This is a genomic window from Nocardia ninae NBRC 108245 (genome assembly GCF_007990755.1).
GTDB classification, from domain to species: domain Bacteria; phylum Actinomycetota; class Actinomycetes; order Mycobacteriales; family Mycobacteriaceae; genus Nocardia; species Nocardia ninae.
In genome coordinates, this window is record NZ_BJXA01000005.1 from 115343 (window position 1) to 171358 (window position 56016).

Below are 56016 nucleotides of genomic sequence, written 5' to 3' on the forward strand. Positions count from 1 at the left end.
CGTTCTTCACCACGGTCGGCAACTACGACTACGGCTTCTTCTGGTACCTGTACCTCGACGGGACCATCGGTTTCGAGGTCAAGGCCACCGGAATCGTGTTCACCGCGGCCTATCCCGGCGCCGACCACCCGTTCTCCACGCAGGTGGCACCCGGCCTCGGTGCGCCGTATCACCAACATCTGTTCAGTGCGCGACTCGACATGATGGTCGACGGACATCGCAACCAGGTAGCGGAGGTCGAGAGTGTCCGGCTGCCGATCGGCCCGGACAATCCGCACGGCAACGCTTTCACGCGGCGGCGCACCCCGCTGATCCGCGAATCGCAGGCTCAGCGGCTCGCGGACAACCGGGTCGGCCGCACCTGGCACATCAGCAACCCCGAGGTGTGTAACCGCTTGGGGCAGAACGTCTCCTACGTGCTGCATCCGGAAGGCAAAGAGACGCTGCTCGCCGCCGACGAATCACCCATCGCGCAGCGGGCCGCGTTCGCCACCAAAAATCTCTGGGTTACCCGCTATGACCCGAAAGAGCGCTATGCCGCAGGCGATTTCGTGAATCAGCATCCCGGCGGTGCGGGACTTCCCGACTATGTGTCCGGCGACCGTTCGCTGGACAACGAGGACCTCGTCGTGTGGCATACGTTCGGCCTCACGCACTTTCCGCGCCCGGAGGACTGGCCGATCATGCCGGTCGCCTACACCGGGTTCACGCTCGAACCGGTCGGCTTCTTCGACCGCAATCCCACCCTCGATGTTCCGCGCACCGGCTCCGGCCACTGCGCCGGCTCGACCAGTCCCTGCCATGGAGCTCCCGATGACTGAATCATCCACTGCCGGTGCACGATTACGCGGTTCGATCGGGGTGGCGGGGATCGTGTTCCTCGTCATCGCCGCCGCCGCGCCGCTGACCGCCGTCGGCGGCGCGTTGCCGCTCATGATCGGGCTCGGCAACGGGGCGGGCGCGCCGACCGCCTACCTCGTCGCCGCGGGCGTCCTGCTGCTCTTCAGCGTCGGATACGCCGCGATGAGTAGTCATCTGGACGAGGCGGGCGCGTTCTACGCCTACGTCCGCCGGGGCCTCGGCCCCCGTGCCGGGCTCGGTGCGGCGGGACTGGCTCTGCTGACATATACCGCCATCCAGGCGGGGATCTACGGCCTGGCGGCATCGACCGCCGAAGAGCTCGTCGTGCACTACGGTGGTCCCGATCTACCTTGGTACGTCTACGCTTTCGCGCTGATGGCCGTCGTCGCCGTGCTCGGCTACCGCAATATCGAGCTCGGCGCCAAGGTGCTCGGTGTGCTGCTGGTGGTCGAGATCGGCAGCATCGTGGCGTTGTCGGCCACCGTGCTGACCCGCGGCGGCGCGCACGGCATCGACACCGTCTCCTTCACTCCGTCGGCGTTCTTCGACGGCTCTCCCGGCGTCGCGTTGATGTTCGCGATCGCGTCGTTCATCGGGTTCGAGGCCACCGCGATCTACGGTGAGGAGGCCCGCGACCCGCGCCGCACCATCCCACGGGCCACCTACCTCGCGGTCGGCACGATCGGCGTGCTCTACGCGGTGTCCAGCTGGGCGGTCGTGCTCGCGTTCGGCAGCGACGACGTCGCGGCTGCCGCGAGTGCGGATCCCGAAGGGCTGACCTTCACCGCCGCGCGGTTGTTCCTCGGCGAATCCGCCGCCGATCTCATGGCGATCCTGCTGGTGACCAGCCTGTTCGCCGCCCTGCTCGCCTTCCACAACGCGATCTCCCGCTACGGCTACGCGCTGGCCCGCGACGGCATCGGCCATCCGGCGCTCGGCCATATCCACCTCCGGCACGGCTCGCCGCACAAGGCCGCGCTCGCCCAGACGTTTTCGGCCGCACTTCTCCTCGGCACCTTCGCACTCGCCGGCGCCGACCCGGTCCTGCAGCTGTTCACCTGGATGTCCGGCCTGGCCACCGTGGCCATGCTGCTGCTGATGCTCCTCACCAGCGTCGCCGTCATCGTCTTCTTCCGCCGCACCGGCCTGGATCGCCGGGTCTGGCACACGGTGATCGCGCCCGTCCTCGGCACCGGCGGACTGCTGCTGATCACAGCGCTGGTCATCGACAACTTCACCACCCTGGTCGGTGGTTCCGCCCTCGTCTCGATCGTCCTCCTGGCCATCGTCGCCGCCACTTTCGCGCTCGGCGTCACCCTCGCCCGCACCGCCCCGAACCCCGCGCAGCCGCACACTATTTGATCTCCCGCACATCGAATCGCATGCGATTTCGTCGGCGGGAAGTCGAAAGGTGTGCGGCGGGCCAGGCTCGGTACGGCGCGGACGGTGGCGCGCGGGGCCGAGTCGGGACAGACTTGATGCCGTGAATCCCATGCCATTCGGCCCGAGCGCCGACGACCGCGCGGGGGCCCGGTGAGCGCCCTCGCGCGCGGCGAAAACCGGCCGGCGCCCGCCGATCGGATGACGGTGACCGTCGCCTGCTCGGCCGGGGTCGACGTGTCGGCGCTGTTGCTCGGCGCGGACGGACGCGTCCGGTCCGACGCCGACTTCGTGTTCTTCAACCAGCCGGTCGGACCCGGCGTCACCTATCGGCACGGCAGCGGTCGTGGCGACATGGTCGACGTGCAGACCAGCGCGCTACCGGCCGACGTCGACAAGGTCGTGGTCACCGCCAGCCTGGACGGCAGCGGACCGCCCACCTTCGCCCGCGCGGGCACGTTGCAGGCGACGATCGGCTCCGATTCGGGGACACTGACTTTCCCGATGGACGGGCTCACCACCGAAACGGCCGTGGTGTGCGTGGAGATCTATCGCCGCGGCGGCGCCTGGAAGGTGCGGGCGGTCGGGCAGGGTTACGACAACGGGCTGGCCGGTATCGCGACGGCGTTCGGGGTGAACATCGACGACGAACCCGAGGCGCCCACGCCGAGCGCGGCTGCTGCCGCACCGGTTTCGCCGCCCGGCTACCCGCCGCAGGCACCGCCTCCGCCACACGGCGCGCCACCGTCGAACTACTCGCCCCAGGGCGCGCCCTCGAATTACCCGCCACTTGGCGCACCGCCGAACTATCCGCCGCAGGGTGCACCACCGAACTACCCACCCCAGAGCGCGCCACCGAACTACGCACCCCCGGCCCCCGCCTACGCCCCACCTGTCGCGCCCTCACCTCAGCAAGGAGCACTGCCCATGCAGAGCGATCTGTTCAACCCGAACCACGCCGAGGTCACCGGCGTCGGCATCCAGAAGCAGGGCAGCAAGATGATCAAGGTCGCCGTCAACGGCGAAGTCATGGCGCGGGCCGGTTCGATGGTGGCCTACCAGGGCGAGATGCAGTTCAAAGCGCTGGGCTCCGGCGGCATCGGCCGGGCGATCACCCAGCGGCTCACCGGCGAGGGCGTGCCGCTGATGAACGTCTCCGGCCGCGGCGACCTGTTCCTCGCCGACAGCGCCGCCGACGTGCACCTGATCGACCTCGACGGCAGCGACGGCCTCACCATCAACGGTTCCAACGTGCTCGCCTTCGACTCGAGTCTGAGCTACCGGGTCCAGCGGGTGCAGGGTGCGGCCGGAGTCGCCAGTAACGCCGGGCTTTTCAACTGTGTCTTCACCGGACGGGGCCGGATCGCCATCACCACGCACGGCTCGCCCGTGGTCTTGCAGGTGGATCAGCCGACCTATGCCGACCCGCAGGCGGCGGTGGCCTGGTCGTCCAGCTTGCAGACCGGGATCAAGCGCAACGACTCGTTCGGCCTGGGCAGGCTGCTCGGCCGCAGCACCGGTGAGGGCCTCACGCTGGCGTTCTCCGGGCGCGGCTTCGTCATCGTGCAGCCCTCGGAGCTGCCACCCGGCGGGTTCATCGGCGGCACCGGCGGCGGCCAGCAAGCCGGGCAAGGCGGGGGGTTGTTCGGTTAACCAGGGATAGTTCGGCTAACAATTCGCGCGCCACGATTGACCACACGCGCACCGTCCGCGATGATCGGCAGCACCTCGGATTTCTGAGCGTTGCGACGAGGCATTCCTATCACCCTGGCATTCGGCACAAAGCGTGGCGGTAAGGCGAAGAGAGGTCGGAAATTTGACGAGCAGCAGGCGTTTTCGAGATCGGGCGGCTAGATTCGCGGTACTGGTCGGGGTCGCGTCAGCCGGATTCGCCATGACGGGAACCGCGCAGGCCGAGCCGTTATGGCCCGGCGGCCCCGATATACCGGGTATCCCGGCCATCATTCAGCCGCCGCCTCCCGCGCCGGTCTACGCACCGTGCACCGCGGCGAAGGCGCGCGCGTGCATGCGGTTGTCGACCAAGGAAGTGTGGCTGATGGAGGACGGCAGGACCGTCTACGGCCCGAAGCCGATCGAGATCGGCAGGCCGGGATACGAGTCGCACGTCGGCGTCTTCGATGTCGACTTCAAGCGGCGAGATTTCTGGAGCACAATGCACAATGCACCGATGGAATACGCCGTCTTCTTCGACGGCGATATCGCTACACACATCGGGCCGCTCGATTCGATGTCGCACGGCTGCATTCGGATGAACCCCGATGCCGCCGAGGCCACCTTCAATCATCTGGAGCCCGGCGACATAGTCGAAGTCGTGGAGTAACACGATCTTTCAGCACGCGAACGGGATGCCCTCGACGGGCATCCCGTTTTTGCTCTCGGTAACCCTCAAGTCGGCAATCCCGGCTGTTCCGGCCGATAACACGAGAAAGCGAGTCGATCGTGCGAGTAGTAGCCGAGGTGCTGGTCGGATTGGTTGCGGCACTGCATGTCTACATCATGGTGATGGAGATGTTCCTGTGGACGACACCGCGGGTGCGCGCGGCGTTCGGCAGCACCGCGGAGTTCGCCCAGCAGACCAAGGTGCTCGCCGCGAATCAGGGGCTGTACAACGGTTTTCTCGCGGCCGGATTGCTCTGGGGCATCATCGCGTCGGACCCGGTAGGCCGCGCGGCGATGATCTTCTTCACCGCCTGCGTCGTGGTCGCCGGCTGCTACGGAGCCGCGACCGCCAGTCGCCGCATCCTGGTGGTCCAGGCGCTGCCAGGCGCGATCGCGCTGGTGGCGGTGCTGGTGGCCGGCTCCCAGTAGGCGGTGCTACGGGGCCGCCACATCGACGCAGCCGGGGGTCGGGTCGACGACGTCGCAACCGGACGGCGGACGGGTAGGCCGATAGTCGGGCGGAACTCCGCCCGCGGCGATGGTCTCGGTGTAGGTGGCGACGGCCTTGGTGGGGCGGCGCTGCAGGGTGGGGTCGGCGAGCACGTCCACGGTGTAGAGGCCGAATCGTGGACGGTAGCTGCCCCATTCGTAGTTGTCGGTGATGCTCCAGTAGTTGTAGCCGATGAGGTTCACGCCGTCGGCCTTGGCGCGTTGCAGCCAGTAGACGGTGTCGCGCAAGTGGTCGCTGCGGTTGTAGTTGCCCGTCCCCGGCGTGTTGCCGTCGTCGGAGTTGGCATCCTCGGTGGGCATGCCGTTCTCGACCACGTAGATCGGCATATCGGGCTTGCCGTACTTGCGCGCCTCCTCCGCATAGCGTTTCACCGCGTAGTAGATGCCCTCGGTCCGGATCGGCAGGTTCCACATACCGGGTGACCCGATGGCCGCGATGGACCGGACGGTGGCGGGTGGCGTCGAGGCCGGCGGTTCGAAGGCGAAATAGTAGTCGACGCCGATGTAGTCGAGGCGATCGGCGATCTTGGCGAACAATCCACCGTTGACCTGATCGTCGATCCCGGCGACGTAGCCGATATTGCTGGTCACCTGCGCGTCGGGGCGCACCTGGTGAATGTAGTCGTAGATATTGTTGTGCGCCTCGGCCACCAGATCTTCCATCCGCCCCTGGTTGGTGGCGTTGTTGCGCACCTCGTGCATGATGTAGGCGACCGGCTCGTTGATGGTGACCCACAACGGATTTCGCGGGGCGTACCGGTCCACCACCTTGCGCATGTTGGCCAGCCAGGCCGCCACCATTTCCGGGTGATCCCAGCCGGTGTTCTCGGAAGGTCTGCCATCGAACGCGCCGTCGTAGGCCCAGCCGGGGTACACCCAGTGATCGAGGGTGAGCATCGGCCGCATGCCCGCCTTGACGATTTTGGCGATCACCGCGTCGTAGAAACGGAACCCGTCGGCGTCCCACTCCAGCCGGCTCGTCGGTTGCAGCCGCGCCCACTCGATCCCGATCCGGAACACCTTCACCCCGAGCGACTTCGCCAGATCGATGTCGGCGGCGTACCGGTTGTAGAAGTCGATCGCGCTCTGATATCGGTCGAACTCGGGGTGGCGCTCGATGTAGCGCACCCAATTGCTGTCGGGCGCATCGTTGCCCGCGGAAACCCGGTGCGCCGAAACCGAGCCGGGGCGGCCGTTGCCCGGCGCGTGCCCCTCCGACTGGAAGCCGGACGCCGCGACGCCCCAGAGGAAGTCGGGCCCGAGCGCGGCCGGCCCCGCCGTTGGCTCCGGTTGAGCATCGCTCACGCCGGGGACCAGCAGCGCGGCCATTGATGCCGCGAGTGCTACCGCGGCACGCCGTGTCCATGTGCGCATAAACCGTGAACTTAACCGATTAATTGCTGAGCCCTCGGCAAGCTCGGTCCTCTCGGCGAGTACAGGGCACGAAACACGCACGAGAAGCAGACCTGGCAGCGCAGCCAGGCAGTTGCGAGAGCCGCGATTCCGCGATGGACCCGCGTCAGTTCGTGGACATGCGCTGGTCGATCCGGGCGATCGTCACGGCAGTCGGGGCACCGTAGGCCCCGTTGCTGGCGCCGGCCGCGGCCTCCTCCGCCGCGGCGGCGGTGTTGGCGACGGTGATGTCGTCGGGGGCGAAGGCGGCGGCCTTCGCGGCGGCGAGCGCTGCGGCGGCCGCGTCCCGACCGGTGACCGCCGCGTCGGCGCTGGCGACCGCGTAGAAGGTTGCCTTGATCGCGTGGTTGGCGGCGACATACGCGTGCCATGCGGCGTCGCGCGTGGTGTCCGCGGCCGCGACGGCACGGGCGGCGCCGTGGGCGCGCGCGACATGGTCGACCGCCCTGTCCCGGTTCACCGCACGCCTGCTCGCGGCACTGGCCCGGCCCGCGGCGCTGGTCGCTCTGGCTCGCGCTTGGGCGAGCAGCTCACGGGTGTCGTCGACCTCCAGCACGGCGACCCCCTGGGCGCCGCCGGGCAGCAGCGGAATCACTTTGCCTACCAATGGAACCCGCCGCCGTCGACCGGCTGAGCACGCTCGCCGGACACCCCGAACCAGTCCAGGCCGACGCCGTCCTGGTTCCAGAAGGACATCGAATCCGTTGCCGCACAGTAGATTACGATCGCCAGCACGGCAAAAGCCGCTAATTCCTTCGACAAACGCGTCACAGCGAACCTCCTCGATCGTTGCTCGTGCGCCGGTACACCCCGGCGAATGCGGTAGGAGCCACACAGAATGCGCAGTGGCGCACATCTCCGGATTGCCCGAATTCGATCCGGAGCCAACGGAAATGCGCGCCTGCCGCTAACCCAAAATGCCGAAGGTGAGAATCCCGACGAGGTTCTCCGTTACCGCGAGCACGCTGTTCACTAGACCGAAGAGACCACTCAACATGACTGCTCCTGTGATACGCCATTGACGGATCGATGACATTTGCCGAACGAGAGCACGAGCTGGATCGCCGAGGAAGGCTAGCGCACCTGTCCCCAAAAGGACAAAACACCTGCGCGCGGCGGCCGTCACCGGCGAAGCCGCAGGGCAGCAGCCATTTTCCCAGCTCAGCGCCTGATCAAAAATCGATCGGAGATTCTTCCATCCGAACGTACTCGGGTAACGAAGACACTATCGACGCCTGCCACTGACGGTTCTCGGCATGGTCAGCGTTGGACGCCCAACCGGGTTGTTCCCGCCATCTGGAGTTCTCGTAACGGGGCACCGACATTTCAGACTCGGCGTCGGATCGACCGCACGAAAACTGACCGGGTGGCTTGAAAACACAGGAAACGAAAGGGAGAACATGCTCGCACCGCTCCTCACCGCCGTCGTTACCGCCCTCACCTCGGGCCTCACCAGCGTCGTAACCGCGCTTCTCGGCGGCTGATTCGACACGGTCCGGGGTGGCGGCGAAGCCCACCCCGGACCGGCGAACGCCGCAGACCTTCGGTGACCACTACCGGCCTCGAGCCGAGCAGAGCAATGTGAAGGTGGAGATAGTGCGTCGAATGCTGTTCTCCAGAACAGATATTCGGAGACTAGGGACAATCGTCGCAGGTGCGGCCTTCGCCATGCATACCGGAGTCGGCACCGTCACGGCTGCGCCCGCGCCCGGCCAATCACCGCGCTGCCCAGCCCTGTACGCCATCGGCGTACCCGGCACCGGCGAATCCGCTCCGGACGCGAACCCCTCCGCCGACCACGGCATGCTGTCGGCGATCTTCCGGCCGATGCTGGCGGCCGAGCCGGAACGGGTCGATCGCGCCTATGTCCCCTACGAAGCAGGTTTCGGCGGTGCGGTGCCGGGCGGCCAGGTCCCCTACTCGCAATCGGTCACCGGCGGTTTGCAGCAGCTGCGGACGATGACGCAATCGGTCATAGATCGTTGCCAGGACACCCGTTTGGCCTTTGTCGGGTACTCCCAGGGCGCGCACATCGCTTCCTTGTTCGCCCAGGAAATCGGGCGCGGCGAATCCCCCGTGCCCGCCGACCGGATCGCGGGCGTCGCCTTGCTCGCCGACCCCACCCGCTACCCCGGCGCACCCCTGTTCCCCGGCGCCGCGGGCAAACGCGCACCGGATCCCGCACCCGGCACGGTGTCCACCGGCCTGGCCGCGCTGCAGGCTCAGCCCGCGCCCGCCGCAGGCGGTGGCATCGGGCCGTTGCGCGATCTCGCCCCTGACTTCGGCGCGCTCACCGGCCGGGTCGCGTCGTTCTGCATCGATGGCGACCTCGCCTGTGACTCCCCCGCGAACGCCCCGATCCTGCACATGATCACCAACATCGCCGGCCAGGCGCTGCTGCCCTTGGACGACCCGCTGACCGCGCTGTCATCGATCACCGACGCGCTGGCCGCCACCGTCGGCAAAACCGCGACCGACGTGGTCGACAAGGACCTGCACGGCTTCACCCCGGGCAGCCTCGTCCTGTCCCGCGACAAATCGCTGAGCGAACGACTCGCCGAAGCCTCCGACCCGCGCTCGGTGATCGACGACCCGACCGGGCAGGCGGCGGCGTTGCGCATCGCGACCATCACGCTCAATACTCTGACCAGCATCGTCGGTGTCGTGCTGCATCCGGAGGACGTCTGCCAGATCGGTGCCATCGGCGCCACGGATCCGCTGGCCGGCCTGGCCACCCTCGGCGCCAAGATGTTCGCCGCGATGCCCAAACGCTCCGCCGCGCCGCGGTTCACCCAGGTCGTCACCCAGGCGTTCAACTCCATCGGGCGCCTGGTCAGCGACAATGTCGAACTCGTCGACACCGAGGTGTGGGCGAAGTATCAGGACGCGGTGACCCGCCACGGCGCGTACGCCGTCACCGCGGTGGACGCCGACCGCCCCTCGGCGCAGTTCATCGCCGATTGGTTCGTCGAACTCGCCCGAGCGCTACCGGTGCCTGCCGAACCCGAACCTGTTCTCGCCCAGCCCGACAGCGTGCTCGTCACCATCCCTGATCCTGAAGTTCGGTCGCCCGCCGCCGGTAGTGCCACCAAACCTGCTACCCCGCAGCGGAAGCCGAAAAACCCCGCCGTCGAGGTCGGCACCGGTGCGCAGGTGGACACCACTGATCCGTCGCGTGGTCGCATCCGGCCGGAATCCGACGAGGCGAAGACCAAGCGTCTCACCACAAGTCGGCACCTGGTCTGGGCGCTGCTCCTTTCCGAAAGCGCCTGCTTGCTCTACTCGGGTCGCCGAAGGATCGTCCGCACCGGGTGGGAGACCGACTTTCTTCATGAACGACAGCAGGCAGGTCCGATCGCATAATCGGCGATGCGGACCTGCCGGTGTCGGATGAATCAGTAACGCAGGGAGATCACTACACCGCCCCGCTCGGCTTGGCCTTGGGCATGTCCCCCTCGAGACCCGACTCGGGGCCGAGGAACATATCGAGCCACTTGTCGACGGGTATGCCGCCGAGGCCCAACTCCGCACCGCCATTCGGTGGCCGGAGGAAACCCCGCAAAGCGGAGTTGAGTGTCGCCGCGAGTTCGGTATCGACGGCGGCGGGTTCGTCGCCGGACTCGCCGCCCTTACCCTTCCCCTTCCCCTTTCCCTTGCCCTTTCCCTTGCCTTTTCCGTTGCCTTCCTTGCCACCCTTCGTCTCCGGCTCCCCGGCTGTCTCTGCCACGGTGTCGAAGTTGTGCGCCAGGGTGGTCGCGTTCGCCGTTGTACCCGAATCTTGTTGCGGAGCGGCATTTGCCGCGCCTGCGGCAACGGCGAGCGTCGCCGTGACAGCGAACAGGCCGGTCACCGCGGCGATCGCAGTTTTGTGAAACATAGGCAACCCCTTTGTCGTAGCGAATGCGATACCTGCGGCCGACACCTGAACGACACGTGTCGGCACTACGACATATTCGGATCGGCGGCGGTTCTGGATCGGAAAGTTCGGCGCGAATTGTCGCCGCGACAGCAAGATTGCCCGATAACGACCGATGAGGCCCGGGGGAACCCCGAGCCTCATCGGACTGTGTACAGCGATAGTGAGCCGCAGGGGCGACCACGACTCACTCTGCGGAACTGTCCCGAACTTCATGGGACTCGACAAGATTAGCGACCCGATCGCAATCCCGTGGCGATTCCGGATGGAATGATGCGCTGACCGCGCCGATCCCCGATAAACGCAACCTTGCATTCGATAGAAAGTGACACGCCCGCGCGCACAACCGCTTCGGGTGGATCGGTAACGGGAGGTAGTCCGATCCCGAAGCACGGTTACCTCCCCGCTTTTCCGCGGGGCAGGAGTAATGAGGACGGGCCCGATGACAATGTACGGTTCTGGTTCGACACCGACGCGGCGATCTCGCCGTACCGCCTGGCTGGTCGCGGTGGCGCTCGCGGTGACCGCGCCGCTGGTCGTGCCGCCGCAGGCGAGCGCGCAGGCCGTGGTCGATCACATCACCCAGCGCACGGACCGCTGGCAGGAGGTATTCGTGCGGTCGCCGGCCATGGGCCGCATCGTGCAACTCGATGTCCTGCTGCCCGCGGACCGTACGGCAGCGCGCCCCACCCTCTATCTGCTCGACGGGAACGGGTCGACCGAGACTCAGCCACTGAGCACCTGGACCATGCGCACCGACATCGTGAACTTCTTCTCCGACAAGGAGGCCAACGTCGTGATGCCCGTGGGCGGCGGCGGCACCTTCTACACCGACTGGCTGAAAGACGATCCCACACTCGGGCACAACAAGTGGGAGACGTTCCTGACCGAGGAACTGCCACCCCTGATCGATAACCTGCTGCACGGCAACGGAATCAACGCCATGGCCGGAGTCTCGATGGGTGCGCAGGCCGCGACCACGCTGACCTTCCGCCACCCCACCCTGTACCGGGCGCTCGCCGCCTACAGTGGCTGCCTGTACTCCAGCAACCTCGGGCAGGCCACCGTCCGCACGGTCGTTGCCGACAAGGGCGGCAATGCCGACAACATGTGGGGCGGTGTCGCAAACCCCGAGTGGCCCGCCCACGACCCGATCCGGCACGCCGAGGCCCTGCGCGGCAAACCCATCTACCTCTCCACCGGCACCGGTGTCCCAGGACCCTACGACCTCGCCTTCGACCCGAGCTACTCGTACCCCACCGACCTCACGGCCGCCATCGCCATCGAGCAGGTCGCCCACGAATGCACCCTGCTGTTCGACGCGAAGCTGCGCCTGCACCGCATCCCCGCAACCATCCGCTACAACACCCCCGGCACCCACTCCTGGCCGTATTGGCAAGATGCCCTGCATGATTCGTGGCCGACCCTCAGAGCCGGTCTCGGTATCTGACCGACCTCGACGGGTACGGGTCCGCGCTATGTCCTAACGGTCGTGCCCGGCCAGCTTGTCGTAGGCGGCACAGGCGGCGAGCAGGGCTTGGTGGGTGTCGACCTGGTGGGGCAGGTCGTCGCCGGTGCCGATGTCGCGCCAGTCGACCCAGGCGCGGGCCAGCTCGTCGACCGCCTTGCCGACGCCGTCGATGCCAGGGGCCGCGGCGGCGATTCCTTCGATCAGGTAGCGGCGCAGGGTGCGCGCGGCGCGTTCGATCCCGGGGCCGTTCACCCGGCGCGCGGTGGGTGGGCTCGCCTCGATCGCGGCGCGATGGCGGTGGATCCACTCGTCCACCGCGGCGAGCAGGCAGGCGGCGCGCAGGATCGGCGCGGCCGGATGTCGTTCGGGGACAACATCATGCATCGCGTCCAGCAGTTCGCGGGCGGTCGGCAGGGCAGGCGATGGCTGCTCTTCCCGGGACGGTCGGTCGGGCTCGGACATGGTTCCGACTCCAGCTACTCGGCGTTCGGCAAACGAACTGAGGCACGTGACGGCTCGGCACGACCGGCGACCAGGACGCGATCGACGCGGTCTGCCGGGCGGATCCTCTTGCTTGCCTACAGAATCGCAGTCCAGGTAATGCGCTGTCTTGGGCTGTGCACCAAGGATGGATCCGTAACTTGTTCTCCGACACAGCCATTCGATATGCCGATCAGCCTGGGCGGTTCCCCCGTCGAGGTAACGACTCGATCCAGGCCCGGGGCAGGGGACGACCTCGTCGGGCTGCCCTCGCGTAGAGCTGTGCGAATCGCTGTCCAGTGGGCTGCCCAATTGCCTTCGGCGTGTCGGCAAGCGGGCGGCAACAAGCGCTGGATAATTCGGAATGTGGCATTGGTGACGATGCGTCGCAGGTCCGCGCTGGCCCTGGCGGCAGGCCTGTCACTCGGCCTGCCGGCACTGAAGCATGCCGCGGCCACCGGACCGGTGGTGCGGTACACGATGACCGCGTTCACCCATTCCAGCGAAACCGATCTGTACGTCTACGAATCGACCGACGCGACAAACTTCCAGTTGCTGCGCGGACCTGCCTACCGTCCGCCGACCGGCCTGCTGCGCGACCCGTCCCTCTTCCGCCACGTCGACGGCGTCTACTACCTGACGTACACCACCGCGTGGGAGGGCCGCACGATCGGCTTCGCGCGCAGCGACGACCGCGTCAACTGGACGCACATGTACGACTACGAGGTGGCGGACCCGAGCGTCACGTCGACCTGGGCGCCGGAATGGCTCGTCGACGCGCAGGGGAACGTCAATGTGCTCGTGTCGCTGTCGGACGGGTGCCGGTTCACGCCGCATCTGATGCGGGCCGAAAACCGGGAACTGAGTTGGTGGGGTCCGCTCACACCGCTGGCCGGGCTCGGTCCGCCCGCCGGCTACCAGACCCCCGTCGATCGCCCGACCTGTGACCACTTCGGGTACGGCTACATCGACACCACCGTTGTGCACCACTACGGCCGCTACTTCGCGTTCACCAAGAACGAAACCAGCAAACTCGTCGAACTCGCCGTGGCCGCCGACCCGGCGGGCCCGTATGTGTTTGTCGCAACCGGAGATTGGGCGCGCTGGGGCGCGCCGCGCGAAGGTCAGTGCGTCATTCCCCTGCCCGGCGGCGGCTGGCGGATCTTCTTCGACGACTACAACGAGGACCACCCCCGGTACTTCTACAGCGACAGCCGCGACGATTTCCGAACCTGGTCCGAGCCAACCGAACTCCCCCACCTGTCCGGCACCGTCCGCCACTTCACCGTGTTCCCCGAGACCAGCCTGTAAACCCCGCTCGGCGCTGACCACCGACGGGCAGATTGCCCGAACATAACCAAAGAGGCCAAACCGGCCCAGGAATGACCTGAATTAGGGTTACGGTGAACCGCGTCACCGACGAGACTTGTAGTTGCATCCGGCGCCGGGCGCTTTGCTCCCTTATCTCGGGTACGCGCAGAACGACCGGCCTCACCCAGAGGATCTGGCTGGTCGCTGGCGCCGGATGCACCTCGACCGTCGCTAGGGAAGGCCTACCTTGCCCACGCAATCGGAACACCGATCGATGGGGGACGCGCGGTTTCGCGCGTGCGCTATGCAGCAGAATCTTCGCAGTGAGGCACGAGCCGGTCGCATTTGCCAGGCGCATGCGCCGGGCCGCGCCGACCGCGTCACGTGACCGTGCAGACCGCCGACGGACCGAGGCCATGGGCGATGTGCGGCGAAGGTGGCCGCCGCCCGCTCCTGCCCGACTGGCACGAACTGTCCGCCGCGTTGCGACTCCAAACCGGGGACCGTCCGGGCGACCACCTGGTCATCCAGCTGGCTCGGGCGTTGGCGCAGTTGCACCACACCCGCCGCGCCCAGCCGGATCGTCTGGTGGAAATCGACTGCCGCCGTAGCGAAGTCGTCACCGTGATCGATGATTGGGTGGCCAAGCAGGTCCCGCCGCGGCGGACGCAAGACCAGCAGGCCGAGTCCCTCGGGAGCACCATCGACCGGATGGCCGCCGCCCAGATCCTCGCCGACCATCTGCTGATGACCGCAGAGAACGTGCCCGAACAGCGCGTGCACGCGGCGTGGTCCCGGCTCGCCGCACTCGCCAACCAGTGGACCGATCTCGCGCACGACATCGAGACGCGCCGACCACGATCGATCGGGCGTCGCTGAGTTGTTGTGCCGGAACCTGTCTCGGCGCTATGTGGGAATGGTCCAGAGGTAAGCCGATATCGGCGGCAGTTCCGTGGTGTCTTCGAGGGGATCGACGCGTAGTAGGCCGATGAATTCTTCCACCGACGTATAGCGCGCCAAAATGTCCTCCAGCAAGCGGCGCGCGGCTTCCTCCGGTTTCATGAGCCGGTTATGCCCACGGGTCCGAAATACAAACTGACCAAGTGGTTTCTTTTGATGCTCGATAGTTCGCTGATCGCCGATCCGTTCATTACGGCCTCCACGTGTGGGGTCACTGCTGATCGGATGTGCCGAACGACTACGGGAAAGATTTGCCGAAACGAGGCTTACTCAGATTACCTATCCGGCGTGCCTCCGGCCGTAACCACGCAGTGTGCGTCGCGTAATCGAATGCGCCGCGCCCTGACAGCCCGGGCAGCAGAATGAGCGTTATGACTGCCTTGGATCAGGAAGCCCTCGACTGGCTCGTCCAGTTCGGGGCACAGGCCCGCAGCGACGAGCAGACCCAGCAGCTGGTCGATCTGGTCGACGGCCGGATCAGTGCGGTCAACGCGCAACTGCCCGGTGACGCCGAACTGGCCGAGCAGTTGCATGCCGCCACCCGCTCGCACTGGCGCAGCTTCCTGGCCATGGTGAGCCGGGAGGTGTTCGAGGTGCACCCGCCCGCGGAGGTACTCGCGCTGTCGCGGACGGTCGCCCGGCGCGGCTTCGGCATCGACGTGGTGATGCGCACCTATCGGGTCGGGCAGGCCATGCTCTGGCAGTACATCACCGACTTCCTGAACAAGGCGATCGAGGACGACCAACTCCGCAGCGCCGTGTTGCTGCTGTTCTGGGATCGCGTGCTCGAGTGGACCGACACCTGCGTGGAGGCCTCGGTCGCGGTGTACACCGACGAGCGTGAGCAGTGGCAGCGCGGCGCGCTGGCCCGGCGGTTCGGGCTCGCGGGTGCGCTGCTGCGCGGCGACGCGGTCGACGTCGATCAGGCCGAGACCCAGCTCGGGCACTCGCTGCGCCGCTACCAAACCGCGCTGGTGCTGTGGACCGACGAGTCGCTGGCCACCCCGGATCCGGTACGCACGCTGGAGAAGTTCGGCAACGACATCGCCACGCTGCTCGACGCGCCGCGACCGCTGATGCTGTCGTCCGGGGTGCGTGGCATGTGGGCGTGGCTCGCCACGGCGGGCGTGCCGGACCTCGCCGCCCTGCCCGTGGCCGGGCAGCCGGGCCTGCACGCCGCTGTCGGAACGTCGGCACCGGATATCGCCGGGTTCCGGCAGAGTCATCGCGAGGCCATCGCCGCACAGCGGGTGGCGATCGAAACCGATTACGCCGCAACGGTGATCCGCTACAGCGACGTCGAATTGGTCTGCCTCACCACCGGTGACGGCAGCGTCGAGGCGATGCGTGCCATGGCGACAAGGGAATTGGGCGCACTGATGAGCACCGACGAGACCACCGCCCGGTTGCGCGAAACACTGCTCGCCTACCTGGCAGGCGGCCGCAATGCCCCGGCCACCGCGCAACAATTGAACGTGCATCCCAATACCGTCCGCTACCGCATCAACCAATCCGAGGAATTGCTGGGACATTCCATCGAAGAGCGGGCCACCTATATCGAATTGGCGCTGCGCTGCGCACAAACCTATGGCGACAAAATCCTGACGCCCCAGCCGGACCGCGCGATCGCCTAGACCACGCAGACCGCCGAACACCCCATGACTGGGGCAGTTCATCCTCGGTCGTCGGCATCGGCGAGAAAGTCTTGGATCAACGCGGTGACAACGGCGGCTTGCTCCAGAACGCAGCAGTGCCCGGCATTTTCGATGATCTCGAACCGTGCCTTGGGAATCAGCTCCGCGAGCCGCGACGCCGCCCGAATCGGCGTCACCACGTCGTCGCCGCCGACCGCGACCAGGGTCGGCGCGGTGATCGCGGTGACCTCCCGGTCGGCCGGATCGCGACCGATCACCCCGAGTATCGCTCTCCTGGTGCCCACGCTGTCGACCCGGTCGAGCCGCTGGGCCCACTCGGCGACGGTGTCCGCGGCGGCGGGATCGGCCAGGAACGCAGGCCCGAACAGCAATCGCGCGAGCTTGCCGCGCACCGCGTCGACGCCGAGAAAGCGCATCGCCCAAGCGAGCCGGGTATATCTACCGATCCTGCTCGGGTCCTCGGGGTCGGCGCTGGTGTCCAACAGGGTCAGCGACCGCAGCAGCTCGCCGTGCCGGGCGGCGACCCGCTGGCCGACGCAACCACCCATGCCGATGCCGACCCAATGCACCGGCGCGAGACGCAGTGCGCGGATCAGCCCGACGGCGTCGATTGTCAGCGTGTCCATGTCGTAGCCGTCCGGAGTAGGCTGTGTGCCGCCCTGACCGCGCCAGTCGATGGCGATGCAGCGGTAGTGCTCGCGCAGTGCGTCGATCTGTGCGCGAAACATCCAGCCGCCGAACAGCAGACTGTGCCCGAAAACGATGACAGGACCGTCGGATCGGCCGTTCGGGTCGCCCGTGTCGGTATAACCGATCGGTACGCCGCGCACGTCGATCGTACGAATGATGGTGGACAGCATCGGCACGTCTTGCTCCTCGGGAATGGCATCGACCGAAACCGGGATAACGCACCTGTGAGCCTGGCAGCGGAGCCGCTGCCGAGTCTTGGCACTGTCACCAAGGCTGTCGCCATAGGTTGTCATCCAGCACAACCCGGCCCCGCGCAACCGGCCGCCGCGCGGAACAACATTCGAGCAGCCACCGGCCGGCTGTCCAGGGCAGAAAGTGTTGGAATTGTGCAATGTGCATAGTCCAGTCGGCGGCGAATTAGAACTTTTCCTCTGGACCTCCAGCAATCTTTAGCATTTGCTGTTACTTAGCCTTACAGAAATTCTGGTGGGTTACGCGCGGCGCGCCGTTCACCGGCACGCGGTCGTGGCCGGAATACTTTTTCCGCCCGGCAGATCCCTTCGAAGGATCTCATCAGCACCGCTCACCAGCGAAAGAAGCCGCAATGAATACCGTCATCCCCGGCAAGCTCGGGCGATTCCGCACTGCGGTTCTCGTCGCCCTCATCGCGACCGCCATGCCGGTTGCTGTCGGAATACCGGCAATGGCCGCACCGGCCGGGCAAAACTCAGTCGCGCAGCAGGTTCCGGTGCAACCACCGCTGCCGTTCCCGATTCCGCCGTCCCCGCCGGAACTCGATCCGGCGTTCTACGCACCCCCGGCCGAGGTCGTGGCGTCGAAGCAGCCCGGCGAGATCATCGCGGCGCGCGCGGTGCATCTCGCGTTCTACTCGACCATTCCGTTCAACATCGACGCGTGGCAGTTGTCCTACCGGTCGACCAACACCAGGGATGAACCGATCGCCGCGGTCACCACGCTGATGAAGCCGCGCGGCGACAACGGTGGCGTCCCGCGCCCACTGCTGTCCTACCAGTTCCCGCAGGACTCGAACGCCCAGTACTGCGCGCCATCGTATGTGCTGCAACAGGCTTCGGTGCCGGGCAATATCACCGGCCAGTTCGACATCCCGTTCGAGTTCGTGCTCCCGCTGACCGGGCTCGGGGCCGGCTGGGCGGTGGCGATGCCGGATCACGAGGGCCCCAACTCCGCCTTCGCCGCCGGTCCGCTCGGCGCGCGGATCACCCTCGACGGCATCCGGGCCGCGGAGAACTTCGAGCCGATGGGCCTCGGACCGCAGACCAAGGTCGGGCTGGCCGGGTACTCCGGCGGCGCGATCACCACCGGGCACACCGCCGAACTGGCGGCGTCCTATGCACCGGAGCTGAATATCGTCGGGGCGTCGGAAGGCGGCGTCCCCGCCGACATCAAGGCGATGTACCAGATGGCCAGCGGCAATCTCGGCTCGGGACTGATCTTTTCGGGACTGCTGGGTGTCGAGCGGGAGTATCCCGAGCTGGCCGCGTACAACGCCCAGCACATGAATGCGTTCGGCAAAGCCTTGGCTCCGGTGAAGAACTCGCTGTGCCTGTACTCCGCGGCGATCTTGCCGTTCATGAATCTGGAAGGCGGCCTTTACGATTCACCCAACGCCTTGAACGATCCCGTGCCCACCAAGGTGTTCGACGCGCTCCGGATGGGCCATACGGTCCCCGACATGCCGATGTTCATCTTCAACTCCAACCCCGACTGGATCGCGCCGGTCGGTCCGGTGAACGCGCTCGTCGACCAGTACTGCCGCGACCCGAAGGCCCAGGTGCAGTACACCCGCGACCACTTCAGTGAACACATCACGCTCGAAATCGACAGTCTCGCACGGGTATTGCTGTGGCTGAAGGAACGCTTCGACGGCGTCCCCGCGCAGACCGGCTGCGCCATCCACGACGAGGGGTCGATGGCTTTGGATCCCGCGAGCTGGCCGCTCTGGCTGCAAGGTGCGGGCACGCTGCTCGCCGGTCTGGTGCAGCAGCCCATCGGCAGCCGGTAGCCCGCGTCAGAAGAGGGTCATCGGGTCGGTGGGCGCCGGCTCGGGCAGCGGTGCGAGCTCGGGCAGCTCGGCGCGCACACCCTCGTGGAAGCGGCGCGCGAGCGGTACGCCCTCGGCATTGTCCGGGGTGTGGATGAAGACGGTCGGCGATCGGCCCTCGCGCAGCCACTCGACGACCGTGCCGATCCACGGCTGCCAGCCCTCGACCGTGCGCTCGGTCGAGTCGCGGCCGTGGTAGCGGACGATCGGGAACTCGGTGAGGGCGCGGGTCCGGCGCGGCACCCGCGGCTTCTTCGACCACGCTTCCTGCTCCGCGGCGGTGACCGGTAGTCCATCGAAAAGTGTTGTGGTGTCGAAGGGTATCCACTCGGCGCCGACCCGGGCGAGCACGCTTTCCAGCTGCCGGGCGGCTTGCTCGTTCTCGAAGAACGCCCGATGCCTGACCTCGACCGCCGAACGGTACTGCTGCGGCAGCCTGCGCAGGAACAGCGCGAGCGGGCCGAGATCGTTCGGGCCGAACGAGGCGGGCAACTGCACCCACAGGGCGTGTGCGCGCGGTCCGAGCGGTTCGATCGCTGACAGAAACGCGCGCATCTCCTCGTCGACCCCGGTCAGCCTGCGCTCATGGGTGACGGAGCGGTGCAGCTTCACCACGAACCGGAACTCGGGCGTGGTCTGCGCCGCCCACGACTCCACCGTGCGGCGGGCCGGTATCGCGTAGAAGGTGGTGTTGCCCTCGACCGCGTTGCACCGGTCGGCATAGGCGGCCAGCCGATCCCCCGAAGACGGTTGCCATTCCTGCCATGACGGGTGCGTCCACATCGCACAGCCCACGTGAAGCCGCATGCCAGCGACGGTAGTACAGCGCCGTCGTGCGTTTCGACCGAGCTCCGTGGCGCCGGACCATAGCGTCAGCCGGGAATGAATGGGCGGGTCGGTTGGTAGAACAACACATGGAACTCGACGACGCCGCTCGTGCCCTCATCGGAGCGGGGGCCGACGCCACGCTGGTCACCGTCAACCCCGACGGCAGTCCGCACGTGAGCGTGGTGTGGGTGGCGCTGCAATCGACGCCGGAGGGCGACGAGCTCGTCACCGCCCACCTCGGCGAATACAAGAAGGTGCGCAATGTCCGCCGCGACAACCGCGTGGCGGTGACCATCCTGTCCCCCGAGCGCGGCGAGATCATGCGCCCATACCTGTCCGTCACCGGGACCGCGCGCATCGTCGAGGGCGGTGCCCCCGAGCTCCTTGCCGAGCTGGCTAAGACCCTGGCCAGCCCCGACGCCGGCTTTCCGCCGCCCGACGCCCCGCCCGGTCTGCTGACCCGCATCCGCATAGAGAAGGTCGGCGGCATCGGCCCCTGGGCCTCCTGACCCTCGCACCGCACATCCGGCCGGGCCCGCACGGGGCTCGGCCGGTTGTTTTCCGGCGGCCGAGTTCGGCCGACGACGGAATGTGACGTTGTACCGAGTGGAAGCGGAATTCGGGCGAATATCCGTTCGGGTGCTTACAGTTTGAGTAACGCAGTAGCGGGCATCCGGCGTACGCGGGGATGCCCGCGTAATGTACCGACTCCGAGGAGATCGTCCGACCGTGGTTCGTTCAGACAAGTTCAGAGCTTCGCAGAAAGTATCCACGCATAAGACTGCCCGATCGGGTCCCGCCGTCGTGTGGCCAGACCCGAGCCCACTCGCCTCCTGGTGGCAGCAGGTGATGCAATCCGGGTCCGGCGAGCGCGCGAGCGCCTTCGAGGTCGCGCGATGACCGACGGCGAGAACTGGGTGCACGGCACCGTCCGGTGGTTCGACACCGCCAAAGGATTCGGCTTCCTCGAATCCCCCGAATACCCGAACGGGGTCTTTGTGGAGTATTCCAGCATCGACTCCCCCGGCTTCAAAACCCTTTCTGCGGGCCAGCCCGTAGTTTTCACCTGCGAGCTGCGCCCGCGCGGCGTCGAGGCCACCGCGGTACGCCCGATGGCACTGTTATCCACCGCTGCCGCATAATCCCGCACAGCCCTTGATGTCTCGCATGCCCCACGGTCGTGGTGTGCGACGCATCAAGCGAGGGCGAGCACTTCGGCGCCGATCGCCGCGGCCGCGGGCACGATGCCGGAGAGCGCGCGCAGATGCGGAGTCAACGCGAGGTCGTTCAGCATCGACTGCGCGGCCTGCACTCGCATGCGTGCGGGGATCGGGTCCCAGTCCGGGTGCACCTTGCGCAGCAGGTGCACCCACTCGGCGATATAGGCCCGCTGCGCGGCCTTCGCGCGGGCGCGGTCCGGGCCGGGCAGGTGCCTGGCCTCCGACACGAGAATCTGCATGAGATAAGGGTTTTCGAAGACGAAAGCCCCGTAGCCCGCGAGTAGGCGTTCGAGTCCATCGCGCGGGTCGGCGGCGTGCGCGAGAGCACGATTCAGATCGATGCGGAGCCATTCGTCGCCACGGACGATGCCCGCCATGAGAATGTCCGCTTTCCCGGCGAAGTGGTTGTAGACGCTGGGCCCGGCGATGCCGACGGCGGCACCGACCTCGTCCACGCTGACGCTCGCGAAACCCCGTTCGGCGAACAGCGTGATCGCCTCGGTGAGGATCGATTCCCGCCGAGCCCGCGCAGCCAGCGGCACCGCCACGGCAGGCGGATCCGATCGCTGCCCCAGCTGCGGCACCGGCGCGGCCAGCACCGCGCCGACGAGTTCGCCGAGCAGCGTGCCGAATTCCGGCTCGGGCAACGAAAGCCCATGGAAAGACACGCTATTGGCGACGGCCAAGGCACTCCAGGAAAGCAGGTCGGCCGCCGCCGTATCCAGGTCGGGGCGGCGCGCGGCGACGACCTCGGCCAGCCGGGCCCCGATCTGCTTGGCCTGCTGCCGAAACGCGGCCCGATCGTCGTCGGACAGGTGCCTGGCCTCGCGCCGCCACAGCACCCCGACGTCACGGCGGGCCAGCACGGTCGCGGCCAACGTGCCCGCGATGTCGGCGGGCTCGCTCGCCGCCGCATCGAGCGCGGCCGCGAATGCGGTCAGCGCCTCGTCGACGACGGTGGCCAGCAGGTTCTGCTTGCCACGAAAATGCCGGTACAGCGCGGACGGTCCGATGGCCACCGCCTCGGCGACCGCACCCATGCCCACATTCGCGTATCCGTTGCGGCAGAACAGTTCCGCGGCCGCCGCGACGATCAGCGCCCGCCGATTCGCCGGCCGGGTGCCACGGGCCGGCCGGACCACGCCCGGCCCGTTCACCATTCGATACCGCTCCCTCAGGAAACTTGGCTGTCGCTGGGATCCCAGTACTTCTTGCGAAGTTCGCGCTTGAGGATCTTACCGGCGCCCGATATAGGCAAAGCGTCGGTGAACTCCACCGTGCGCGGGGTCTTGTACCCGGCGATCAGCGCCTTGCAGTGCGTGCGCAGCTCCTCCTCGGTGGCCTGCGTGCCGGGCAGCAGCACCACCACGGCGTGCACGCGCTCGCCCCATTCGGGGTCCGGCACCCCGATCACCGCGCAGGCGGCGACCGCGGGGTGCGCCGCGAGGGCGTTCTCCACCTCGGCGGAGTACACGTTCTCGCCGCCGGTGATGATCATGTCCTTGATTCGGTCGACGATGAACACATAGCCGTGCTCGTCCATCCGGCCGCCGTCGCCGGTGTGCATCCAGCCGTCGCGCACGGCGGCGGCGGTGTCCTGCGGCCGGTTCCAGTAGCCGAGCATGACGTTGTCGCCGCGCACGACGACCTCGCCGACCTCGCCACGCGGCACCTCGTTGTCGTCGGGGTCGACGATGCGGACCTCCACATGCGGCATGGCGCGACCCGCCGAACGCCGCAGCGCCGGATCGTCGTGGTCAGCCGGGGACAGCAGCGTCGCGACGGGCGCCAGTTCGGTCATGCCGTAGGCCTGGGTGAAGCCCGCGGCCGGGAAGACCTTGCGGGCTCGGCCGAGCACCGCCTCGGCGATCGGCGACGCACCGTAGGTCACCGTCTCGACGCCGCTGAGGTCGAAGTCCGCGACGGCCGGATCGTCGACCAGCAGCTGGATCATGGTGGGCACCAGCAACAGATTGGTGACGCCGTGTTCGCTGATCGCCCGCATGACACCGGCCGGGGTGAACATCGGCACGATCACGTGCGTGCAATTGACCAGATTGCCCGCCGTCAACATGGCGATATCGGCGAGGTGGAACATCGGCGCCGCGTGCAGCACGGTGCCGCCCCGGCTGACGAACTCGCCGCCCGCGGTGCTGCCGAGCGCGGAAATGATCATGTTGTCGTGGCTGAGCATCACGCCCTTGGGATGCCCGGTGGTACCGCCGGTGTAGAAGACCCCCGCCAGGGTCGCGTCGCCGGTTCTGGTGTCCTCCGCGGGTGCGTGCTCGGCGACGAGGGTCTCGTAGTGCAGTGCGTCGGCCGGTGGTTCGCCGTCGCCGCAGAAGATCACCGTGGCCAACTCCGGAAACTGTTGCCGGAGTGCGGGAATCATGGCGGCGAAGGCGTCGTCCACCAGCAGCGCCCTGGTGTCGGATTCGCGCAGCGAGTAGCCGATCTCCGCCGGACTCCAGCGGATGTTCACCGGGTTGACCGCCGCCCCGATCCACGGCACCGCGTATAGATATTCGTAGTAGCGATCGGAATTGAGCGCCAGCATGCCGACCCGATCGCCGGGCCGGACCCCGAGCGCGGCCAGCGCACCCGCGAATCGCGCTATGCGATCGGCCGATTCGGCCACGGTGCGCACCCGGTCGCCGTAGATCGTCAGCGGACGATCCGGGCTCTGCTGCAGGTTGCGGTGCAGGGATTGGGTCAAATACATTGCGGGTCCTAGATGTTGAAGCCGCCGCCGCAGACCAGGGTCTGCGCGCTGACATAGTCGGACTCGGGGATACACAGCAGGTACACCGCGCCCGCGGCCTCGGCCGGCGTGCCGCCGCGCCCGAGCGGCACCATCTGCTCCATGGCCGCGAGCAGGTTCGGGTTCACGCCGACCTTGATCTCCTTGCCCTGCACGTCGATCGTGCCGCCGGTGCCCGCGGGCGTCTCGGTGAGTCTGGTCTTGATCAGCCCGAACGCCACCGCGTTCACCGTGACGTTGTAGCGGCCCCACTCCTTGGCCAGCGCTTTGGTGAGCCCGAGGATGCCCGCCTTGCCCGACGAGTAATTCGCCTGTCCCGCATTGCCGCCCGTGCCCGCCAGCGACGAGATGTTCACGACCTTTCGGCACGGCACCGGTTCACCCGCGGCCTTGGTCTGCTTCACGGCCGCCGCGATCACCGGCTGCGCCGCGCGCAAGATCCGGAACGGCGCCTTGAGGTGCACGTCGAGGATGGCGTCCCACTGTTCGTCGGTCATCTTCTGGATCACCGAATCCCAGGTGTAGCCCGCATTGTTGATGATGATGTCCAGGCCGCCGAATTCGTCCACCGCGGTCTGCACGAAGCGTTCCGCGAACCCCTCCTCGGTGACGCTGCCGACACACGAAACCGCCTGCCCGCCCGCGGCTTCGACCGCCGCGACGGTCTCCCCGGCCGGCTCGGCGTCCAGATCGTTCACCACGACCCTGGCCCCCTCGCTCGCCAGCTTCAGCGCGATCTCCCGTCCGATACCGCGGCCGGAGCCCGACACAATGGCGACCTTGCCATCCAGAGTTCCCATGTGCTGCTTGTCCTTTTCCGAGGTTCCATCACGGCAACTAGCGGCCGTTCACTTATTGAACAGCAGCGCGGTGCAAGCAGGAGCAAAATGGACAAACACACTGGTCAGCGAGGTTCATTTCGCTATTGACGATTCACTTACCCAGGGGCAGACCGCCCCCGTAAACGACCCGAGCCCCCGCATCTCTCGTCGAGATGCGGGGGCTCGCGTCATGTCCGGCGTCAGGCGTGCGGCGGCGTGACCTCCCCGACAGCAGACCCGGAGCCGTCTTCGGCCCTACTGAATACCGGCTGATGATGTACGTCACTGCTCTCGGCAGGCGTATACACCTGAATGGGAATGGTGTCATGGCTGAACAGCCCGGACCCTTGCCCGCTTTCCTGACTCATTCGTCGAGCCTCCTCCGATCGGCCGCGAATAGCCAATCCCCTCTATTGAACCTTGTCCGCGGCGCAGACCGCGCATGATCCCGCTCGAACTGGGATGTTGTCGTGTCCGGAACGTCGCGATTCCGCGCGGCCACGCCCCGTTGTTCCGGCGGCCGCCCGCTGTTGACCTGGCGGTATCGGAAGCGCTGGTAGCGTCGGACCAAGAATCTCGTCGGCCTTTCTCATCGGCCGACCTTCCAGCTCGGTTCAGCTGAGCAACGCCGATCGCTCCCCGTGTCGGAGGCCCGACCGGGCTTCCCTGCGCCTGCGCAGCCGATCCATCCGAAGAGGACCAATGGCCATCACCGACATTGCTGTGTACGCGCACCTGAGCAAGGAAGACATCGAGGCGCTCGGTACCGAACTCGACGCCATCCACCGTGACGTCAGTGAATCGCTCGGCGGCCGCGACGCCGCCTACATCCGGCGCACCATCCGGTTCCAGCGCGTCCTCGACACCGCCGCGCGGCTGCTCATCGCGGTGAACCGGAACAAGGCGAGCTGGCTGCTCGGCACGGCGGCGCTGGCCGCGGCCAAATGCATCGAGAACATGGAGATCGGGCACAACGTCTCGCACGGCCAGTGGGATTGGATGAACGACCCGGAGATCCACTCCAGCACCTGGGAGTGGGACATGGTCGGGCTGTCCAGCCAGTGGAGGTACTCGCACAATTTCCGCCACCACCTCTACACCAACGTGCTGGACATGGACGACGACATCGGCTTCGGCGTGATGCGGGTGACCAGGGACCAGCCGTGGCAGCCGAGCCATCTCTTCCAACCGGTGCAGAATCTGCTGCTGGCCACCACCTTCGAGTGGGGCATCGGCCTGCACGGGCTGTACGCGGACCGGGACCGCTTCGAGACGAAGGCCGAAAAGTCTGCTGTGACAAAGGCTTTCCTGAAGAAGATTTCCCGGCAGGCGCTCAAGGACTATGTGCTCTTCCCCGCGCTGAGCGGAAAGCGCTGGCGCCGTGCACTGACGGCCAACGTCACCGCCAATGTGGTGCGCAATGCCTGGACATACGTGGTCATCTTCTGCGGCCACTTCCCCGACGGCGCGGAGAAGTTCACGCCCGCCGCGCTGGAAGACGAGACCAAGTCCGAGTGGTACCTGCGCCAGATGCTCGGCACCGCGAACTTCGACGCAGGCCCGACCCTGGCCTTCGCCAGCGGAAACCTGTGTTACCAAATCGAACACCATCTCTTCCCCGACCTGCCCAGCAACCGCTACGCCGAGATCGCCGTCCGGGTTCGCGCGCTCTGCGACAAATACGACCTGCCCTACACCAGCGGTTCGTTGCTGCGCCAGTACCTGCTCACCATGCGGACCATCCACAAGCTCGCAGTCCCGGACCGCTTCCTGATCGCCACGTCGGACGACGCGCCGGAGACCGCCTCGGAACGCAAGTTCCAGACCGGCACCACCTTCACCGTCCCGGAGATCTCCGGTGTGACAACAGGTTTGCGCACCGCGCTGCACAATGGTCGCGTGCGGCTGGAACTCGAGGCCGGACTCAAAGGGGGCCGGCTGCGCCGGACCGCCGCCCGGGTCCGTTCGAATATCGCGGGGTCGCTGCGCGCTCCGGTGGCCGGCGCCGGATAGGTAATACGGTCGGGGCGTCTCGGCCCGTAACCGGCCGCGCGACATCGGCCCGCAAGCGCCGGACCAGCGCAAACCCGACCTCGGGTATTGATTGCACCCCGGCACCCCCACATCGATATCGCGTCGCCGAAATCCCGCTCGGCCAGCGAAAATCGAGTGCTACCGTTTTGCCAGAGGTCGATCTGTCGACCGGCAGGTACATCGTCCGCACCCTGCGGGCGGAACCGTCCACACGACCGGCCTCCGGGGATGTGGTGCGGTATGACGCCGCTGGACATGGTTCGACTCGACGGCTTGATGGCACGCACCACGGGCTCGCCGAAGATCATGATCGGCCTGATCGACGGCCCGGTGGACACCACGCACTCCGGACTGGCGGCGGCACTGCTGCGCGGACACGCGAACGGTTGCGCGGTCCCCGAAGCCACCGCGTGCACGCACGCCACCTTCGTGGCGGGAATCCTGTCCGGCAGCCGTAATTCACCCGCTCCCGCACTGTGTCCCGGCTGTGCCGTCTATCTACGGCCGATCTTCTCCGATCGAACCTTCGCCCGGCTGCCGTCGGCCACCAACGACGACCTCGCCCGTGCGCTGCTGGAATGTATGGCGGCCGGAGCGGTCGTCGTGAACGTGAGTGCCGGTCCGCCCGCACCCTCGATGGCCGACAACCGGCTGCTCGCCCAGGCGCTCGACACCGCCGCGCGCCGCGATGTCATCGTCGTCGCCGCCGCCGGAAACACCACCGACCTAGGTACCTCGACGCTCACCCGGCATCGCTGGGTAGTACCCGTCGTCGCGGTGGACGCGCACGGGCGGCCTGCACGGCAATCCACCCTCGGGCCGTCCATCGGCCGCAACGGCCTGGCCGCGCCGGGTGGGTTGACCAGCTTCACCGCGGGCAACGGCCTGGCCACGCTCACCGGAACCAGCTTCGCCGCACCGCTTGTCACCGGAACCATCGCGTTGCTGTGGTCGCTGTTCCCCCGGGCCTCGGCGGCCGAGATCCGCGCCGCGGTGCTGGGCCGCCGCAGGCGCGGCGCACTGATCCCGCCGCTGCTCGACGCCGAGGCGGCATACCAGCAGATGAAGGAGTTGATCCATGCCGGATGAACAAACACCACCGGACACCGAGCAGCCACCGGAACCATCGGCCCGGCGCGTTCGGCTACCCGGCTTCGTGGTCAGCGAAGAAACCGGGCTCGGCGACGTAATCAAGCACGTCACAAACAGATTGGGCGTCACGCCGTGCGGCGGGTGCAACCGTCGTGCCGCGGCGCTCAATCGTCGCATCGTCTTCTCACCGCGTCGCTCGTCGCGCGGCTGAGCCCGAATTCCCCCACGCTCCGGAGAGATCATGGATACCGCCCCCGCTACGGCGGAGCTGGACAGCCCCGCCGACACCCACCTCGATCGCATCGAACCCGCGCACACGCCCCATGAGGTCCCGTGCCCGACCTGCTCGGGCCAGACAGCCGCACTGCGGCTGTCCGACGTGTACGCGATCGGCCGGATCGAAGCCCGATTCCCCTCGCTCGCTGTGGAAAAGGAGTTCGCCCAGTCGATCGGCCGCGCCGTCACCGACGGCCAGACCGACCGGGAAACCTTCGCCACCGTGCTGTCGGATCCGGACAACCGCTATCTCGCACGGGCACTGTGCTGGGTGCTGACCATTCGCGAGCTGGAGACCTACATCGTGCTCCCGCGCGATCCCAGCGACCTGGACCGCTTGATCGAGGCGCTGCGCCCCCGTCCCAGTCCCGGCGACCTCGACGTGGTCATCGGCACCCGTGGTCCCTTGGCCGCACCAGCGATGTGCAACGGCTTGGTGGTCCCCGTGGTGCATTTCGACCAGCTCTACTCCTTCGACCGGGCCGAGCTGATGGGTGCGCTCCCGCGCTCCGAAGGGGTCGGCGACGACCAATTCACGGCCGCCGCCGAGCTGGTGCTCGACCGCATCCTGCACATCGCCGACAACGCGGGCGCCACCGACGAGCATCGCGCCCTGAACTACCTCGCGATGCGCTACTCGGAGATATACCGGCGCACCGCAACGCAATTCGAAGCCAACTTCTCGCTGACCGGCGTCGATGTCCGACCGTCTTCGCTGGGCGGCGGCCGGTCCATCGTGGACTGCATCTTCTCCTATACCGACCGGCGCACCTCGTTCACCGAGAAGTACTTCGTCGCCGTCGACGTCACCGAGCGGTTCCCGTTCCTGATCGGCAGCCTCGGCCCCTACTACGACCGCACCAGCACCTACTGAGGAGAGCACCATGAGAACACCAGGATTCACCGCGGAACAGTCGCTCGGCCGCACCGGACGCGTCTACCGGACCGTCGACCGGAACGGCGGTTTCGGGGGAACGAACCTGTTGCCCCAGCAGGATTGGGACGCCGAAGGAGGTGGCGGCGGGACCGAGGCCACCTGTTGCCGCAAGAAATGTCCCGGAGCGTGTCATTGCAGTGGACACCAGGGGCACTGTGACTCCGTGGTCGAGGAGGCGCCGGCCGAGTTCCTGATGGCCGGACCCATCGACAAGTGCGTATCGACCGACGGAAGGTCGCATGCGTACTGCTCGTGCGGTTGCTGGGCAGACGCGCACGACGCAGGGTGCGGTGAGTGCCCGGAGCTGCCGGAGCCGATCTACCTGTAGCCCATCACGCGCTGGACAAGAAGCGCGTCAGGCTCCTTGCCGATGTCGTTTCGAGCGCAACCAGCCGAAGGTCAATTGCACTGCGCGCTGCCAGTTCTCGTACTCGTCCGCGCGGTGGACCGGATCCATCTGCGGCATCCATTGCGCGGCGAGCCGCCAGTTGTTGCGTAGCCCCTCTAGATCCGGCCAGTAGCCGACGGCGAGCCCGGCGGCGTAAGCCGCTCCGAGCGAGACGGTTTCGGCGTTGAACGGGCGCATGACGGGCACGTCGAGGACGTCGGCGACGATCTGCATGAGCAGGTTGTCCGACGTCATGCCGCCGTCGACGCGCAGTGCGCGGGCCTGTAAACCGGAGTCGGCGTTCATCGCGTCGACCACCTCACGGGTCTGCCATGCGGTCGCCTCCAGGACGGCACGGGCGATGTGGCCCTTGGTGATATAGGACGTCAGGCCGGCGATCAGGCCGCGCGCGTCACTGCGCCAGTGCGGCGCGTAGAGACCGGAGAACGCGGGCACGATATAGCAGCCGCCGTTGTCTTGTACTGTGCGAGCGAGGGTTTCGATCTCGGGCGCGCTAGTGACCAGGCCGATGTTGTCGCGCACCCACTGCACCAGCGAGCCGGTCACCGCGATCGGTCCCTCCAGCGCGTACACCGGCTGCTCGTCGCCGATCTGATAGCCGATGGTGGTGAGCAGGCCGTGCGAGGACTGCACCAGTTCGCGGCCGGTGTTCATCATGAGGAACCCGCCGGTGCCGTACGTGCACTTGGTTTCCCCACGCGCGAAACAGGTTTGGCCGAACAGCGCGGCGTGCTGGTCGCCCAGCGCGGCGGCGATCGGGATGCCGGGCACCACCCGGCGGGTCGTGCCGTACGACGCCGTCGAAGGCTGGATGCGCGGCAGCATGGCCGCGGGGATCTCGAAGAAGCTCAGCAGCTCCGCGTCCCAGGTCAGCGTGGTGAGATTCATCAGCAGGGTGCGGCTGGCGTTGGTGACATCGGTCAGATGCAGGCCGCCGTCGACGCCGCCGGTCAGATTCCAGATCAACCAGGTTTCCATGGTGCCGAACAGCACCTCGCCGCGTTCGGCCCGATCCCGCAGGCCCGGAATGGTATCCAGCAGCCAGCGGAGCCGGGGCGCGGCGAAGTAGGTGGCCAGCGGCAGCCCGCAGATCTCTCGAATGCGTTGCGCGCCAGGCTTTTCCTCGAAGTCACGGACCAATTCCTCGGTGCGCGTGTCCTGCCAGACGATGGCCCGCCGGATCGGCGTGCCGGTGCGGCGATCCCACACCACCGTGGTCTCCCGCTGGTTCGCGATGCCGAGGGCGGCGACCTGATCTGCGGTGATACCGGAGTCGCGCAGCGCCTGCGGCACGATCCGGTCGACGTTGCGCCAGATCTCCATCGCGTCCTGCTCGACCCAGCCCGGCCGCGGATAGTGCTGCTGGTGCTCGCGCTGTGCCACACCGACCAGGCGTGCGCGCTGATCGAACAGGATGCACCTGGTGGAGGTGGTGCCCTGGTCGATCGCGAGCACAAACCGCTGCGTCATCCGTGTCCTCTCGTGCCATATATAGGTGTCAATGTCCGGCGCCGAGGTCCCGCGAGACCGCGTGCGCAGCGTCGCGCACCAAGCCGATCAGCGCGGGGCGATGCCGTAATTGCGGGTCGCAGAGCCGGTCGACCGGTCCACTGATGCCGATGGCGCCCACCACGAGTCCGCCGTGCGAACGGATGGGTGCCGCGATGCCCGCTTCGCCGGGCCGGAATTCTTCGGTGTCCCCGGCCCAGCCTGCCTGCCGCACCGCGGCGAGCGCTCGATTGAGGGCGGGACGATCGACGATGGTGCGGCGGGTGAGCGAGGCCAGCTCGCCCCCGCGCACCGTGGCCGCGAGTTCCGCGTCGAAGGCCAGCAGCACCTTGCCGAGCGCGGTCGCGTGCGGCGGCAGCAGTTCACCGAGTTCGAGGGCCTGTTCGGTGTTGTCCGGACGGAAGACGTGGTGCACGACCACGACACTGCCGTCCACCGGCGCACCGATGCGGACCGCCTCGCCGGTGCGTGCCGCCAGCGCATCGGCCCAGTTGATCGCACGCGAGCGCAGCTCGTTGGCATCGAGATAACTGGTACCGAGGTGCAGCAGTGCCGCGCCCAGCTGATACTTGCCGGTCGCCGCGTCCTGTTCGACGAACCCGACGCCCTGCAGGGTGCGCAGGATGCCGTGCGCGGTGGGTTTGGCGAGGTCGAGCGCACCAGCGATCTCGCCGACGCCCAAGCGGCCCGCGCCGCGGGCGAGCAGCCGCAGAATGGCCGCCGCTCGTTCGATCGATTGGATCGGACCGGGCATGAACCGAAACCTAACCTCTCGATTCGACAATGTCGAACATATGGTGAACGGCGAGCAACACATCCGGCGCGCCGGTGTGACGTGCGTCATGTCGACCCCCTCGGGCGCCCGACAGTAGCGGCAGCGGCCCCCCACAACCACCCCGACCGTTCAGCATTGTCGAACGTGCCCTATGTCCGGTTCCTCGATCCGGTCGTAACGTCGAGGTCCGCAGGGTCGCATCGGCGGCCGCAGGGCGAACGGAGACTCAACGGTGAACTTCGGCTCGATCTTCCTGAGTGAAGCACTCGGCACGGGAATGCTGGTGCTACTCGGCGTCGGCGTGGTCGCGAATGTGTTGCTGACCAAATCCAAGGGATTCGACGGTGGCTGGTTACTGATCAACTTCGGCTGGGGCTTCGGCGTGCTGGCCGGGGTGTACGTGGCCTATAAAACCGGCGGCCACCTCAATCCCGCCTACACCATCGGCGTCCTGTTCAGCGGCGCCGATCAATACGGCCCCGACATCGACATCACTGTCGCCACCACCATCGCCTACATCACCGGCCAGCTGGTGGGCGCGTTCATCGGCGCGAATCTGGCCTATGTGGCGTACAAGCGGCACTTCGACGAGGAGACCGACGAGGCGAAGAAGCTGGGTGTGTTCGCCACCGGTCCCGCGATCCGCGGGCTGCGCTGGAACTTCGCCACCGAGGTGATCGCCACCTTCGCGCTCGTCCTGGTGCTGCTGTCCATCGGCCACACCGCGACCGGTCTCGGCCCGCTCGCGGCGGCGTTGCTGGTGGTCGGCATCGGTGCCTCGCTCGGCGGGCCGACGGGGTATGCCATCAACCCGGCTCGTGATCTCGGGCCGCGACTCGCGCATGCGCTGCTGCCGGTCAGCAAGGGTGTGGCCGCCGCGCCGGTTCGTGAGCCCGCGGGTGCGGGTGTTGGCGGGTCTTCCGCCGAACGACTGCCCGAACACACCGGTTCGCCCGGTCCCAATCGCAAGAGTTCCGACTGGAGCTACGCCTGGGTCCCGATCCTCGGTCCGCTGGCGGGCGGCGTGCTCGCCGGGCTGGCCTCTCAGGTCCTTTTCTGAATCTCTTTCTCGCTCAGCAGTTTTTCTTTCGAAAGGACCACGATGAGCCAGTACGTCGGCGCCATCGATCAAGGCACCACTAGCACGCGCTTCATGGTGTTCGATCACAACGGCAACGAGATCGCTCGCCACCAGCTCGAACACCAGCAGATCCTGCCGCGCGCGGGCTGGGTGGAGCACGATCCGACCGAGATCTGGGAACGCACCAGGGCGGTCATCCAGAGCACCCTCACCAAGGCCGATCTCGACGCCAGCGACCTGGCCGCGGTCGGCGTCACCAACCAGCGCGAAACCACCGTGGTGTGGAGCCGCCGCACCGGGCGTCCCTACTGCAACGCCATCGTCTGGCAGGACACCCGCACCGACCGCATCGCGGCCGAACTCGAGCGGGCCGGCCACGGCGACACCATTCGACACAAGGCCGGATTGCCCCCTGCCACTTACTTTTCCGGCGGCAAGCTGCGCTGGATCCTGGACAACGTGCCCGGTGTCGCCGAGGCGGCCGAGCGCGGCGAGGCGATCTTCGGGACCACCGACAGCTGGCTGCTGTGGAACCTGACCGGCGGGGTCGACGGCGGCGTGCACGTCACCGACCCGACCAATGCCAGCCGCACCATGCTGATGGACCTGGAGACCTCCGACTGGGACGACGAACTGTTGTCCATCTTCGGCATTCCGCGGTCCATGCTGCCGACCATCGCGCCGTCGTCGAACCCCGAGCTGTTCGGAAAGACCAGGGCCGACGGGCCTTTCGGCGGTGAGGTGCCGCTGGCCGGTGTGCTCGGCGACCAGCAGGCGGCCACGGTCGGCCAGGTGTGTTTCCGGCCCGGCGAGGCGAAGAACACCTACGGCACCGGAAACTTCTTGCTGCTCAACACCGGTACCGAGATCGTGCGCTCGCAGCACGGGCTGCTCACCACGGTCGCTTACCAGTTCGGCGACGACAAGCCGGTGTACGCGCTCGAAGGTTCGATCGCGGTCACCGGTTCGGCGGTGCAGTGGCTGCGCGATCAGCTCGGCATCATTTCCGGTGCGTCGCAAAGCGAATCGCTGGCCAGGCAGGTCGATGACAACGGCGGCGTGTACTTCGTGCCCGCGTTCTCCGGACTGTTCGCGCCCTACTGGCGCTCCGACGCGCGCGGCGCCATCGTCGGGCTGTCCCGCTACAGCACCAACGCCCATCTGGCGCGGGCGACGCTGGAATCCATTTGCTACCAGACCCGCGACGTCGTCGAGGCCATGCAGGCCGACTCCGGCGTGCAGCTCGACGTGCTGCGAGTGGACGGCGGCGTCACCGCCAACGAGCTGTGCATGCAGCTGCAGGCCGACTTCCTCGGCGTGCCGGTGTCGCGACCGGTGGTCGCGGAGACCACCGCGCTCGGCGCCGCCTACGCGGCCGGGCTGGCCGTCGGATTCTGGAGCAACACCGACGAACTCGTGCAGAACTGGCACGAAGACAAGCGCTGGAACCCCACCGGAACCGAGGAGCAGCGCGCACGCGGCTACGCCCGCTGGCAGAAGGCCGTGTCGCGCACCCTCGACTGGATTGACGTAGACGACTGAGTCGCCGACGCGAATATCACTGGAACAAGGAGAGATTCATGTCAGCACGATTAGACCCCACCTACCGCGCCACCGCGGTCGAGGCACTAGGCGACGACGAGATCGATGTGCTGGTGATCGGCGGTGGCGTGGTCGGCGCGGGCGCGGCACTGGATGCGGCCTCGCGCGGCCTGAGCGTCACCCTGGTGGAAGCCAGGGACTTCGCGGCGGGCACGTCGAGCCGCTCCAGCAAGCTCATCCACGGCGGGCTGCGGTATCTCGAACAGCTCGACTTCTGGCTGGTGCGTGAGGCTTTGAAGGAACGCGGCCTGCTGCTGAACAAGCTGGCGCCGCACCTGGTGCGCCCGGTGTCGTTCCTGCTGCCGCTGCAACACCGGGTCTGGGAGCGCGCGTACATCGGTGCGGGCGTCGCCCTGTACGACACCATCGGTGGCGCCCGGGCGCTGCCGATGCACCGGCACCTGACCCGCACGCGCGCACTGGAATTGGCGCCCGCGCTGCGCGAGGACTCGATGACCGGCGCCATCCGCTATTTCGACGCACAGGTCGACGACGCGCGCCACACCATGACGATCGCCCGCACCGCGGCCCAGCACGGCGCGACCGTGCTCACCCGCACCAAGGTCACCGGGCTGCTGCGCGACGGTGAGCGGGTGATCGGCGCGCAGGTCACCGATCTGGAGACCGGGCGCGAGCACACCGTGCGGGCCCGCCGGGTGATCAGCGCGACCGGCGTCTGGACCGACGAGATGAACCGGATGACCGGCGTCGAATTCCCGTTCCACGTGCGCACTTCCAAGGGCGTGCACATCCTGGTGCCGCGCGAGCGCCTCGACCTGGACACCGGGCTGATCATGCGCACTGAGAAGAGCGTGCTGTTCGTGATCCCGTGGCACCAGCACTGGATCATCGGTACCACCGACACGGATTGGTCGCTGAACAAGGATCATCCGGCCGCGAGCAACGCCGACGTGCAGTACATCCTCGATCACGTCAACGCGGTACTGCGGGATCCGCTGACCCGCGACGACATCGTCGGCACCTATGCCGGACTGCGCCCGCTGGTCTCCGGCGCGTCCAGCGACACCGCGAAGCTGTCGCGCGAACACGCTGTGGCGGAACCGGTTCCGGGCCTGTTCGTGATCGCGGGCGGCAAGTACACCACCTACCGGGTGATGGCGGCCGACGTGGTGGACGCCGCCGTGCAGGGCCTCGGTCGCGCGGTCGCCCCGTCGGTGACCGAGAAGCTCCCGCTGCTCGGCGCGGTCGGCTACCAGGAGATGGCCGCCGACCTCGACAGCCTCGCGCAGCGCACCGGGCTGTCGAAGGCCACCGTCGAGCATCTGCTCGGGCGCTACGGCTCCGCTGTGCACGACCTGTTCGAGTTGATCGCCGAGGATCCCACGCTGGGCGAGCCGCTGGCCGGTGCCGAGGAGTATCTCGCCGCCGAGGTCGTCTATGCGGTAACCCACGAGGGCGCACTGCATCTCGACGATGTGCTCACCCGGCGTACCCGGATCTCCATCGAGGCGTCGGACCGCGGTCTGCTCGCCGCGCCGGAGGTGGCCTTCCTGATCGGCGCCCGGCTCGGCTGGGATGCCGCCGACGCCGAGCGTGAGCTCAGCCGCTACCGGGACCGGGTCGAAGCCGAGCTGGCCGCCAACCAGGCTGCCGACGACGAGGCCGCGAACGCCGCGCGTTTGGTCGCCGTCGCCTGACAACGCGACACCCGGTGAGCTCGATCCTGTTTCAGGCCCGCTGTTTCGGCCGCGGATCGAGTTCGCCGGGCGCCCTCCGGGTTCTGGGTACCGAACCGTTGACCTCAACCCCTGTTCAGGGTGGATCATCGAGAATATGACTCGTCCTGCCGATTTCTGGAATGCCGCCTACGACAACGACATCGCCCCCTGGGTCATCGGTGAACCGCAGCCTGCGATCATCGCTCTGGAGCGCGACGGATGTATCTGGGGGCGGGTGCTCGACCCCGGTTGCGGGGCAGGCGAACACACGATCCTGCTGACGAAGCTGGGCTACGACGTGCTCGGTATCGACCTGTCCCCCAGCGCGATCGCGTTCGCCCGCGCGAACGCTGCCGCGCAAGAGGTTCCGGCAGCCGAGTTCGAGGTGGCCGACGCCATCGCGCTGGGCACTGCCGAGGCTGTACCGCTTTTCGACACGATCGTGGACAGCGCCCTGTTCCACGTCTTCGGTACCGAACCCGAAGCCCGCGCAGCCTACGTACGCAGCCTGCACGCCCTGTGCAAGCCGGGCGGGCTGGTCAATATTCTCGCGCTGTCCGATGCGGGCCCCGGCTTCGGGCCGCAGATCAGCGACTCGATTATTCGCGAATCATTCACCGAGGGTTGGGAACTGGAAGACATCCAGCCGTCGCAATACCGCGGCCGCGTCACCCAACCCGCACTGGAACAGCGGCCCGACCTCGGCTTGCAGGAAGGCAGCATCATCGACCTGGTGGCGTGGCAGGCCCGAATCCGCCGCGTCTAACCATCCATTCCGGCGTGCCCGTCCGGGGTCGACTCATCGGTCTCCAACTCGGCTCCCTTCGGATGCTCCTCCGCATGCGTCGGCTTCGAATGCTCCCCGGCGAAGTCCGCCTCTTCCTGCTGCACCTCGGCCGTCGTCCGATCCTTCTCTGCTCCACTCATGCCGGCCGGATACCCGCCGTTGATCCGAGCATGCAGGTGCATGTCGTGCCAGCCATCCGCGTGCAACCCCGCGCTCCGTTTCGTGCCCTCCAGGGCGTAACCGAGCTTGGCCGCCACGCGACACGACCGTTGGTTCGCCATCGAGTGGGTCAGCTCCAAGCGATGAAAGCCGGTCTCGAAAGCCCATGTGGTGAGTGCGGATACCGCGCGCGGCGTGACGGACATGCCAGCGTTGGATCAGCGGATCGGTGAAAGCCTCCAGGACTTCCTGCGCGTCATCGGCCGTCCACGGCCGCAGGACCAGACCGTCGCCCGTGGTGAGCACGGGCTGGGTTGCGCGGGTGAATCTTTCGGCGTCGACCAAATATTCCGTCAGCAGAGGCATGCCGCGAATTGTCCGCCTCGGCGGCATTCGCGGCACGTCTTATTTCAGGGTCAGAGCCGCTTGGCCAGCAGGGCCTTGCCCTGTTCGCCGCCCTTCACGCTTTCGTGCTGGGCGCGGCGGAAGAATTCGCCGAGCTCGGTGTCGCCGTCGCGTTCGGCGTCCTGCGCGTAGAGCTCCATGCGCAGGGCGTTGCTCAGGCACTGTTCGGTGAACCAGATGAGGTTGTAGTTCTTGTCTTTGGTGCCGGTGATCGCACCGGTCTCCTGATCGATGGCCATGTGCCATACCTCCTTTGTCGTCCCGCTATCGCCGTACCCGGCCAATCCGCACGGAAACCGGTCGTGACCAGATGATCTAGGGCCTGTCGCAAAGTCCAGCCACCGGAGGCGCCGGATGGGACTTTGCGACAGGCCCTTAAGGTCGAGTTATGGAGACGGATGTGGCGGAGGCCGAGCGGGTTTCCGCGCTGCTGGCGGCGGAGGCCAAGGCTGTCGCGCTGTTCGACGAGGTGGTCCGCCGGGGCATCATCGCACCGGGGATGCGCGAATCAGCGGTGAGCGACGCGGTGCGCGATCTCGCCGATGAGATGTTCGGCACGCGGCGGTACTGGCACAAGCGGATCGTGCGATCCGGGAGCAATACCCTCGAGCCGTACAGCGCGAACCCGTCGGACCGCGAAATCGGCGCGGACGACATCTGTTTCCTGGACTTCGGGCCGATCTTCGCCGAATGGGAAGCCGACTTCGGGCGCACCTTCGTACTGGGCGACGATCCGGCCAAGCTGGCCTTGCGGGACGCGCTGGAACCGCTCTGGGAGCAGGGCCGCGCCTACTTCGAGGCCCATCCCGATATCACCGGCGACCAGCTCTACACCTATGTTTCCCACCAGGCCGCCGAGCAAGGGTGGGAACTGACCGCGGAAATCGCAGGCCATCTGGTGGGTGAGTTCCCGCACAAGCAGATCTCCGGCACCGAGCTCACCTCCTATGTCGCGGCGGGCTCGACGGTGCCGATGCGCCGCCTCGATCCGAAAGGCCGGATCTGCCACTGGATTCTGGAGATCCACCTGGTGGATCGCGCGCACAGTATCGGCGGCTTCTTCGAACAACTGCTGGATCTGCGGCCCGCGGTGGATCAGGCGACGGCCTCGTCCTGGCCGCGGTTCGAGCCGACGCCGTAGCCGGGCACATTGATCCCCGGCACGTCGGCGCCCAACGCGATGATCTGGTTGAGCGTGTTGTGGTACTGGCGCACCTCGGCGATCGCGCCGCCGTCGAAGCGGACCTCGCTGAGCACCATCGCGTGGTAGAGCCGTTCGCTTTCCAGCGCGGTGAATTCACCCTCGACCTTGGCGAGCCAGGCGTGCGCGGTGGCGAACGGGCGGACGGTGATGCGGGACAGGCTGCCCGGGCTCCACAGTTCGGTGCTCCACCAGAGCATGCTCTCGTGCAGCTCGGCGCGCCCCTCGATGATGGTGGGCAGGCCCGGTGGCTGCCACGGTGCGTGGAACAACACATCGTCGGTGACCAGGTCCAGCACCTGTTCGTGGTCCTGCAGGAAAAGCAGTTCGTAGAAGCGTTCGAGCGCGGCGCGTTCGACAGCCGCGTCGGGGAGTCCGGCGGAGCCGCTGCTCCGGTTGCCGACACGTCTCCGGTCCAGCGGAGCGGTTGTCATGCTGATCATCACAAGCCTTCCTATCGTGCCGGTTGATCGCTCAATGATGTGCCAGCAAATCATGAGCAAACAAGTGTCGTCAATGACGGTTACCGTTAATATCGCGCCAACTGACCAGCCGATAAGCGCATATCGGACGACCTCGGCACCCTCGCCCGACTCGGATGCGGCCAGAAGTGTGCCGCCCGCGGGCCGGTAAACTTCTGAACGGGACAAAAGTCGAGAGAGGTGCGCAGCGGGAAGCGCACGGCGAACACAGGAGAAATCATGTCGAGTCGCCGCTTCCGATCCAGCGTGGCCGGGATTGTCATCCTGGTCATCGCACTGGTGGTTGCCGGTTGTTCAGGGTCGGAGTCGAAGCAGCCGGGAGCGGCCGACCCCGCGCCGCCCGCGATCTCCTTCACCCCGGCAGCGGGCGCGAAGGATATCGACCCGACCACACCGGTCCAGGTCAGCGCGGGTGACGGCATGTTGACCTCGGTCAGCATGACCAACGAGCAGGGCAAGCAGATCGAGGGCATCCTGACGCCGGACAAGACGGCGTGGAAACCCACCGAACCGCTCGGCTACGGCCACACCTACACCATCACCGCCGAGAGTCTCACGATCACCGGCCGCAGCGGCCCGCAGACCTCGACGTTCGCCACGCTGACGCCGAACAACCAGACCAAGGTCTACTTCGAGAACACCGGCGGCGGGCTGCTCGACGGCGGCACCTACGGCGTCGGCGCCGTCATCGTCGCCCACTTCGACGAGGACGTCCCGGACCGGGCGCTGGCCGAGAAACGGCTGTCGGTGACCACGACCCCGCAGCTGGAGGGCTCGTGGTACTGGCTCGACAATCGCCGCGCGCACTGGCGGCCGCGCGAGTACTACCCGCCGGGCACGAAGGTGAATGTCGCGGCGAACATCTACGCGGTGGACCTCGGCAACGGCCTGTACGGCCAGGAGGACAGCAAGGCGTCGTTCACCATCGGCGCCGCGCACGTGTCCATCGCCGACGACAACACCAAGCAGGTCCAGGTCTACGAGAACGGCAAACTCGTCCGCTCCATGCCGACCTCGATGGGCATGGGCGGCAGCGAGACCGTGGGCGGCAAGACGATCACCTTCTGGACCCAGCCCGGCGTCTACACGGTGATGAGCAAGGCCAACCCGGTGATCATGGACTCCTCCACCTTCGGGCTGCCGGTCAACTCGCGGCTCGGCTACAAGGAGACCATCAACTGGGCGACCAGGATCAGCACCGACGGCATCTACCTGCACGAACTCGCCTCGACGATGTGGGCGCAGGGCAACACCAACACCTCGCACGGCTGCCTGAACCTCAGCCCGGAGAACGCGCGCTGGTTCTACGACTTCTCGCTCCCCGGCGATGTGGTCGAGGTGCGCAATACCGGCGGCGCGCCGCTCGAGGTCTGGCAGAACGGTGACTGGGGCGTGCCCTGGGATCAGTGGCTGCAGGGCAGCGCGCTGAAGTAGCGGCAAGGCCAGCACCTTCGGACTGGCTCCGGACAAGACGGGTGCCCGGCTCGTAGCGTCGGCAGGGTGGACGAGAACCTTGCCAACGACCTGGCCGAGCTACCCGCACTGCTGGACGCGGTGCGCGCGTCGGCGACGGACCTGTTGACCGGCATCGACACGCGACCGGTCGCGCGGGCACCGAAAGAGGTAGGGCTCGAAGAACTTCCGGAGCACGGTGTCGGCCTGCGCCGGGCGCTCGCGCTGTTCCGTGAGCGCTGGGAGCCCGGGTTCTCCGGCAGCGCGGGACCGCGCTACCTCGGCTTCGTCACCGGCGGCGCCACCCCGGCCTCGGTCGCCGGCGACTGGCTCACCGGGGTGCTCGATCAGAACGCGATGTCGGGCGAGGACTCCACGGCCGTCGAGCTCGAACAGCAGACCGTCGACTGGATCGGGCAGCTGTTCGGGCTGGACCAGCACACCGGGGCGTTCGTCAGCGGGGCAACCATGTCGAACTTCGTCGGGCTGGCGATCGCGCGGGAGTGGCTCGGCGAGCAGCGCGGAATCTCGGTGGCGCAGGCCGGAGTCGGCGCGCTCGGGCCGGTGCACGTGCTGTCGGGGACGCCGCACGCCAGCATCGTCAAATCGTTGTCCATGCTCGGAATCGGCCGTGACAGTGTGCAACTCGTACCGACCCTGCCGGGCCGGGAAGCTGTCGACGTGGCCGAGCTCGGCGAGGCACTCGCGGCGCTGGACGGTCAGCCGGCGATCGTGGTGGCCAATGCGGGTACGGTGAACACCGTCGACTTCGACGACCTGCGCGCGATTGCCGCACTACGCCAGCGTTATCCGTTCTGGCTGCACGTGGACGGTGCGTTCGGTGCGTTCGCGGCGCTCTCGCCGGAGCACGCGGCGCTGGTCGACGGTCTCGGTGCGGCGGATTCGGTCTGCGTCGACCTGCACAAGTGGCTCAACGTGCCGTATGACGCGGCGGTCCAGTTCACCCGGCACCGGGATCTGCAACTGCGCGTCTTCCTGAATTCCGCCGCGTATCTGACCGCGCCCACCGACACCCCGGATTTCGGGCACCTGGTCCCGGAGAACTCGCGGCGGCTGCGCGCGCTCGCCGCCTAGTTCTCGCTGACCGCGTACGGCCGCGATGGTCACCAGGACATCGTCCGGCGCAATATCTCCTGTGCGAACAACCTCGCCGAGCAGCTCGCGGCGACCGGACTGCTCCGGCTCGTTGCGCCGGTCCGCCTCAATGTCGTCTGCTTCACGCTGGCCGACCGGGCCACCGCCGAGCGGATCGACGCGCTGGCCGATGCCATTGCCGAGACCGGCGAAACCTTTGTGACGCCAACCGTTTACGAGGGCCAACCGGCGCTGCGTGCCGCGTTCAGCAACTGGCGCACGACCGACGCCGACGTGGACCGGGCGGCCAAGGCCATTACCGCAGCAGCCCTGGCCTTGTCCTGATCAGCCGACCACTGCCATGGCGCGAGCCGGTCGCCTGGGCGCATGCTGGACCCAGCCGGTATCGCCGGATCCAGCAGGTGGGAGTCCCATGACGTCAGCAGATCAGTCGATTGCCGACTACGTCCGTCTACTAGACGCCGTCAGCGCATTCGCCTATCCGCTGCCGGTGACCGTCATCTGTGAACTGCTCGGCGTGCCGCTGGAAGACGAAGCGCGGCTGTGCCATTGGTCGGCCCTGCTGGCCCGCACGTTGGACCCGACCTCGAAGCAGGCCACCGAGTGCCGCGTCGACCCGGCCGAGATACAGCGCGCCGGAACAGAACTCAGCAACTACTTCGAGCAGCTGACCGAGCGCCGCCGCGCCACCCCCGGACCGGACCTGCTCTCGGAGCTGCTCGCCGCCGAGGACGCCGGGGACATGCTCAGCCACGACGAGCTGATCTCCACCTGCGCGCTGCTGCTCGTCGCGGGGCACGAGACCACGGTCAACCTCATCGCCAACGCCACCCTCGCCCTGCTGCGCCGCCCCGACGAACTCGCCGCACTGCGCGCCAATCCCGAACGGGCACAGGCCGTTGTCGAGGAGACGCTGCGCTTCGACCCGCCGGTGCAGCTGATTCCCCGCATCGCCGCCGCCGATCTGACCGTGGGCGACCTGGCCGTCGACCGCGGCGATCTGGTGGTCATGCTCATCGCCGCCGCCCACCGCGACCCCACCGCATTCCCCGACCCCGACCGCTTCGACCCGGCCCGCGACAACCGCAATCTCGCCTTCGGACTCGGCGCCCACTCCTGCCTCGGCGCTCCGCTGGCCCGGCTGGAGGCGCGAATAGCCCTCACCCGTTTCGCACAACGTGTCGAAACGCCCCGTCTCACCACGGATCCGCCGATCTACCGCGAGCACGTGAACCTGCGCGGCCCGGCGCACATGCCGGTCGAGTTCGCAGCGATCCTGCCGCGCTAGTCGGCCCTGACCTCAATGAAACAGCGTCCCGCCACTACTGGGCCGAATCCGCACGCTGCCATGACGCCGCGCTCGCGCCGAGCAGGGCTGCGAGCAGGATCAGCGCCAGGAATATTTGTCCGTGCAGGCCGAGAATGAAAAGGGTCTGATCGGCGAACTCGGGATCGTAGGTGGCGGTATCGGGGAACAGCAGCGCACCGGCCATTCCGAGCCAGGGGATGGCCACAACTGCTGCGGCGCACAGCGTCCGGCCGCGTGCGTCCCGGCCGGGCCGCAGGGCGAGCGTCAGACCGATGATGCCGAGGAGCACCGTCATCACCATGTATTGAGCGTCGTGGAACTTCGCGTGCGGCGGCCAGTTCGGGTTGAAGGCGTGCTGTGCGGCCAGGTCTGGGATGACCAGGTCGGCGAGTACGGCACTGACCATCGTGATCACCGCGACAGCGGCGATCACGAATCGGGGTATGGGCATAGGGCCGGACCTTTCGTCGTTCGGGGGTGGGTTGGGTGTTTTCGGGCAGGGTCAGAGCGTCCAGGTATAGGCCGGTGTGATCGAACGACCGAATAGTGCGCCGGGCAGGAGCGGCAGCGCGGTGTCGCGTAGCGCGGTTGCCAATGGTGAGGTCCAGTGCGCAGGTGCACCGACCCGGCGCGAGAGCTGGGCGATCATCTGGGTGCGGGGCCTGCGCAGGCGGTCGTATTCTTGCAATCCCGCCTCGGCGCCGAGGGTGTCCACAGCCGCAGCGAGTGTGACAGCGTCCTCAATGGCCTGGCAGGCGCCCTGCCCGAGGTTGGGGGCCATGGCGTGCGCGGCGTCCCCTAGTACTGCGACTTTTCCTGAGACGTAGGTGGGCAGATTCGGTAGCTCGAAGGTGTCGTGCTGGAGGACTGCGTCCGCGGGTGCGGCATCGAGTAGGGCCGGGACGGGGTCGTGCCAGCGCGCGAACCGCTCGCGAAGCCCAGCCAGGCCGGTGCGGGATCCTGCTGGAGCGTTACCCATCAGATAGCAGTAGACGCGGCCGTCGGGCATCGGAATGTAGCCGAATCGTTCGCCCCTACCCCAGGTTTCGACGCTTCCCGCAACGGCGTGCGGCGCGGTGAGCAGGCGCCAGGTGGTGTATCCCACATAGCGTGGGCCGGCGGCCAGCGGCCAGATCGAGTGTCGGGTCACGCTGTGCACCCCGTCGGCGCCGATCACAAGATCCGCTGTGGCGGTGCCGCCCTCGTAGTGCACTGTGCCGTCCGGCAGCACTCGCCGCACGGTGGTTCCCGGTCGCAGGGCATGCGCGGGGAGGGCCGCGCGCAGGATGTCCACCAGGGTCGCCCGGTGAATGATTGCCCACGGGCCGAAGCGCCGTTCGAGTTCCCGAGTGTCGTTGCGAATCAACCAGGCACCGTTGGCGCTTCGGATGCCTTGCGGCGGACCGGCCTGTCCGCTGGTGCGCAGGAGGTCACCCAGGCCGAGCGTGTCCAGGGCGCGCAGCCCGTTGGGTTGGATCGACAGCCCCGCACCGATCTCGGTGATCTCCGGCGCGCGTTCGAGCACCTCTACCCGCCAGCCACGCTGGTGGAACGCCACCGCGGCGGCAAGCCCGCCGATACCGCCGCCCAAGACAAGCGCCTTCATCGCCTACCCCTGCGATCGCAGGCCGACCCGATACCGTCGCGCATCCGAGCCGATCTGGACTGCCGCCACCACACCGCCGTCACGAGCAGCACAACCGCCGGAAGTGCCCACCACCAACGCTTCACGTCACCCCTAGAGGATCTAGATTATTTAGAGGCTCTAGATGACCATAGATGCTCTAGGGTGTCAACGAGTGCTACGAGCCAGTAGAAGGGTGCCGATGTCGACACAGACCGGGGGAAGGCGCGAGCGGCTACGCGAGGCCACCTTGAAGGAAATCCACGAGGCAGCACGCCTGCTTCTCGTCGAGCAGGGGTCGGCGGCGGTAACCATCAACGCGGTTGCCCGGCAGGTCGGGATGAGCGGTCCGTCGCTCTATCACTACTACGCCGGTCACGACGCGCTGGTCGGCGCGGTGACCGCAGACTTCTTCGACGAGCTGGCCGCAGCGATGGAACAGGTCCGCGACGCTCGTGCCCACGCGCCGGTCGGCGAGCGCATACTGGCGGTCTGCCGCGCCATGCGCACGTGGGCGATTACCCACCCGGCCGAGTTCGGCTGGATCTTCGCCGCCCCGATCACTCCACCGAACATGCGACCGGAATCCGAACGCCACCGGGCCGGGCAGCGTTTCGAACGGGTGCTGCTGGATCTGACGATCGAGCTCTGGCAGACGCGCCCGTTCCCGGTGCCCGATCCATCCGAGCTGCCCCCATCCCTGCGCGAGCAGCTGATCACCTACTCGGCCGCGCTCGACAACCAGTTGCCGCCCGAGGCCGCGCACGTCTTCCTGTCCTGCTGGATCAGGCTGTATGGCCTGCTGTGCATGGAAGTCCTGCACCAGCTCGACTTCGCCTACTCCGACCTCGAACCGGTTTTCGAAGAATGCCTACGCGACCTCACCAGCATCCTCGGTCTGGCACCCGCCGACCAACCGACCAGGTGAGAACGCTCAGTCCGGTGCTCGACTCCGGGAATGACCCCGGTTGACGATCGGAGACAGACCGAACGCACTCTCGTGCCGACCCAGCGCCCTGGTCAGCCGTCGTAGGACGTGTGCGGTGTCCATGCGTCGAGGGGCCGGAGCGCGGCAGCGTGCAGTGCCTCGGCGACCCGGTCCCTGGTGAACGCGCCCTCGCCGAGCACACCGTTGATCTGCACCGCGACGGCCCGAATACTTTTGGGCGCCAACGTGGTATCCAAGCTGGTGACCAGATTGCGGACCGCCGCCTTCTGCACGCCGAGCGACGCGGCCTGATTCCACGGCTTGTCCGCCGCCGCGCTCCCGGTGACCAGCACCCGCGCGCCCTCGGCGAAGAACGGCAGCGCCGCCTGGACGGCGGGCAGCAGTGCGGCGGCACCGATGGTGAAGTCCTCGATCAGCTCCGGCACCGACAGCTGCAACGGGTCCGCCTGCCGGAACATGCTCGGGTTGAAATGCAGCACGTCGATCCGGCCGTGCTGCTGCCCCACCTCGGTCACCACGCGGGTCACGTCGGCCGGATCGGACAGGTCGACACCGACTCCCTCCGCGTCGAAACCCTCGCCGCGTAACTGGGCGGCGAGCGGCTCGGCCTCCTCCGGCAGCCGGCAGGCCAGGAACACCGCGTGATCGTCACGGGCGAAGAGTCGGGCAACGGCCAATCCGACACCGGGACCGGCGCCGAGCACGAGAAGCACGGGAGCAGACATGGGCTCGAGCCTAGACCGCGTCACCGCTACATAACCGGCGATGATCTGGGTATTACGCGCGCGTGCGTACTCTCGACGGAGTCGGACAGCGATCGAGACGGCGAGGAACAATCCGTGGCACGAGTGCCGAAGAAGGCGGAAGGCACTGAGTCCACGGCGATGGACCCAGCGTCCGCGGCGATGGACCGAGCGTCCGCAGCGATGAGCGATGACGACGACACCGTCGAGTTCGCCAAGGTCACCGACCCGCCCGCACGCCGCGCACGGCACCGCCGCGCCGCCCCGAAAGCCCGCCGCGTAGCCGCACCCCCGCGCCGGTCCCGGAGCGTGGCGAAGAACGCGGTGCGGGTGCTCGTCTCGGTCACCGCCTTCGCGGTGCTCTCCGGTACCGGGTTCGCCTGGTCGGCCAAGGTCGACTTCAACAACGGGTTCAACCGCTCCGACGCGATCGGCGCCGACGCACCGCATTCGCTGGGCGGTGACCTCAACATTCTGCTGATCGGCCTGGACACCCGAAAGGACCAGAACGGCAACGACCTGCCGAAAGAGATCCTCGACAAGCTGCACGCGGGCGACAGCGACGACGGCGGCTACAACGCGAATACGCTGATCCTGCTGCACATTCCGGCGGATATGCGCAAGATCGTCGCGTTCTCCATCCCGCGCGACAGCTACGTCTCGGTGTCCGGCATCCCGGGCTACGACAAAATCAAGATCAAGGAGGCGTACGGGCTCAAGAAGGCGGCCACGGAAGCCAAACTGATCGCGAACGGCGAAAAGGACCAGCTCACCCTGGAACGCGCGGGGCGGGAAGCGGGCCGGGCGTCCATCGTGTCCACCGTTCGCAACCTGACCGGAGTGCCGATCGACCGGTTCGCCGAGGTAGCCCTCGCCGGCTTCTATCACCTGGCCGAGGCGCTCGGCGGTGTCGACGTGTGCCTGAACAAGGCGGTCGACGACAGCTACTACTCCGGTGCCGTGTTCCCCGCCGGGCCGCAACACCTCAACGGTTCCGAAGCGCTCGCCTTCGTCCGCCAGCGCCACAACCTGGAGAACGGCGACCTCGACCGGACGCGCAGACAGCAGGCCTACCTCACCTCGGTCGCCAAGTCGCTCAAGGACTCCGGAACGCTGACCAATCTCGGCAAGCTCAACGAGCTGATGAAGGTGGCGCACCAGGACGTGGTGCTCTCTGACGGCTGGGACCTGCTCGACTTCGCCAGCAGCCTCGGTGCCGCGGGCTCGATAGGAGTCGAGTTCCGGACGCTGCCGGTGCTGCGCTACGACACGATCAACGGCCAGGACGTCAACATCATCGACCCGGCCGCGATCAAGAAGGAGGTGCGGTCCGCGTTCGGGGTCGAGACGCCGAGCACCACCCCGGCGCGCCCGCCGACAAGCACGGTCGACGTGCTGAACGCCGGCAGCGTGGCCGGGATGGCGGGCCAGCTGTCCACCGCGCTGACCGCCCGCGGCTACCGCGAGGGCACGGTCGGCAACCGCGGCAGTGCCACCACCACGACCACGGTGACCTATGGCACCGGCGCCGAGGCGGACGCCACCCAATTGGCCGAAACCCTCGGCGGACTCACGGCCACCGCCGGATCGAGCGTCGCGCCGGGACACGTCCAGGTCGTCCTCGGCAGCGACTTCACCATGCCCGACGAACTGGCCGCGAGCTCGGCCACGTCGACCGCGCCGACAACGGTCACACCAACCACCCCGACCGAACCTGCCCCCGACACGGGCAAGCCGATCACGACGACGATCGGCAGCACCGTCCCCTGCGTGAACTGACGGCGCGGGGTTACGCCTGTTCGACTACGGCTTTGATGCGGTTCAACGTTTCCCGCATCCCGTTGACGTTCGTCTTGCGCCGCGCCCGACCGGCCAGCAGCCAATACACCCGCAAAACCGGGTTGCTGTGCAGCTGAAACGATTCGGTGACGTCGGTGCCGCCCTCGACCGGCTCGAACCGATAGCGCCAAGTATTGATCGGCATATTGCCGGGGCCGAGCACCGTGAAGGCGAATTCACGCCCCGGCTCGGCGGCGTCGATCCGGCACACCGTCCAATACTTCAGACCCCAGCCGTTGCGGTTCACGTGTCCGCGGAACTTCACCCCGACGGCGGGGCCGGTAGCGCCACCGAGCCATTCGGCGGCGAAGGTCTCCGGACTGAAGCGCCCGGTATTGGTGATATCGCTGACCAGCTCCCAGATCGTGTCGGCGGGCGCGGCCATTCGCACTGTCACACTGTCCTGCATGCTCGAACGCTAGCAGGAGTAAGCACTCGTTAGGGGTGTGTGGAAACCGGCGTCAGTGCGTCGAATTCGGCAACCCAGCGGTCCGGATCGGCCAGCAGCGCGCCGGGTGGCAGCTCCCAGTAGGCGGCGAGCAGGTCGTAGCCGAGGTGGGCGGTGGCGGCGTGCGCGGGCCAGTGCTCGGCGGTCCACGCGGGTTCCTCGGTCGCCGAGTCGATTCCGCTGCGTGCGACGCCGACCAGTTCGAACTGCAACTGCTGGGTCAGCGCGACTGCGGGGGCACCGGCAGGCTCGGTGCGCGACAGTTCCAGCAGGTCGCGGGCGACGGCACCCACCCGCCGCTCGATCCAGCGGAAGGTGCGCCGGTGTGCGCGCGGGACGACGACGTGCGGGACGAGCACCGCGATACCCACACCCAGCACGGTCTCGATGAAGCGGTCGCGGATCAACGGCGCGACGGCGCCGTCGGGGGTGCTGCCCACCGCGAGCAGCGCGATGGGCGTGATGAAGATCGCGGCCAGCGCGTAGTTGCGCGGCACGAACAGCTCCATGCAGAACAGCAGCGCGGCCACCAACGCGACGAGGGCGTAACCGGTGAACGCGAGCTGATGCACCACCCCGAACAGCGCCAGGCCGACGATCGTGCCGACGAACCGGTGGATGCCGCGCACCTTGCCGCGCACCCGGTCCGGGCCGATCTGCAACACCATCAGCGCGGTGAACACCGCCCAGTGCGGGCGCGGCTGACCGAGCAGCGCGCTGAGTCCGCCGGCGGTCAGGCAGGCAACGCCGACCCGGAAGGCGCTGATGGTCGGGTGCGAGTCGAACGACAGCGCGCGCCGCAGCCGGAACCAGACGCCCGGGCGCACGAACGAGATCAACGGGTCGACCACCAGCTCGTTGGTGTCGTCATAGGCCGGACCCGCGAGCCGGCGGCGGGCCGTAACCAGTTCGGCCAGCAGCTCCGAATCCGGTGTGCGGCTCGGCAGGCCTGCGTCGTAGACCGCGGCCCAAGCCTCCGCGACCGCGCCGCCCGCCTGATGACGCAGGTCGATGGCGGGCCGGCCCGCTGACCGGGCCGACAGATAGGCATCGACGGCGTTGATCGCCGCTTCGACGGCGACCCGTTCGGGCTTGCGCCGGTCGCGTAGCACGCCCGCCATCGACGCCAGCACCGACGCGCCGACGCCGAATGCGGTGCAGGACAACAGCACTCCCGTCGAGATGCCCGCCTCGGCGGCCATCATCGCGCCGCCGCAGGCGATCACGAACAGCAGTGCGCCGGGCGGACCGAGCCGCAACGCGTCGATCACGTAGACGGCGACCACCGCGACGATCGTCAGCAAGGACACGGTCAGCAGCGAGGCGCCGAGTCCACCGGCGAGCCCGTGCCCGAGCAGGGCACCGACGCCGCAGCACGCGAGCAGGGCGAGGCCCGCGGTGAGCACCACACCCGCCCGCATGCGGTACGCCCTGCGCTCCCCGTACATCACCGCGAAAGCGCCGAACAGTACGAACAGCGCGTGCTCCGGCTGCCCCAGCGCCACGACCACCGCGGCGGGCAGCGCAAAGGCCAGCGCGGACCGCAGGCCCGGACTCCACCGACGGCCCGCGGGCGGCAGCGCGAACAGCAGGGCGCCGATCCGCCCCTGCGGCGGCACCGGGTCGGAGACCGACGAAACCATCAACTTCCTTCCTGGTCGTCCAGCGGGGTTGCCGCTCCACCGTAGACCGCCGACCTGCGGGTGACGGCCGCCACTTGGACAGTCGACCCGGTGCCCGCGCGTGGCTAGATTCGTGGAGTGACCGCTGACGCTCAGACCACCCGCATCCATTCCTTCGCCGACGACGCGCTCGGCGAGCACGACGCGGTCGCGCTGGCCGAGCTGGTGCGCAACGGGGAACGCAGCCCGCGCGAGCTGGCCGCCGCGGCGGCGGACCGGGCGCGCGCGGTCGAGGAGTTGGCGGCCGTCGCGTACGAGAGTTACGAGCAGCCGCTGCTGCCCGCCGAACCGACCGGCAGGCTCTACGGCGTCCCGACGTTCGTGAAGGACAATGCCGATATCGTCGGGATGCCGAGCAACCATGGCACCCAGGCGTTTCAGGGCAAGCCCGCGCGGGAGCACGGCGGGTATGCCCGCCAATTCCTCAGTGCCGGTATGACGGTGCTGGGCAAGAGCACACTGCCCGAGTTCGGGTTCAACGCCACCACCGAGCCACCGTTCGCCCCGCCGACCCGAAACCCTTGGCACACCGGTTATTCGGTGGGCGGTTCGTCGGGCGGGTCGGCCGCGCTGGTCGCCGCGGGCGTGGTGCCGATCGCGCACGGCAACGACGGCGGCGGGTCTATTCGTATTCCGGCGGCCTGCGCCGGGCTGGTCGGGCTGAAGCCGAGCCGGGGTCGGCACATCGATTCGGCGATGGCGCGCAAGCTGCCGATCAATATCGTGAGCGAAGGGGTGCTGACCAGAACGGTGCGTGACACTGCGGCGTATACCGCTGCGGTGGAAGAGTTTTGGCGCAACCCGGCGTTGCCGCCGATCGGTTGTGTCGAGGGCCCGGGGTCCAAACCGCTGCGTATCGCGCTGCTGCTGGAGAACGTGGGTGGCCCGGTGCCGACGGGTCCGGTTCGGTCGGCGGTCGAAAAGGTCGCTGCCACCCTGGAATCCCATGGCCACCGGGTCGAGTCGGTGCCGCTGCCGTTCGATGCCGCGCTGGAGACGGCGTTTCTGCACTATTGGGGTCTGCTCGCCACGTTCGTCGCCTCGACCGGCAAGATCGCCGACCGCAGCTTCGACGCCGGCCGCCTCGATGATCTCACCCTCGGCCTGCGCCGCCACTTCCTGCGCAGCGCATGGCGTCTCCCGCTGACCCTCTACCGACTACGCGCCGCGGCCGCGACCTACGAGCGCGCCCTCGGACCGTACGACGCGGTCCTGCTGCCCACCCTCGGCCACGAAACCCCCGAGCTCGGCTATCTCAGTCCCACAGTGCCGTTCGACGAACTGCTCGACCGCCTGCGCACCTACGTCTCGTTCACGCCGATCAACAACATCACCGGCACCCCCTCGATCACCATCCCCGCCGGCCTCAGCCCGTCCGGCCTGCCCATCGGTGTGCAGTTCGCCGGCACCCGCGGCAACGAACGCACCCTCCTCGAACTCGCCTACCTCCTCGAAGCCGAAAACCCCTTCCCCCGCCTGGTCGGCTAGCCGGACCGAAAGCCCGCCGCCGCAGCACAATCCCACAAGAAGCAAGCCGGCCGACTTCAATTGAAGTGGACCGGCTTGCCCAGCGGTAGCTGCCGCTATCGGCTAGTACACGTAGAGGACACCACCGATGTAGCCTGCTTTGTTGTTCCACTGCGGCAGGTGGCTCCCGGCGTCGTTCCACAAGCAGCCTGCCGCCGATTCTCTACCTTCACCCGCGGCGACGGATCCGGCCACCCAGGCTCGGCATTCCTGCTCATTCCGGAAGACACAGGCGATGACTCGGCCGCTGTCCCACGCGTCGATACAGGTCTGAGGCGCCGTGGCCGCCGACGCCGATCCCGCACCGCCCACCGTCAAGAACGCCGCACCGAGTACCCCTGCGGCAAGTCCGGTGATGAGTCGAACACGTTGAGTAAGCAATGTAATCCCTCCCCTACTTGAATCATTCGAACCTGAATATTCGAATGTTGCTCGCCCCTTGATATTTGGAGGCTGGCACCTACAAAAGCTAGGGACCTGAACCTGTTTCCTTCTTATAGGATCCTTAACGTGCTGCTCGAGGCTGTTAACACTTCGCTTACGCGGGGAGCTGGGTCTCGCTGACCGACCCCGCCGTACTCCAGGCTCGGTTGAGGGTTGCGACCACGCACCACCTGCTCGCAAACAAGGCCCTCGGCACAGTCGCCGTCGTGGCCGAAAGGCTACTCGGGCACCGTGATCGGTGGGCTATGCATTCCTCGCACGGCGTCGAACGTCCCGCGAGAGGTATGCACGGCCGACAGGCGCGGGCCTAAGGGTGGCCGGAACCGGGGCGTTCGCGGTGGATGGGGCCGTGAGAGTCGTCGCAGTGTTCCTCCAGTACCGGGAGTAGTCGGTCGGCGGCGGGGCCTGCGGCAGCGGCGACGAGTTGGGAGTGGTCGACCTGGAGTGTGGTGTGAGTGATTTCGTAGTCGTGGTCGAGGAGGCGTTCGATCTGCTGGCGCAGGCCGTGGCAGTCGGCGCCCGGTTGGACGAGTACGTGTGCGGACAGGGCGACGTTGCCGGAGGTGATCTGCCAGACGTGCAGGTCGTGTACCTCGTCGACGCCGGGAATCTCGACGAGGCGGCGGCCCAGCGCATCCGGATCCACGCCGGCGGGTGCGGCTTCCAAGAAAATACGGCCGGATTCGCGGACCAGACCGAGGCCCGCCTTCACCATCAGCGCGACCACGACGAGTGTGGCGATCGCGTCCGCGCGGGCGAATCCGGTGAGCAGCACGACGACTCCGGCGACGGCGGTCGCGATGAAGCCGTACAGGTCGTTGAGCACATGCTGGAACGCGCCCTCCACGTTGAGACTGGAGCGGTTCGCCTTGCTGATCGCCCAGGCCGCAACCACATTCACCACGATGCCGACCAGCGCGGTGACGACCACCAGCCCACCGGTCACCTCCGGCGGATCGAGCAGACGCCGGATGGCCTCGTAGGTGAGCCAGCCCGCGAGCACGAGCAGCGTGATGCCGTTCGCCTGCGCGGACAGGATCTCGGCCCGCTTGAAGCCATAGGTATATTTGCCGCGCGCGGGCCGGGCGGCGATCCGAATCGCGGTGAGCGCGAGCACGATCGATGCCGCATCGGTGAGCATGTGCGCCGCATCCGAGAGCAAGGCCAGCGAATTCGCCAGCAGACCCACCACGACCTCGATCGACATGAACCCGGCGATCAGCGCCAGCGCGACCGTCAGCCAGCGGCGATCGGCGTCACCGGACACCCCGTGCGAGTGTGCGTGGCCGTTGCCATGGCCGTGTCCGTGCTCGTGTTCATGTCCCATTAGCCGCCTGCTTTCATCACCGCCACGTATGCGCATATCTGCATCTGTTTACCCACCTTAGCCGACCCTATGCCGACCGCAGCCTACTACGTGGGATGACCTGGATCACATGGCTGCGGCCAGCTGGGGAGATCAGCTGTACAAGCCCTTGGCGAGCACCGGCCACGACGCGACGAACGCGTCCTGCCAGTAGCCCCACGAGTGCGTCCCGGTCAGGGTGAAGTCGAAGGTGGCCGGAATACCCAACTGGTTCAACCGATTCTGCAGATTCACCGAGCACATCCGGATGCCGGCTTCGATCGCACCGCCGACCACCAGCTGATCAGCCCACTGCGAGACACCGGGCTTGATCTGGAACGGTCCGTCGAGGGTGTCGTGCGGGCCGGGCAGTCCGCTGCCGCTGGAGACGAAAAGGTTCACGCCGCGCAGTTTGTCCGCGTGCACGAGCGGGTCGTTGGCCGCCCAGAGCGGACTGCCGGGCGGGCCCCACATATTGGCGATGGTCCCGCCGCCGCGTTCGACCGTCATCTGGACGAACGCCTCGCCGATCGGGTCGCTGGTCTGGGCGCAGCCGCTGTAGGACGCGACGCTGCGATACAGCTCGGGCTTGGCGATGGACAGGGCGAGCACCGAGGTGCCCGCCATCGAGAGACCGGCGATCGCGTTCACCTGGTTGGTGCCGAGTGCAGCATCGATCAGCGGCGGCAGTTCCTCGGTGAGGTAGGTCTTCCATTTGTTCGGTCCGAGCACCGGGTCGTAGTTGATCCAGTCCGTGTAATAGCTGAACTGACCGCCCACCGGCTGCACCACATTGACGTTCTTGTCCGACAGGAAGTCCAGCACGTTCGTGCGCAACTGCCAGCTGGCATCGTCCACGCCGCCACCCGCGCCGTTCAGTAGATAGAGCGTCGGCCGGGGCTGGGTGGTGTCGGCGGGGCGCTGAATGTCGACTGGGAAGGTCGCGCCGTCCATCGCCGCCGACCGCACCCAAATACGAATATTGCGGCCGTCGGGTTCTTCGACGCGCGCGATCACCGAACCGTCCGGGGCGGCGGGCGTGCCGACCCAGGCCGCGCTCGATGAAGCCGGCGCCTCAGCCTGCGCACCGGCGGCGGTGCCGACACCGAGACACAGTGCCGCCGCGAGTACTACCGCGCGAGCCCGAATCCTCCACGTCGATCTGCGATCCACGAACACACTCCCAAAACCCCGACCCACACGACTGGCGAACCCGTACCCAACTTCCAGCGTGTCGGGCATTCGTCCAGCTGCGTTACCCGGTCGCGGTGTTCGATCGCACACACCGGTCCTGCTGCGACGGCCTCATCACAACCTCCGACGCAGGTCGAACCTGCGGGACCACCTGAACGCGAGACAACCCGATTCGCGTTCAGGCGCCCCTCCGCCGGGCGATCGGGATCGCCCGTAGCTCAGCGCGCTCCCTCGGCGCCGCGCCGCGCGACCGAGTCGATGGCGACCGAGATCGCGAGGACAGCGCCGGTGACCATGAAGCGCACCGAGGAGTCCACATTGAGCAGCAGCATGCCGTTCGTGATGGATTGGATGACCAGAATGCCGAGCAGGGCGGCGTAGGCGCGGCCGCGCCCGCCGAACAGACTGGTGCCGCCGATGACCGCGGCGGCGATGGCATTGAGCAGGATGTCGCTGCCGCCGGAGCTCTGGTTGACCGCGACCAGGCGGGAGGCGGCGAGGATGCCGCCGAGGGTGGCCAGGGCGGAACAGCCGACGAAGGCGGCGATGCGGATCCCGGTGACATTGATGCCTGCCCGGCGCGCCGCCTCGGCGTTGCCACCGACCGCGTACATGCGGCGGCCGAACACCGTCCGGCGCAGGATCAGGTCGAGGGCCAGCACGAGACCGCCGAAGATCACCAGGGTCAGCGGAACGCCGCGATCGGTATTCAGCACCGCGACGGTGGCGCCGAGCAGGACGGCGAGGCCGCCCGAGCGCAGCACGATCCAGATCGGTGCCGCGACATCGAGTTTGGCGTGCACGCGTTGCTGCCGGGTGACCAGGCTCGCGGCGAGATGTCCGCCCGCGAGCAGCGCGACGAGCAGCCAGCCGAGCGCGGGCGCGAGCCAGGTATCGCTGATGGTGGCGATGCCGCGGTCGAACGGCAGGTTGACGGTGCCTTCCTTGCCGAGCAGATACAGCATCAGCCCCTGCCAGCCGATCAACCCGGCCAGCGTCACGACGAACGACGGCATGCTCAGCATCGTGCGCATGAGTCCGTGCAGCAGGCCGATCGCGGCGCCCACAGCCACCGCGGCGATCACCGCGACGACGACGTTCCAGCCGTGGCGCACGTAGAGCAGTGTCATCACCACGGCCGTCAAACCGCTGACCG

The 56016-nt window shown here is 67.4% G+C and carries 56 protein-coding genes (2 of these 56 only partly in view); 30 read left to right on the forward strand and 26 right to left on the reverse strand.

Annotated features, from left to right (window positions below; genetic code table 11):
- The 5 genes from NN4_RS06435 to NN4_RS06455 all read left to right on the forward strand — a co-directional run.
- Positions 1 to 821, forward strand: the final stretch of a protein-coding gene (locus NN4_RS06435; RefSeq protein ID WP_147129026.1) for a primary-amine oxidase. Its footprint begins 1135 nt before the window's first position; the window shows 821 of its 1956 coding nt (coding positions 1136-1956); the start codon falls outside the window, past its left edge; its stop codon occupies positions 819 to 821.
- Positions 814 to 2223 (forward strand): APC family permease, encoded by a 1410-nt coding sequence (locus NN4_RS06440; protein ID WP_147129028.1) that lies wholly within the window; start codon positions 814 to 816, stop codon positions 2221 to 2223. The genes NN4_RS06435 and NN4_RS06440 overlap by 8 nt, the downstream gene beginning before the upstream one ends.
- A 219-nt stretch (positions 2224 to 2442) precedes the next feature.
- Positions 2443 to 3894 carry an AIM24 family protein gene (locus NN4_RS06445; protein WP_147129099.1) on the forward strand — a complete coding sequence of 484 codons (1452 nt, stop codon included), beginning with the start codon at positions 2443 to 2445 and terminating at the stop codon, positions 3892 to 3894.
- A gap of 241 nt (positions 3895 to 4135) precedes the next feature.
- The gene (locus tag NN4_RS06450) at positions 4136 to 4582 is read left to right on the forward strand and encodes a L,D-transpeptidase (protein ID WP_147129029.1); all 447 of its coding nucleotides are present in this window, start codon (positions 4136 to 4138) and stop codon (positions 4580 to 4582) included.
- A gap of 119 nt (positions 4583 to 4701) precedes the next feature.
- Positions 4702 to 5070: a DUF1304 domain-containing protein gene (locus tag NN4_RS06455; RefSeq protein WP_147129031.1), complete on the forward strand. Its 369-nt coding sequence runs from the start codon at positions 4702 to 4704 to the stop codon at positions 5068 to 5070.
- 6 nt (positions 5071 to 5076) lie between these two features.
- Here the strand turns inward: NN4_RS06455 and NN4_RS06460 are convergent, their stop codons facing one another.
- From NN4_RS06460 to NN4_RS44820, 3 genes are all read right to left on the reverse strand, one after another.
- Positions 5077 to 6525, reverse strand: coding sequence for a family 1 glycosylhydrolase (locus tag NN4_RS06460; protein ID WP_147129033.1), 1449 nt, complete (start codon positions 6523 to 6525; stop codon positions 5077 to 5079).
- Between the two features lie 145 nt (positions 6526 to 6670).
- A complete protein-coding gene (locus NN4_RS06465; RefSeq protein ID WP_147129034.1) occupies positions 6671 to 7171 on the reverse strand; it encodes a hypothetical protein in 501 nt (166 codons plus the stop codon).
- On the reverse strand, positions 7165 to 7335 hold the full coding sequence (locus NN4_RS44820; RefSeq protein WP_186818296.1) for a hypothetical protein: 171 nt from the start codon (positions 7333 to 7335) through the stop codon (positions 7165 to 7167). Before NN4_RS44820 ends, NN4_RS06465 begins: the two co-directional genes overlap by 7 nt.
- An 897-nt stretch (positions 7336 to 8232) precedes the next feature.
- Between NN4_RS44820 and NN4_RS06470 the strand changes: the two genes are divergently transcribed.
- Positions 8233 to 9927, forward strand: coding sequence for a cutinase family protein (locus tag NN4_RS06470; protein WP_186818297.1), 1695 nt, complete (start codon positions 8233 to 8235; stop codon positions 9925 to 9927).
- A 52-nt stretch (positions 9928 to 9979) separates the two neighbouring features.
- On the opposite strand, the gene NN4_RS06475 is transcribed toward NN4_RS06470, so the two are convergent.
- A complete protein-coding gene (locus NN4_RS06475) occupies positions 9980 to 10441 on the reverse strand; it encodes a hypothetical protein (RefSeq protein ID WP_147129037.1) in 462 nt (153 codons plus the stop codon).
- A 481-nt stretch (positions 10442 to 10922) separates the two neighbouring features.
- On the opposite strand from NN4_RS06475, the gene NN4_RS06480 reads away from it, so the two are divergent.
- Entirely contained in the window at positions 10923 to 11930 is a 1008-nt protein-coding gene (locus NN4_RS06480) for an alpha/beta hydrolase (RefSeq protein WP_246180733.1), read from the forward strand.
- A 33-nt stretch (positions 11931 to 11963) separates the two neighbouring features.
- Here NN4_RS06480 and NN4_RS06485 read toward each other — a convergent pair whose 3' ends face one another.
- Positions 11964 to 12413, reverse strand: coding sequence for a hypothetical protein (locus tag NN4_RS06485; RefSeq protein WP_147129040.1), 450 nt, complete (start codon positions 12411 to 12413; stop codon positions 11964 to 11966).
- 384 nt (positions 12414 to 12797) lie between these two features.
- On the opposite strand from NN4_RS06485, the gene NN4_RS06490 reads away from it, so the two are divergent.
- Together NN4_RS06490 and NN4_RS06495 are read left to right on the forward strand one after the other, a co-directional pair.
- Positions 12798 to 13742, forward strand: coding sequence for a glycoside hydrolase family protein (locus NN4_RS06490; RefSeq protein ID WP_308633303.1), 945 nt, complete (start codon positions 12798 to 12800; stop codon positions 13740 to 13742).
- 384 nt (positions 13743 to 14126) lie between these two features.
- On the forward strand, positions 14127 to 14621 hold the full coding sequence (locus NN4_RS06495) for a DUF4254 domain-containing protein (RefSeq protein WP_147129041.1): 495 nt from the start codon (positions 14127 to 14129) through the stop codon (positions 14619 to 14621).
- 27 nt (positions 14622 to 14648) lie between these two features.
- Here NN4_RS06495 and NN4_RS44825 read toward each other — a convergent pair whose 3' ends face one another.
- A complete protein-coding gene (locus NN4_RS44825) occupies positions 14649 to 14804 on the reverse strand; it encodes a hypothetical protein (RefSeq protein ID WP_186818298.1) in 156 nt (51 codons plus the stop codon).
- Positions 14805 to 15073: 269 nt separating this feature from the next.
- Between NN4_RS44825 and NN4_RS06500 the strand changes: the two genes are divergently transcribed.
- On the forward strand, positions 15074 to 16336 hold the full coding sequence (locus NN4_RS06500; RefSeq protein WP_186818299.1) for a PucR family transcriptional regulator: 1263 nt from the start codon (positions 15074 to 15076) through the stop codon (positions 16334 to 16336).
- Between the two features lie 38 nt (positions 16337 to 16374).
- On the opposite strand, the gene NN4_RS06505 is transcribed toward NN4_RS06500, so the two are convergent.
- Complete coding sequence (locus NN4_RS06505; protein WP_222595002.1) at positions 16375 to 17217, reverse strand: alpha/beta fold hydrolase; 843 nt, start codon at positions 17215 to 17217, stop codon at positions 16375 to 16377.
- A 434-nt stretch (positions 17218 to 17651) separates the two neighbouring features.
- On the opposite strand from NN4_RS06505, the gene NN4_RS06510 reads away from it, so the two are divergent.
- A complete protein-coding gene (locus tag NN4_RS06510; protein ID WP_246180734.1) occupies positions 17652 to 19091 on the forward strand; it encodes a lipase family protein in 1440 nt (479 codons plus the stop codon).
- 6 nt (positions 19092 to 19097) lie between these two features.
- Here the strand turns inward: NN4_RS06510 and NN4_RS06515 are convergent, their stop codons facing one another.
- Complete coding sequence (locus tag NN4_RS06515; protein ID WP_147129045.1) at positions 19098 to 19937, reverse strand: DUF72 domain-containing protein; 840 nt, start codon at positions 19935 to 19937, stop codon at positions 19098 to 19100.
- Positions 19938 to 20044: 107 nt separating this feature from the next.
- On the opposite strand from NN4_RS06515, the gene NN4_RS06520 reads away from it, so the two are divergent.
- Positions 20045 to 20467, forward strand: a complete 423-nt coding sequence (locus tag NN4_RS06520) for a PPOX class F420-dependent oxidoreductase (protein ID WP_147129104.1) — start codon at positions 20045 to 20047, stop codon at positions 20465 to 20467.
- 387 nt (positions 20468 to 20854) lie between these two features.
- Positions 20855 to 21100, forward strand: coding sequence for a cold shock domain-containing protein (locus tag NN4_RS06525; protein ID WP_147129046.1), 246 nt, complete (start codon positions 20855 to 20857; stop codon positions 21098 to 21100).
- A 53-nt stretch (positions 21101 to 21153) separates the two neighbouring features.
- Here the strand turns inward: NN4_RS06525 and NN4_RS06530 are convergent, their stop codons facing one another.
- The 4 genes from NN4_RS06530 to NN4_RS44830 form a co-directional block, all read right to left on the reverse strand.
- Entirely contained in the window at positions 21154 to 22338 is a 1185-nt protein-coding gene (locus NN4_RS06530) for a TetR/AcrR family transcriptional regulator (RefSeq protein ID WP_147129048.1), read from the reverse strand.
- Between the two features lie 14 nt (positions 22339 to 22352).
- Positions 22353 to 23900 carry an acyl-CoA synthetase gene (locus tag NN4_RS06535; protein ID WP_147129049.1) on the reverse strand — a complete coding sequence of 516 codons (1548 nt, stop codon included), beginning with the start codon at positions 23898 to 23900 and terminating at the stop codon, positions 22353 to 22355.
- Between the two features lie 8 nt (positions 23901 to 23908).
- The gene (locus NN4_RS06540) at positions 23909 to 24739 is read right to left on the reverse strand and encodes an SDR family NAD(P)-dependent oxidoreductase (RefSeq protein WP_147129051.1); all 831 of its coding nucleotides are present in this window, start codon (positions 24737 to 24739) and stop codon (positions 23909 to 23911) included.
- A gap of 221 nt (positions 24740 to 24960) precedes the next feature.
- On the reverse strand, positions 24961 to 25128 hold the full coding sequence (locus NN4_RS44830) for a hypothetical protein (protein ID WP_186818300.1): 168 nt from the start codon (positions 25126 to 25128) through the stop codon (positions 24961 to 24963).
- 334 nt (positions 25129 to 25462) lie between these two features.
- On the opposite strand from NN4_RS44830, the gene NN4_RS06545 reads away from it, so the two are divergent.
- The 5 genes from NN4_RS06545 to NN4_RS06565 all read left to right on the forward strand — a co-directional run bounded on the left by NN4_RS06545 (position 25463) and on the right by NN4_RS06565 (position 29427).
- Positions 25463 to 26773, forward strand: coding sequence for a fatty acid desaturase family protein (locus NN4_RS06545; protein ID WP_147129052.1), 1311 nt, complete (start codon positions 25463 to 25465; stop codon positions 26771 to 26773).
- A gap of 261 nt (positions 26774 to 27034) precedes the next feature.
- Entirely contained in the window at positions 27035 to 27883 is an 849-nt protein-coding gene (locus NN4_RS06550; protein ID WP_147129055.1) for a S8 family serine peptidase, read from the forward strand.
- A complete protein-coding gene (locus tag NN4_RS06555; RefSeq protein WP_147129056.1) occupies positions 27873 to 28097 on the forward strand; it encodes a hypothetical protein in 225 nt (74 codons plus the stop codon). Before NN4_RS06550 ends, NN4_RS06555 begins: the two co-directional genes overlap by 11 nt.
- A gap of 30 nt (positions 28098 to 28127) precedes the next feature.
- Positions 28128 to 29036, forward strand: a complete 909-nt coding sequence (locus tag NN4_RS06560; RefSeq protein ID WP_186818301.1) for a cyanobactin maturation protease PatG family protein — start codon at positions 28128 to 28130, stop codon at positions 29034 to 29036.
- Between the two features lie 10 nt (positions 29037 to 29046).
- Positions 29047 to 29427, forward strand: coding sequence for a hypothetical protein (locus tag NN4_RS06565; RefSeq protein ID WP_147129058.1), 381 nt, complete (start codon positions 29047 to 29049; stop codon positions 29425 to 29427).
- 27 nt (positions 29428 to 29454) lie between these two features.
- On the opposite strand, the gene glpK (NN4_RS06570) is transcribed toward NN4_RS06565, so the two are convergent.
- Positions 29455 to 30978: a glycerol kinase GlpK gene (gene glpK, locus NN4_RS06570; RefSeq protein ID WP_147129060.1), complete on the reverse strand. Its 1524-nt coding sequence runs from the start codon at positions 30976 to 30978 to the stop codon at positions 29455 to 29457.
- A 28-nt stretch (positions 30979 to 31006) separates the two neighbouring features.
- The gene (locus NN4_RS06575) at positions 31007 to 31771 is read right to left on the reverse strand and encodes an IclR family transcriptional regulator (protein WP_147129062.1); all 765 of its coding nucleotides are present in this window, start codon (positions 31769 to 31771) and stop codon (positions 31007 to 31009) included.
- A gap of 253 nt (positions 31772 to 32024) precedes the next feature.
- Here NN4_RS06575 and NN4_RS06580 point away from each other — a divergent pair, with 253 nt between their 5' ends.
- The 4 genes from NN4_RS06580 to NN4_RS06595 all read left to right on the forward strand — a co-directional run bounded on the left by NN4_RS06580 (position 32025) and on the right by NN4_RS06595 (position 36920).
- The gene (locus tag NN4_RS06580) at positions 32025 to 32852 is read left to right on the forward strand and encodes an MIP/aquaporin family protein (RefSeq protein WP_147129064.1); all 828 of its coding nucleotides are present in this window, start codon (positions 32025 to 32027) and stop codon (positions 32850 to 32852) included.
- 42 nt (positions 32853 to 32894) lie between these two features.
- Positions 32895 to 34415, forward strand: coding sequence for a glycerol kinase GlpK (glpK, locus tag NN4_RS06585; RefSeq protein WP_147129066.1), 1521 nt, complete (start codon positions 32895 to 32897; stop codon positions 34413 to 34415).
- A 38-nt stretch (positions 34416 to 34453) separates the two neighbouring features.
- Entirely contained in the window at positions 34454 to 36133 is a 1680-nt protein-coding gene (gene glpD, locus NN4_RS06590; protein ID WP_147129068.1) for a glycerol-3-phosphate dehydrogenase, read from the forward strand.
- Positions 36134 to 36269: 136 nt separating this feature from the next.
- On the forward strand, positions 36270 to 36920 hold the full coding sequence (locus NN4_RS06595; protein ID WP_147129071.1) for a class I SAM-dependent methyltransferase: 651 nt from the start codon (positions 36270 to 36272) through the stop codon (positions 36918 to 36920).
- Here the strand turns inward: NN4_RS06595 and NN4_RS45665 are convergent.
- Together NN4_RS45665 and NN4_RS06605 are read right to left on the reverse strand one after the other, a co-directional pair.
- Positions 36917 to 37306, reverse strand: coding sequence for a GNAT family N-acetyltransferase (locus NN4_RS45665; protein ID WP_222594999.1), 390 nt, complete (start codon positions 37304 to 37306; stop codon positions 36917 to 36919). The two genes, NN4_RS06595 and NN4_RS45665, sit on opposite strands and share 4 nt — an antisense overlap.
- Positions 37307 to 37516: 210 nt before the next feature.
- Positions 37517 to 37744 carry a hypothetical protein gene (locus tag NN4_RS06605; protein WP_107654574.1) on the reverse strand — a complete coding sequence of 76 codons (228 nt, stop codon included), beginning with the start codon at positions 37742 to 37744 and terminating at the stop codon, positions 37517 to 37519.
- A gap of 149 nt (positions 37745 to 37893) precedes the next feature.
- Between NN4_RS06605 and NN4_RS06610 the strand changes: the two genes are divergently transcribed.
- The gene (locus NN4_RS06610) at positions 37894 to 38646 is read left to right on the forward strand and encodes a M24 family metallopeptidase (RefSeq protein WP_147129073.1); all 753 of its coding nucleotides are present in this window, start codon (positions 37894 to 37896) and stop codon (positions 38644 to 38646) included.
- On the opposite strand, the gene NN4_RS06615 is transcribed toward NN4_RS06610, so the two are convergent.
- Positions 38601 to 39140, reverse strand: coding sequence for a nuclear transport factor 2 family protein (locus NN4_RS06615; RefSeq protein WP_147129074.1), 540 nt, complete (start codon positions 39138 to 39140; stop codon positions 38601 to 38603). The genes NN4_RS06610 and NN4_RS06615 overlap by 46 nt on opposite strands.
- Positions 39141 to 39407: 267 nt before the next feature.
- Here NN4_RS06615 and NN4_RS06620 point away from each other — a divergent pair, with 267 nt between their 5' ends.
- The 4 genes from NN4_RS06620 to NN4_RS06630 all read left to right on the forward strand — a co-directional run bounded on the left by NN4_RS06620 (position 39408) and on the right by NN4_RS06630 (position 43044).
- Positions 39408 to 40622, forward strand: coding sequence for a L,D-transpeptidase (locus NN4_RS06620; protein WP_147129075.1), 1215 nt, complete (start codon positions 39408 to 39410; stop codon positions 40620 to 40622).
- 66 nt (positions 40623 to 40688) lie between these two features.
- Entirely contained in the window at positions 40689 to 41735 is a 1047-nt protein-coding gene (locus tag NN4_RS06625; RefSeq protein ID WP_222595000.1) for a pyridoxal phosphate-dependent decarboxylase family protein, read from the forward strand.
- Positions 41736 to 41954: 219 nt separating this feature from the next.
- Entirely contained in the window at positions 41955 to 42080 is a 126-nt protein-coding gene (locus NN4_RS46555; protein ID WP_281289329.1) for a hypothetical protein, read from the forward strand.
- An 88-nt stretch (positions 42081 to 42168) separates the two neighbouring features.
- Complete coding sequence (locus tag NN4_RS06630; protein ID WP_186818303.1) at positions 42169 to 43044, forward strand: cytochrome P450; 876 nt, start codon at positions 42169 to 42171, stop codon at positions 43042 to 43044.
- Positions 43045 to 43078: 34 nt separating this feature from the next.
- On the opposite strand, the gene NN4_RS06635 is transcribed toward NN4_RS06630, so the two are convergent.
- A complete protein-coding gene (locus NN4_RS06635; RefSeq protein WP_147129077.1) occupies positions 43079 to 43516 on the reverse strand; it encodes a DUF6640 family protein in 438 nt (145 codons plus the stop codon).
- Between the two features lie 51 nt (positions 43517 to 43567).
- A complete protein-coding gene (locus tag NN4_RS06640) occupies positions 43568 to 44671 on the reverse strand; it encodes an FAD-dependent monooxygenase (RefSeq protein WP_147129078.1) in 1104 nt (367 codons plus the stop codon).
- 220 nt (positions 44672 to 44891) lie between these two features.
- Between NN4_RS06640 and NN4_RS06645 the strand changes: the two genes are divergently transcribed.
- Positions 44892 to 45617, forward strand: coding sequence for a TetR/AcrR family transcriptional regulator (locus NN4_RS06645; RefSeq protein WP_147129079.1), 726 nt, complete (start codon positions 44892 to 44894; stop codon positions 45615 to 45617).
- A gap of 92 nt (positions 45618 to 45709) precedes the next feature.
- On the opposite strand, the gene NN4_RS06650 is transcribed toward NN4_RS06645, so the two are convergent.
- Positions 45710 to 46363 carry an SDR family NAD(P)-dependent oxidoreductase gene (locus tag NN4_RS06650; protein ID WP_147129080.1) on the reverse strand — a complete coding sequence of 218 codons (654 nt, stop codon included), beginning with the start codon at positions 46361 to 46363 and terminating at the stop codon, positions 45710 to 45712.
- Between the two features lie 201 nt (positions 46364 to 46564).
- On the opposite strand from NN4_RS06650, the gene NN4_RS06655 reads away from it, so the two are divergent.
- A complete protein-coding gene (locus NN4_RS06655) occupies positions 46565 to 48160 on the forward strand; it encodes an LCP family protein (RefSeq protein ID WP_147129106.1) in 1596 nt (531 codons plus the stop codon).
- A 10-nt stretch (positions 48161 to 48170) separates the two neighbouring features.
- Here the strand turns inward: NN4_RS06655 and NN4_RS06660 are convergent, their stop codons facing one another.
- Positions 48171 to 48629, reverse strand: coding sequence for an SRPBCC family protein (locus NN4_RS06660; RefSeq protein ID WP_147129081.1), 459 nt, complete (start codon positions 48627 to 48629; stop codon positions 48171 to 48173).
- A 29-nt stretch (positions 48630 to 48658) separates the two neighbouring features.
- Entirely contained in the window at positions 48659 to 50311 is a 1653-nt protein-coding gene (locus NN4_RS06665) for an FUSC family protein (RefSeq protein ID WP_147129082.1), read from the reverse strand.
- Positions 50312 to 50428: 117 nt separating this feature from the next.
- Between NN4_RS06665 and NN4_RS06670 the strand changes: the two genes are divergently transcribed.
- On the forward strand, positions 50429 to 51838 hold the full coding sequence (locus NN4_RS06670) for an amidase (RefSeq protein WP_147129083.1): 1410 nt from the start codon (positions 50429 to 50431) through the stop codon (positions 51836 to 51838).
- Positions 51839 to 51940: 102 nt separating this feature from the next.
- Here NN4_RS06670 and NN4_RS06675 read toward each other — a convergent pair whose 3' ends face one another.
- The 4 genes from NN4_RS06675 to NN4_RS06690 all read right to left on the reverse strand — a co-directional run.
- Positions 51941 to 52258: a hypothetical protein gene (locus NN4_RS06675; RefSeq protein ID WP_135235181.1), complete on the reverse strand. Its 318-nt coding sequence runs from the start codon at positions 52256 to 52258 to the stop codon at positions 51941 to 51943.
- Positions 52259 to 52628: 370 nt separating this feature from the next.
- The gene (locus NN4_RS06680; RefSeq protein WP_147129084.1) at positions 52629 to 53648 is read right to left on the reverse strand and encodes a cation diffusion facilitator family transporter; all 1020 of its coding nucleotides are present in this window, start codon (positions 53646 to 53648) and stop codon (positions 52629 to 52631) included.
- A gap of 132 nt (positions 53649 to 53780) precedes the next feature.
- Positions 53781 to 54839, reverse strand: a complete 1059-nt coding sequence (locus NN4_RS06685) for an alpha/beta hydrolase (RefSeq protein ID WP_246180736.1) — start codon at positions 54837 to 54839, stop codon at positions 53781 to 53783.
- Between the two features lie 239 nt (positions 54840 to 55078).
- Positions 55079 to 56016, reverse strand: the 3' portion of a protein-coding gene (locus NN4_RS06690; protein ID WP_147129085.1) for a sugar ABC transporter permease. The gene runs 277 nt beyond the window's last position; the window shows 938 of its 1215 coding nt (coding positions 278-1215); its start codon lies beyond the right edge, outside the window; it ends in the stop codon at positions 55079 to 55081.

Bases quoted from the DNA above. Each gene is read 5' to 3' on its own strand.
- NN4_RS06440 (WP_147129028.1), top strand. From the start codon at position 814: ATGACTGAATCATCCACTGCCGGTGCACGATTACGCGGTTCGATCGGG.
- NN4_RS06445 (WP_147129099.1), top strand. From the start codon at position 2,443: ATGACGGTGACCGTCGCCTGCTCGGCCGGGGTCGACGTGTCGGCGCTG.
- NN4_RS06450 (WP_147129029.1), top strand. From the start codon at position 4,136: ATGACGGGAACCGCGCAGGCCGAGCCGTTATGGCCCGGCGGCCCCGAT.
- NN4_RS06460 (WP_147129033.1), bottom strand. From the start codon at position 6,525: ATGCGCACATGGACACGGCGTGCCGCGGTAGCACTCGCGGCATCAATG.
- NN4_RS06470 (WP_186818297.1), top strand. From the start codon at position 8,233: ATGCATACCGGAGTCGGCACCGTCACGGCTGCGCCCGCGCCCGGCCAA.
- NN4_RS06475 (WP_147129037.1), bottom strand. From the start codon at position 10,441: ATGTTTCACAAAACTGCGATCGCCGCGGTGACCGGCCTGTTCGCTGTC.
- NN4_RS06480 (WP_246180733.1), top strand. From the start codon at position 10,923: ATGACAATGTACGGTTCTGGTTCGACACCGACGCGGCGATCTCGCCGT.
- NN4_RS06485 (WP_147129040.1), bottom strand. From the start codon at position 12,413: ATGTCCGAGCCCGACCGACCGTCCCGGGAAGAGCAGCCATCGCCTGCC.
- NN4_RS44825 (WP_186818298.1), bottom strand. From the start codon at position 14,804: ATGAAACCGGAGGAAGCCGCGCGCCGCTTGCTGGAGGACATTTTGGCG.
- NN4_RS06500 (WP_186818299.1), top strand. From the start codon at position 15,074: ATGACTGCCTTGGATCAGGAAGCCCTCGACTGGCTCGTCCAGTTCGGG.
- NN4_RS06505 (WP_222595002.1), bottom strand. From the start codon at position 17,217: ATGCTGTCCACCATCATTCGTACGATCGACGTGCGCGGCGTACCGATC.
- NN4_RS06510 (WP_246180734.1), top strand. From the start codon at position 17,652: ATGAATACCGTCATCCCCGGCAAGCTCGGGCGATTCCGCACTGCGGTT.
- NN4_RS06515 (WP_147129045.1), bottom strand. From the start codon at position 19,937: ATGCGGCTTCACGTGGGCTGTGCGATGTGGACGCACCCGTCATGGCAG.
- NN4_RS06520 (WP_147129104.1), top strand. From the start codon at position 20,045: ATGGAACTCGACGACGCCGCTCGTGCCCTCATCGGAGCGGGGGCCGAC.
- NN4_RS06525 (WP_147129046.1), top strand. From the start codon at position 20,855: ATGACCGACGGCGAGAACTGGGTGCACGGCACCGTCCGGTGGTTCGAC.
- NN4_RS06530 (WP_147129048.1), bottom strand. From the start codon at position 22,338: ATGGTGAACGGGCCGGGCGTGGTCCGGCCGGCCCGTGGCACCCGGCCG.
- NN4_RS06535 (WP_147129049.1), bottom strand. From the start codon at position 23,900: ATGTATTTGACCCAATCCCTGCACCGCAACCTGCAGCAGAGCCCGGAT.
- NN4_RS06540 (WP_147129051.1), bottom strand. From the start codon at position 24,739: ATGGGAACTCTGGATGGCAAGGTCGCCATTGTGTCGGGCTCCGGCCGC.
- NN4_RS44830 (WP_186818300.1), bottom strand. From the start codon at position 25,128: ATGAGTCAGGAAAGCGGGCAAGGGTCCGGGCTGTTCAGCCATGACACC.
- NN4_RS06545 (WP_147129052.1), top strand. From the start codon at position 25,463: ATGGCCATCACCGACATTGCTGTGTACGCGCACCTGAGCAAGGAAGAC.
- NN4_RS06550 (WP_147129055.1), top strand. From the start codon at position 27,035: ATGACGCCGCTGGACATGGTTCGACTCGACGGCTTGATGGCACGCACC.
- NN4_RS06555 (WP_147129056.1), top strand. From the start codon at position 27,873: ATGCCGGATGAACAAACACCACCGGACACCGAGCAGCCACCGGAACCA.
- NN4_RS06560 (WP_186818301.1), top strand. From the start codon at position 28,128: ATGGATACCGCCCCCGCTACGGCGGAGCTGGACAGCCCCGCCGACACC.
- NN4_RS06565 (WP_147129058.1), top strand. From the start codon at position 29,047: ATGAGAACACCAGGATTCACCGCGGAACAGTCGCTCGGCCGCACCGGA.
- glpK (WP_147129060.1), bottom strand. From the start codon at position 30,978: ATGACGCAGCGGTTTGTGCTCGCGATCGACCAGGGCACCACCTCCACC.
- NN4_RS06575 (WP_147129062.1), bottom strand. From the start codon at position 31,771: ATGCCCGGTCCGATCCAATCGATCGAACGAGCGGCGGCCATTCTGCGG.
- glpK (WP_147129066.1), top strand. From the start codon at position 32,895: ATGAGCCAGTACGTCGGCGCCATCGATCAAGGCACCACTAGCACGCGC.
- glpD (WP_147129068.1), top strand. From the start codon at position 34,454: ATGTCAGCACGATTAGACCCCACCTACCGCGCCACCGCGGTCGAGGCA.
- NN4_RS06595 (WP_147129071.1), top strand. From the start codon at position 36,270: ATGACTCGTCCTGCCGATTTCTGGAATGCCGCCTACGACAACGACATC.
- NN4_RS45665 (WP_222594999.1), bottom strand. From the start codon at position 37,306: ATGTCCGTCACGCCGCGCGCGGTATCCGCACTCACCACATGGGCTTTC.
- NN4_RS06605 (WP_107654574.1), bottom strand. From the start codon at position 37,744: ATGGCCATCGATCAGGAGACCGGTGCGATCACCGGCACCAAAGACAAG.
- NN4_RS06610 (WP_147129073.1), top strand. From the start codon at position 37,894: ATGGAGACGGATGTGGCGGAGGCCGAGCGGGTTTCCGCGCTGCTGGCG.
- NN4_RS06615 (WP_147129074.1), bottom strand. From the start codon at position 39,140: ATGACAACCGCTCCGCTGGACCGGAGACGTGTCGGCAACCGGAGCAGC.
- NN4_RS06620 (WP_147129075.1), top strand. From the start codon at position 39,408: ATGTCGAGTCGCCGCTTCCGATCCAGCGTGGCCGGGATTGTCATCCTG.
- NN4_RS06630 (WP_186818303.1), top strand. From the start codon at position 42,169: ATGACGTCAGCAGATCAGTCGATTGCCGACTACGTCCGTCTACTAGAC.
- NN4_RS06635 (WP_147129077.1), bottom strand. From the start codon at position 43,516: ATGCCCATACCCCGATTCGTGATCGCCGCTGTCGCGGTGATCACGATG.
- NN4_RS06640 (WP_147129078.1), bottom strand. From the start codon at position 44,671: ATGAAGGCGCTTGTCTTGGGCGGCGGTATCGGCGGGCTTGCCGCCGCG.
- NN4_RS06645 (WP_147129079.1), top strand. From the start codon at position 44,892: ATGTCGACACAGACCGGGGGAAGGCGCGAGCGGCTACGCGAGGCCACC.
- NN4_RS06650 (WP_147129080.1), bottom strand. From the start codon at position 46,363: ATGTCTGCTCCCGTGCTTCTCGTGCTCGGCGCCGGTCCCGGTGTCGGA.
- NN4_RS06655 (WP_147129106.1), top strand. From the start codon at position 46,565: ATGAGCGATGACGACGACACCGTCGAGTTCGCCAAGGTCACCGACCCG.
- NN4_RS06660 (WP_147129081.1), bottom strand. From the start codon at position 48,629: ATGCAGGACAGTGTGACAGTGCGAATGGCCGCGCCCGCCGACACGATC.
- NN4_RS06665 (WP_147129082.1), bottom strand. From the start codon at position 50,311: ATGGTTTCGTCGGTCTCCGACCCGGTGCCGCCGCAGGGGCGGATCGGC.
- NN4_RS06680 (WP_147129084.1), bottom strand. From the start codon at position 53,648: ATGGGACATGAACACGAGCACGGACACGGCCATGGCAACGGCCACGCA.